A 48572-nucleotide genomic window follows, 5' to 3' on the forward strand; every position below is an offset into this window, starting at 1 on the left:
GCCCGATCGGCTCCAACGGCCTGGCCAGCGCGCGCGACTTCGAGGCCCCCGTCGCCTGGCACGAGCAGGACGAAGGCGCCTACGAGATCGTCAAGCGCCACGGCGGCCGGCTGTGGCGCGCGGTGCAGCCGCACAGCCCGTTCAACGTCGTCGCCTGGCACGGCAACCTCGTGCCCTGCCGCTACGACACCGCGCGCTTCATGACGATCAACACCGTCAGCTTCGACCACCCGGACCCGAGCATCTTCACCGTGCTCACCAGCCCCAGCGACACGCCGGGCTGGGCCAACGTGGACTTCGTCATCTTCCCGCCGCGCTGGATGGTGGCCGAGGACACCTTCCGCCCGCCCTGGTACCACCGCAACGTGATGAGCGAGTTCATGGGCCTGGTGCTGGGCCAGTACGACGCCAAGCCCGAGGGCTTCAAGCCCGGCGGCGCCAGCCTGCACAACAGCTACGTGCCGCACGGCCCCGACGCCGAGGCCTTCGACAAGGCCAGCCACGCCGAGCTGGCGCCGCACAAGCTGGACCAGACGCTGGCCTTCATGTTCGAGACCCGCTGGCCGCTCAAGCCCACCGCCTGGGCGCTGGCCGATGCGCCGCTGGAGACGACTTACGCCGACTGCTGGCGCGACCTGAAGGATGAGTTCCATGCTTGACCACACCCACGACGCCGCCGCCCGCTCCTGGGTCGCGTCCGCCAACGACCCCGCCACCGACTTCCCGCTGCAGAACCTGCCCTTCTGCAGCTTCCGCCGCTCGGGCTCGCAGGAGCCCTGGCGCATCGGCGTCGGCATCGGCGACCAGATCCTGGACCTGGCCGGCTGGGGCTTCGCCGACATGAACGCGCTGATGGCCCGGCCCGGCCACGAGCGGCGCGCGCTGCGGCACCGGCTGTTCGACACGCTCAAGGCCGGTGCGCCCGAGCTGGCGCTGCTGCCGCAGGCCCAGGCCGAGTACGCCGTGCCCTGCCGCATCGGCGACTACACCGACTTCTACACCGGCATCCACCATGCCCGCGCCGTCGGCCGGCTGTTCCGCCCCGACAACCCGCTGCTGCCCAACTACCAGTGGGTGCCCATCGGCTACCACGGCCGCAGCAGCTCCATCGTCGTCAGCGGCACGCCGCTGCGCCGGCCGCGCGGCCAGGTCAAGCCGCCGGACGCCGACGCGCCGGTCTTCCAGCCCAGCGCCCGCATTGACTGCGAGCTGGAGCTGGGCCTGTTCGTCGGCCCCGGCAACGCGCTGGGCGAGCCCTTCGGCATCGACGAGGCGGACGAGCACGCCTTCGGCCTGACGCTGCTGAACGACTGGAGCGCCCGCGACATCCAGCCCTGGGAATACCAGCCGCTGGGCCCCTTCCTGGCCAAGAACTTCGGCACCACGATCTCGCCGTGGATCGTCACGATGGAGGCGCTGGCGCCGTTCCGCATCCCGTTCACGCGGCCCGAGGGCGACCCGCAGCCGCTGCCCTACCTCGACTCGCCCGCGCACCGCGCCGGCGCGGCGTTCGACATCGGGCTGGAGGTCTGGCTCAAGACGCCGGCCTGCGCCGAGGCCGTGCGCCTCTCGCGCTCCAACCTGCGGCACGCCTACTGGTCGCTGGCGCAGATGCTGACCCACCACGCCAGCAACGGCTGCAACCTGCAGCCCGGCGACCTGCTGGGCACCGGCACGCTGAGCGGCCCGGCTCCGGACGAGGCCGGCTCGCTGCTGGAGCTGACCCTGGGCGGCAAGCAGCCGATCACGCTGCCCAACGGCGAGCAGCGCAGCTTCCTGCTCGACGGCGACCAGCTCGGCCTGCGCGCCAGCGCCGAGAAGCCGGGCTTCCGGCGCATCGGGTTCGGGCCGTGTGACGGGGTGATCCTGCCGGCGGCTTGACCGTTTCCGGGCCCGGCCGCACGGATCCGTGCGGCCGGGCCCGGGCCGGTGCGGCGGCGGTGCGGGATGCACCGCAACGGGGCTGCGGCGCGGGCGGCGAGGGCGGACCCGCCGCAGCCAGGGCGGGGCCGGGGCTGGCACGGGCCTTGCGCTTGGGGTGGGTGGTCACCGCACTCACCCAACCCCCTGGAGGTTCCCCGATGCTTCGCCGTTCCGCCCTGGCCCTCGCCGCTGCCGCCGCCGCCACCCTGGCCGCCCCCGCCGCCTTCGCCGCCGACACCATCAAGGTCGGCGTGCTGCACTCGCTGTCGGGCACGATGGCCATCTCCGAGACGGTGCTCAAGGACACCGTGCTGATGGCCATCGACGAGATCAACGCCAAGGGCGGCCTGCTCGGCAAGAAGCTGGAGCCGGTGGTGGTGGACCCGGCGTCCAACTGGCCGCTGTTCGCCGAGAAGGCCAAGCAGCTGATTTCGCAGGACAAGGTGGCCGTGGTGTTCGGCTGCTGGACCTCGGTGAGCCGCAAGAGCGTGCTGCCGGTGTTCGAGCAGACCAACTCGCTGCTGTTCTACCCGGTGCAGTACGAGGGCGAGGAGCTGAGCAAGAACGTGTTCTACACGGGCGCGGCGCCGAACCAGCAGGCCATTCCCGCCGTCGAGTACCTGATGAGCAAGGACGGCGGCGGCGCCAAGCGCTTCGTGCTGCTGGGCACGGACTACGTGTACCCGCGCACGACCAACAAGATCCTGCGCGCCTTCCTGAAGAGCAAGGGCGTGGCCGACGCCGACATCATGGAGGACTACACCCCCTTCGGCCACGCGGACTACCAGAGCATCATCGCCAAGATCAAGAAGTTCGCCGCCGAGGGCAAGAAGACGGCCGTGGTGTCCACCATCAACGGCGACTCCAACGTGCCCTTCTACAAGGAGCTGGGCAACCAGGGCCTGAAGGCGACGGACGTGCCGGTCGTGGCCTTCTCTGTCGGCGAGGAGGAGCTGCGCGGCGTGGACACCAAGCCGCTGCAGGGCCATCTCGCCGCGTGGAACTACTTCATGTCCATCAAGGCGCCGGCCAACGACGAGTTCGTCAAGAAGTGGAGCGCCTACGCCAAGGCCAAGAACATCGCCGGCCACAAGGACAAGCCGCTGACCAACGACCCGATGGAGGCCACCTACATCGGCCTCAACATGTGGGCGCAGGCGGTCAAGAAGGCCGGCAGCACCGACACCGACAAGGTCATCGCCGCGATGGCCGGCCAGACCTTCAAGGCGCCGTCGGGCATCACGTCCAAGATGGACGAGAAGAACCATCACCTGCACAAGTCGGTGTTCATCGGCGAGGTGAAGGCGGACGGCCAGTTCAACGTCGTCTGGAAGACGCCCGGCCCGGTCAAGGCGCAGCCGTGGAGCCCGTACATCCCCGAGAACAAGGGCAAGAAGGACGAGCCCACGAAATAAGCCCACCCCCTACCGGCTTCGCCGGCCCCCTCAAGGGGGCGCCGCTGGTGGACTGGCAGAGCCAGATCCACGGCGGCCGCTGGAGGGGCGCGCGTGCTGCGCACGGCGCTGGTTGTGGTTCGACTGGATCGTCATGATCAAACGACTTCTGTTGGGATGCCTGCTCGCGTTGGGCGGCTGGTCGGCGTGGGCCTTGCCGCCCGAGCTGGCGGCGCGCATCGCCGCAGGCGAGGGCGATGACCGCGTGGCGGCGTTGCAGCAGGCGCTGGCCGCGGGCGATGCGTCGCTCGGGCCGTTCCTGCGCGCGCTGCAGGACGGCCGGGTGTGGCTGCAGGGCGGACAGGCACTGGTGGTCGCCGAGGGCGCGGCGGCGCCGGCGGGCGCCGAGGAGCCGATGCTGAACAACCGCATGCGCCGCGAGATCGACGCGGCGCTGGCCGGGCTGGACCTGCTGTCCCCCGACCGCAATACCCGCGGCCAGGCGCTGGCGACGCTGCGCGACGACGCGGATGCGGCCAAGCTGCCGCTGTTCGAGAAGGCGCTCGCCGCGGAGACCGATGCCGGGCTGCGCGCGCAGCTGCAGGCCCTGCTGGCGGGCGCCCGGCTGTCGTCCGCCGACGTGGCGCAGCGCCGCGCCGCCGCGCTGGCACTGGCCGGCAGCGCCGACCCGGCGACGCGCGCGCTGCTGCTGGAAAGACTCGGCGCCGAGTCCGACCCCGCCGCGCGGGCCGCGATGCAGCAGGCCGCCGACGACATCGGTGGCCGCCTGGCCTGGGGCGAGCGCGCGCAGCTGCTGTTCTCGGGCCTGAGCCTGGGCTCGGTGCTGCTGCTGGTGGCGCTGGGCCTGGCCATCACCTACGGCCTGATGGGCGTCATCAACATGGCCCACGGCGAGCTGCTGATGGTGGGCGCCTACGCCACCTACAGCGTGCAGCAGGCGGTCCGCGCCTGGGCGCCGGCGGCCTTCGACTACTACCTGTGGCTGGCGCTGCCGGCCAGCTTCCTGGCCGCCGCGCTGGTGGGCGCGGCGATGGAGCGCAGCGTGATCCGCTGGCTCTACGGCCGGCCGCTGGAGACGCTGCTGGCCACCTGGGGCCTGTCGCTGGTGCTGATGCAGGGCGTGCGCAGCCTGTTCGGCGCGCAGAACGTGGCGGTGGAGAACCCGGCCTGGCTGTCCGGCGGCTGGGCGCTGCTGCCCAACCTGACGCTGCCCTACAACCGCCTGGCCATCCTCGCGTTCGCCGCGCTGGTGCTGGCGGGCATGGCGCTGCTGCTGGCGCGCACCCGGCTGGGCCTGATGGTGCGCGGCGTCACGCAGAACCGCCGCATGGCCGCCTGTGTGGGCGTCAACACCGCGCGGGTGGACACGCTGGCCTTCGCGCTGGGCTCCGGCGTCGCCGGCCTGGCCGGCTGCGCGCTGAGCCAGATCGGCAATGTCGGCCCGGACCTGGGCCAGAGCTACATCGTCGACGCCTTCATGGTGGTCGTGCTCGGCGGCGTGGGCCAGCTGGCCGGCACCGTCTACGCGGGCCTGGGCCTGGGCGTGCTGGCCAAGCTGCTGGAAGGCTGGCAGGGCGCGGTGCTCGCCAAGATCGCGCTGCTGATGCTGCTGGTGCTGGTCATCCAGAAGAAGCCGCAGGGCCTGTTCGCGCTGAAGGGCAGGTCGGTCGAATGAAGAAGCCTCTGCTCATCATCGTGGCCGTGCTGGTGCTGCTCGTGCCGCTGCTGCACCTCGCCTTCCCGCCCGGCCACGCGCTGCACCTCAGCGAGTTCTACGTCGGCCTGCTCGGCAAGTTCCTGTGCTTCGCGATCTGTGCGCTGGCGCTGGACCTGATCTGGGGCTTCGGCGGCATCCTGTCGCTGGGCCACGGGCTGTTCTTCGCGCTCGGCGGCTATGGCATGGGCATGTACCTGATGCGCCAGATCGGCCGCGACGGGCAGTACCAGTCGGCGCTGCCGGACTTCATGGTCTTCCTGAACTGGCAGGAGCTACCCTGGCACTGGGCGCTCAGCGACTCGCTGCTGGCCCAGCTCGTCCTGGCGCTGGCCGTGCCGGGCCTGCTGGCGGCGGTGTTCGGCTGGTTCGCCTTCCGCTCGCGCATCCAGGGCGTGTACTTCTCCATCATCACGCAGGCGCTCACCGTGGCCGCGATGCTGCTGTTCTTCCGCAACGAGACCGGCTTCGGCGGCAACAACGGCTTCACGGACTTCAAGCGCATCGCCGGCCACGCGCTGAACACGCCGGGCATGCGGGTGGCGCTGTGCATGGCCAGCGGCCTCGCGCTGATCGGCTGCTACCTGGTCGCCCGCGGGCTCACGCGCAGCCGCTGGGGCCGCATCCTGCAGGCCATCCGCGACGCCGAGGGCCGCGTGCGCTTCCTGGGCTACGACCCGGTGGCCTTCAAGCTCGGCGCCTACGTCATCTCCGCGCTGATGTGCGCGCTGGCCGGCGCGCTCTACGTGCCGCAGGTGGGCATCATCAACCCCAGCGAGATGAGCCCGGCGGCCAGCATCGAGATGGCCGTGTGGACGGCGGTGGGCGGGCGCGGCACGCTCATCGGGCCGGTGCTGGGCGCCTTCTTCGTCAACGGCATCAAGTCCGTCTTCACCGTCTGGTGGCCCGAGGGCTGGCTCTACGTGCTGGGCGCGCTGTTCATCGCGGTGACGCTGTTCCTGCCGACCGGCCTCGCGGGCCTGGCCAGGAGGTTCAAGAAATGACCCCGGAACTGCTGGAGGCGGGCGCGCAGGCGCGCTCGCGCGCGCTGACCCGGGTCGTCACCGGCGACGGCCCGGTGTTCAACCAGGGCGTGGCGCTGTACGTCGAAGACCTGCGGGTCGCCTTCGACGGCTTCCAGGCGCTCGGCGGCCTGAGCTTCACCGTCGGCGTGGGCGAGCTGCGCTGCGTCATCGGCCCCAACGGCGCCGGCAAGACGACGACGATGGACTGCATCACCGGCAAGACCCGGCCCGACAGCGGCCGCATCTTCTTCGGCAGCAACCTCGACCTGCGCACGATGAACGAGCAGCAGATCGCCCGCGCGGGCATCGGCCGCAAGTTCCAGAAGCCCACCGTGTTCGAGGCGCTGAGCGTCGCCGAGAACCTGGAGCTGGCGCTGGCCGGCGACCGCCGCGCGCGTTTTGCGCTGCGCGCCCGGCTCACCGGCGCGCAGCGCGACCGCATGGCCGAGCTGCTGCGCACCGTCCACCTGGCCGACCAGCGCCACCGCGCGGCCGGCCTGCTCAGCCACGGCCAGAAGCAGTGGCTGGAGATCGGCATGCTGCTGGCGCAGGACCCCAAGCTGCTGCTGCTGGACGAGCCCGTGGCCGGCATGACCGACGAGGAAACCGAGCGCACGGCCGAGCTGTTCCTGAGCCTGGAAGGCCAGCACTCGCTGGTCGTCGTCGAGCACGACATGAGCTTCGTCGCCACGCTGGCGTCGACGCACCGTACCGTCACGGTCCTGCACGAAGGCCAGACCCTGGCCGAGGGCACGATGGCGCAAGTCCAGGCGGATGAGAAGGTGATCGAGGTGTACCTTGGCCGATGACATCCTGACCGTCGACAAGCTGCAGCAGCACTACGGCGGCTCGCACATCCTGCGCGGCCTGAGCCTGGCGCTGAAGCCGGGCGAGGTCACCGTCGTGCTGGGCCGCAACGGCGTCGGCAAGACCACGCTGCTGAAGAGCCTGATGGGCGTCGTGCCCGTCACGTCCGGCGGCATCATGCTGGCCGGCGAGGATCTCGGCCCGCTGCGCACCCACCAGCGCGTGCGCGCCGGCCTCGGCTACGTGCCGCAGGGCCGCGAGATCTTCGGCCGGCTCACGGTCCTGGAGAACCTGCAGATGGGCCTGGCCAGCCAGCCCGCCGGCACGCCGCTGCCCAAGGCGCTGTTCGAGCTCTTCCCGGTGCTCGACAAGATGCGCGGCCGCCGCGGCGGCGACCTCTCCGGCGGCCAGCAGCAGCAGCTCGCCATCGCCCGCGCGCTCGCGCCGGGGCCGAAGGTGCTGCTGCTGGACGAACCCACCGAAGGCATCCAGCCCAACGTCATCCAGGACATCGGCCGCGTCATCAAGCACCTGGCGCACGACCAGGGCCTGGCGGTCGTGCTCGTCGAGCAGTTCTACGACTTCGCCGAGGAGCTGGCCGACCAGTACCTGCTGATGCAGCGCGGTGAGATCGTCATGCGCGGGCGGGGCGCGGACATGAAGGCGGACGGGGTGAGGGAGCGGCTGGCGATCTGACGCCATCTCGGCGAGGTGCCGGACGCCATGGAAGCGGGTGCCGGGTCGAGGCGCTGCAGTTGGCCAGCATGGACAAGATCGAGCGCGCACTGGCGCTGTTCATGGTGGTGTCCTGGCGCATCGGGCGGTTGATGCGGCTGGGGCGCACCTGCCCGGACCTGCCGGCCACGCTGGTGTTCGACGCCGACGAGATCCATGCGGCCTACGTGCTGACCAACAAGCCATTGCCGGACAAGCCACCCAGCCTCAACGAGGTGGTGCGCCGCGTGGCCATGCTGGGTGGCTTCCTCGCGCGTAAAGGTGATGGCGAGCCGGGCGTCAAAACCTTGTGGATCGGCCTGCAGCGCGTCATGGACTTCGCCTCAGGCAGCAGTTCCAGCAATTGCGGGATCGCCTTGATCTCGTTGCTCTTGTCGGCCGTGCGGATCTGGCCCAGCGTGACGCCGGATGCGCTGTCCCAGGCCGACACCAGGTGCGCCATCGCCCCATCCGCGTCGTGCGAGCCGCGCACGCTCTTGCCGTCGATGTGGATCGCCTGCGACTGCAGGTCCGGGCACAGCCGGCTCATCCAGGCGATGAAGCAGGCCTCGAAGCGCTTGGCATCGAGCAGCGCGAACACCCGGCTGAAGGTGTCGTGCGAGGCCATGCCGCTGTCAAAGGGCAACAGTCTTGCCGTCATCGAGCATCGCGTAGCGCCCGCTGGCGAGCATGACGCTACGCCGGTAGATGCCGGCCACGCGCTGCCCGTCGGCCATCGGGCGATGCTCCAGGCCGGTATCGGCGGCAATGTCCTTCGCGGCCCGTGCCAGCTCCCGGTTGCGCCGCGTGTCCAGCAGGTTGCACGCCAGGATCACGCGCTGCCCGCGCCGTTCGGCCAACCCTTGTTCGGCCAGGAAGTCGGCGCGCTGCTGCATGGCCTCGCCACCAAAGCCCCGATCGCCCAGGCCGGAACCGCTGCCGAAAGGGGGGGCGGCGATGCTCGCGGCATCGAGCTGCGAGCACATCGCCAGAGCGGGCCGGCTTGGGAGCGGCCCGGCGCTCGGCCCGCCATGCCCTGGGACCGTCAGCGCCGGCTGTCGATCCGCCAGGCCGGCAGTGTCCAGCCCGTCCACAGCGCCAGGCCGCGCAGCAGCACCGCCGTCGCCGCCGCCGCGCTGATGGCGGCCCACTGCGGCGCCCCGAGCTGCACGGCGGCCACCAGCGCCCAGCCGCCGACGAAGCTGCACAGCGCGTAGGGCCGGTGGTCGTGGAAGGCGGCGGGGATCTCGTTGCAGACGATGTCGCGCAGCACGCCGCCGAAGGTGGCGGTGATGACGCCCATCAGCACCGCGACGATGGCCGGCATGCCCGCGTCCAGCGCCACCAGCGCGCCGTTGGCGGTGAACAGGCCCAGGCCCAGCGCGTCGGGCCACTGGATGGCCCGCTCGGTCAGCGCCAGGTGGCGGCGGCGCATCAGCAGCATCGCCGCTAGGCACAGCGCCATCAGCGCCCACAGCCAGTCCGCGTGCTCGACCCAGAAGAAGGGCCGGCGGTCCAGCAGCACGTCGCGCAGCGTGCCGCCGCCGAAGGCCGACAGGCCGGCGACGACGCACAGGCCCACCGCGTCGAGCTGCTTGCGCGCGCCGGCCAGCAGGCCGGACAGCGCGAAGGCGAGGGTGGCGGCGACCTCGACGGCGGACTGCAGCGTGGAGAAGTTGAGGGCGGGAGGCTTCATGGCGGGCGGATCATCCCCCGGCGGCGCCCGGGGAGGCCCTGCCGGCGCCGCCGGCCTCACCGGATCGTCGTGTAGCGGGCTTCGAAATAGTCGTTGGAGCGGTGCGGCGTGTCCACGCCCGGCTTCATCGCCCAGGGGCGGACCTGGTGGTGCAGCGGGATGAACAGCGCCTCGTCGCGCACGCGCAGCAGCGCCTCGCGGATCAGCGCGTTGCGCCGGGGCACGTCGGGCTCGAACTTGATCTTCTGCACCAGCGCGTCCAGCGCGGCGTCGCTGACCTTGCCGAAGTTGAAGTTGCCGTCCGCCCCGCTGGTGCGCGTGTGGCCCCAGGCCTGCAGCGCGTACAGCGCGTCGTAGGTCGACACGCCCCAGCCCAGCATGAAGAACGGCGATTCGCCGCGCTGGAAGGTCTGGCTGTGCGTGGCGAACGGCGCGGCGACCAGGCGCGCCTTCACGCCGATCCGGGCCCACATCGACACCGCTGCCTGGCACACCTGCTCGTCGTTCACGTAGCGGTTGTTCGGGCAGTGCAGTGGCACCTCGAAGCCCTGCGGGTAGCCGGCCTCGGCCAGCAGCCGGCGGGCCCTGGCCGGGTCGGGCTTCGCGGGCGCGTCCAGCGCCGCGTCGTAGCCGTTGACGCCTGGCGGCACCATCAGCGCCGCCGGCACCGACAGTCCGCGCATGATGCTGCGCTTGATCGCCTCGCGGTCCAGCGCCAGGTTCAGCGCCTCGCGCACGCGCCGGTCCTTGAACGGGTTGCGGCCCTTCACGTCCGAGCCGCGCAGCTCGTCGCTGCCCTGGTCCATCACGAAGAAGACGGTGCGGATCTCGGCGCCCTCCAGCAGCTTGACCTTGCCCTCCGCCTTGAGCTTGAAGAAGTCCTGCGGCGGCAGGTCGGTGACCAGGTCCACGTCGCCCGACAGCAGCGCCGCCACGCGCGTGGGCGGCGACTTGATCGGCAGGTAGCTCAGCTCGGTCACGTTGCCGGGGTTTTTGTCCCACCAGTCCTTGTTGGCCACCAGCTTCACGGCCTGGTCGGGCTGCCAGCCGACCAGCCGGTAGGGCCCGGTGCCGTTCGCGTTGCGCGCGGCGAAGTTCTCCTCCCTGGCCTTGTAGTCCTGCGTGCTGGTGGCCTTGTGCTTCTCCGACCACGGCTTGCTCATGATCTGGAAACTGATGATGTTCTGCAGCAGCATCGGCGTCGGTGCCTCCAGCAGGAAGTCCACCGTATGGGCGTCGACCTTGCGCACCTCCCGGACGCCCGACACATAGGTCTGCTTGGTGCCCTGCGGCTGCGTGATGCGGCCGAAGCTGAACACCACGTCGTCCGCGGTAAACGGCGTGCCGTCGTGGAACTTCACGCCGCGGCGCAGCTCGAAGCGCACCTGCGTCGGCGACAGGTAGGTCCACTTCGTCGCCAGCGAGGGCTCGGGCCGGTAGTCGCGGCCCAGCCGCGTCAGGCCCTCGTAGAGGTGCGTGCCGATGGCGTTGGAGGTGGTGTGGTCCTGCGAGTGCGGGTCCAGCGTCAGGATGTCGTTCTGCGCGGCCCAGCGCAGCGGCGCGGCGGCGGCCGTGCCCAGCGTGAGCGCGGCCAGCAGGGGCAGGAGTCGGAGCGTGGCGGTCATGCGGCGTCCTCGGGCGGGCTGCGGAAGCCGAAAAATGTAGCGGCGCCCCGCCGCCGTCCGGTTAGGGCTTGTCCCCAAGGTCGAAGGAGCAGTCGCAGCCGGCGCCCGCGGCGATCCAGCGCCGCACCAGCCAGCCGCGCAGGCCGCCGGGCTGCGCAGCCAGCGCGCCGCACGCATAGCGGGCGCCGGTCCAGCGCAATGCCGCGCACGCGCCGCTCAGGCGCCGGCTCAGCAGCACGCCCAGCGGGCAGGGCTCGACCAGGCAGCAGACGCCGCAGCCGTTGCAGGGGGCGCCGGCCGCTGGCTTGGGCGGCGCGTCGGGGTGGATCTCGATGATGACCTGCGAGGCTTTCACATGGGCACCGGGTCAGGAGGAGCGGGCCGCCACCGTCACGTCCCCGCCCGGGCCAGCAGCACGAACGCCGCCCAGTCCCGCGCCGGGGCGCCTTCGGCCATCGCCTGCCGCTGCGCGTCCTGCAGCGCCCGCGCGGCGTGGCCGGCGTGACGCGCATACGCCGCGTAGAAACGCTGCATGAAGCGCGCGGTGGCGCGATCGTCCACGCGCCACAGGCTGGCCAGCACCTGGTCCGCGCCGTGATCGAGCAGGGCGGACGCCAGCCCGTCGACCTCCCGGCCGTCGCCGGTCCCGTCGGCCACGGCGGTCTCGCAGGCCGACAGCGTGACCAACCGGGACGTGCCCAGGTCCAGGCGCCGCATGCGTTCGAGCGGCAGGCGCTGGCCGTCGCCCAACAGCAGCCAGGACTTCGAGATGCTGCCCGGCCGCAGCACGAAATGGGTGCTGATGTGCAGCAGCCCGCCGCGGCCGGCCTCCGCCAGCGCCGCCTCGGTGAACAGGCCGTTGAGCCGGCCGAGGCCGGGCAGCGGGCCGTGCCCGCGCGCATCGGCCGCGCAGCGGTCGCTACCGGCGGCGCCGTCCAGGCCGAGCACCGGCCCGTCGACGATGCCGCACAGCTCCTCGGCGACGCCGGGCAGCGCCGGCAGGCCCTGCAAGGCCTGCGTGACGCCGAAAGCGGCGATCCGCAGCGCCGCGTGCGCGGGCCGGGCGGTGGCGGTCGGGGCCAGTCCGCCGGCCACGACCCAGCGGTAGCCCGACGCCAGGGGCTGCCTGCCGTCGTGCATCAGGCCCGGCGGCAGGTAGCGCAGCGGTCCGTCCAGCCAGGTCGTGATCTGCGTGGCGCCTTCGTGGCGGGCCGCGGCGTCCACCCAGCGGCCCAGCCGCGCATACAGCTGGTGGGCGAGCGGCTGCACTGCGCCGGCATCGGCCGGACGGGCCAGTGCGTCGCGCAGCGCGGCGATGTCGCGGGCGATGTCGGCGGCGGGCAGGTCGAGCTGGTGCAGCTGCGTGCGGCGAGCGCCGATCAGCAGCAGGCTCAGGCGCCGTTCGCCGGCCAGCGTGTAGACATGCAGTTCGCCGGCCGGGGGACGGGCTGGCAGGCGAGCCGCCAGGGCCGTGCGGCCTCGTGCCGTCGGCCGCGCCGGCAGGCCCAGGGCGGCCAGCACCTCGTCCAGCCCCGCCACGCGGCGCTCGCGGCGCGCGGCCTCGTCGCGGCGCAGTTGCGCCAGGCGGGCGGACTCGGCGGCCGTGATGCGCTGCGCGGCCGCGCGTTCACCGAGCCGGCGCAGTTCGTCGGTGCGCGCGGGCTCGTCCGGGAGCGCCGCCTCGAGGCGGCGCTGGGCCATCTGCTCCGCTGCGTTGAGCGTCACGCCGCCACCCGCATCCGCGTCGGCGACGCCGCGTTCGTTGAAGTCGGCCTGCTCCTGCCGCTTCAGCAGGCGCATCACGGTCAGCGCTTCGGGCAGGCGCTGCGCCTGCAGCAGCCAGTCGGCCACGCGGCGGTACAGCGGCGCCTTGTCGGCCAGGTAGCGGCCGTCGGCCACGGTACCCAGCGGCAGCAGGCGCTGGCGCTGCTGTTGCAACCGGGTCAGGGCCAGCTTGCCGGCGAAGATGGCCGCATCGCGCCGGCCGGCATCGGCCAGCACGTCGGCCCACAGCGCCAGCGCCTGCCACTGCAGGCGGGGCTGGCCCGAGGCGAGCGCCGCCGCCACGGCCTGGCGCACGGCGGCGGCGGCGTCGGCGGCATCGCCGGCCGCACGGGCGCGGCGCGCCAGCGACATCTGCATCAGCGCATCGGTGTCCGGCGTGCCGGCCGCATCGGTGGCGGGCGGGCAGGGCGCGGCCTGCAGTTCGCAGGCCCGGGTCTGCAGGAAGCGCCGGTCGGGATGCGTGGCCGGCAGCGCGGCGGCCACGGCCTGGTCGGCGGCCCGCCAGGCCGCGGCTGCCGCGGCGACGTCGCCCCGGCGCTGGGCCAGCGTGGCCCGCAGCGCGTGGAGCCGGGCGGATTCTTCGGGGCTGCGCGGCCGCGGGTCGGTGTCCACGAGGCGCAGCGTCGATGCGGCTTCGTCCAGATCGCCCACCTCGATCATCGCCAGCGCATAGCCCAGGCGCAGCGCGAGCGCGGTGTCGGCTTCGGGCGCACCGACGGTGGTGCCCAGCAAGGCCAGCGCGCGGCGGTAGGTCGCCACGCCCTGCCCCAGTTCGCCCAGCGCCAGTTGCGCCTCGGCCTGGCGGCGCAGCGGGCGGGCGCCGCGCGCGGTGCGGGCTTCGGGCCGGGCGGCCAGCGCGGCGACGGCGTCCTCGGCCACGGTCAGCGCGTCCGCCGGCCGGCCGCGCGCCAGCAGCAGGCCAGACAGCGTCTCGCGCAGTGAGGCCTGGTGGCCCCACAGGTCCACCGCATCGGCGGCCTGGGCGCCGAGGGCCTGCGCCAGCGCCTCCCGGAGCGCGGCTTCCGCGTCATCGAAGCGGCCCAGGCTCATCAGCAGCAGGCCGCGGTTCTGCATCGCGTTGGCCAGGTTCACGGCGTCCTGCGCGACGCGGTCCTGGCGCAGTGCGATCTCGCGCTCGGTGTAGCCCAGCGCCTCGTCCAGCCGCGACTGGCGGCGGGCCAGGTTGGCCAGTGCGTTGAGCGCCGCCGCGGCCTCGGGGGCCAGCGTCCCGAGGTCGGCCCGGGCCTCTTCGAGCAGGCCTTGCAGCAGCGATTGCGCCTCGTCGTAGCGGCGGGCGCGCGACAGCATCGCGCCGTGGTTGAGCCGCAGGCGCAACCGCTCGCTGATGCTGGCCCGGGACTGCGGGTCGGCTTGCGCCTCCACCGCGCGCTGGGACCACTGCAGCGCCACGTCCAGCTGGCCGCGCTGGAGGCCGATGACCGCCAGCATGCCGGCCACCTGCGCGCTGTTGTCGCGTTGCGCCGGGCCGGCCGCGGCGTAGCGGGCGTAGGCCGCTTCCAGCAGCGGCTCGGCGTCGGCCGATCGGCCCAGCCAGACCAGCGCGGCCGCCACCTTGGCCTGCCAGTCGGTGCGCAGCAGCGCGGAACTGGCCGGGTCGCGCGCGACCTGCCGCCAGCCCTGGCAGGCCTCGTCCAGCCCCGCGCCGGTGGTGGCCGCCTGGGCGGCGGTGATGCGCCGGTTCAGCGCCTCCAGGTCGGCCGCGCCGCCCGGCGTCTCGGCCACCGTGGCGCAGGCTGTCTCCAGCGCGGTGGTGTCGTCGGCGGCGGCGCAGGTGCCGGCGGCCAGCGCGAGGGCCAGGGCCAGGCTGCGGGCGCCGGTTTTCCATCCCGATGCGGTCATGGGCGGCCGGGCTCCGGCTTGGCGAACTCGATCTGCAGGCTGGGGCCGGCCGGCGCCGCCAGGCCGAGTCGCCCGAGGGCCGCGGCCTGCTCCGGCGGCAGCGGTACGGGCAGCGCCACGTCGATGCCGGCACGCCCCAGGCGTTCGAAGGGCTGGGCGTCGAAGCCGGCGGCACGCAGGGCCTGCAGCAGTTGCGCGCGGCGAGCCTCGGGGTCGGCAGCCCGGACCGTCTGCACCGGCGCGCCGCGCAGCGTGCCGCCGTCGTCCGGGCCTTCGTGCGGGGACAGCACGGCGAACATCACGCCGAACGCCGCGACGCTGGCGGCCAGCGCAGGCGGCCACCAGGCGCTGCGCCGGCGGGCGGGCGCGGCATCATTCGCCGTGGCGGCCAGTACGCCGGCAGCGCGCGCGCGGGCCAGCAGCCGACGGATGCGCGCGTCGGCGTCCGCCGGCCCGCCCTGCGGTGCCGCCGGGCGGTAGCTCAGCAGCGCGGCGCGCAGCCACGCGGCCTCCTTGCGCGTGCGCGCATCGGCAGCGTCGACGGTGCGGCCGGCCATCAGGTCCAGCCAGTGCGGGTCGTCGTCGGGGTCGGTCATCGCGCTGCCGTGCCGGCGGGGTCGACCAGCGCATACCAGTCCGCGAAGAAGGGCCGCGCTTTCTTGCGGCACTGCGAGATGAACTCGCGTGTGGCGCCGGGCGTGCGGCCGAGCAGGGCCTCGATGGCCGCGTTGTCCAGGCCGTCCTCGACCACCCAACGCAGCACCGTCGCATGCTCGGGATGGGCCGCCGCAAAGCGGTCGAAACCCTGCCGGAACACGGCCTCGACCTGGCGCTCCGCCAGTGCGGCTTCCGGCGTGGCCACGCGCTCGGCGGACAGGGCCCGCACGGCCGACTCGGCCTGCGGCGTCAGCCCGCCGCCGTCGCCGTGCAGCGGGTCTTCACGCGGCGCTTGCACGGTGCGCTGGCGCAGCGCGTCGAGCAGCGTGTGGCGCACGATCTGGTGGATCCAGGCCAGCGGGTCGCCTGGGCCGCGGAAGGTGGCGCAGCGCTGCCAGACCTTGACCATCGCGTCCTGCACCACGTCTTCGGCCGCCTGCCAGCTGCGCAGCGCGGTGGCGGCTTCGCGGTAGAAGCGCGCGCCGTGCTCGCGGTCGACCACGCGCAGCCAGGCCTCGATCTGGCGGCCGCCTTCGCGGCAGGCCTGGGCGAACGACTGGGCGGACAGTTGCATGGGGTGCGGGTGGCGGGCGGGCATCGATGGTACGGGCGCAGCGTCACAGCAGGCCGCTCTTCTGCGCGCGGGGCCTCAGGATGAATTCCATCCGGTCCCGGCACTGCTGGACGTTCAGGTAGCCGTCCCCGGCCAGCGCATCGTCCAGCTGGCGGCGCATCGCGGCGGCGTCCAGGCTCATCCACGTCACGAACCGCCCCAGGAAGCGGTCGTAGGCCGCGTCGCAGGCACCCGTGAGGTGGGTGTTGACGTTGCGGTCCATGCCCATCAGCTGCAGGAAGGTGCTGCCATGGCGGCCATCGGCGTAGGCCCGGCCGACGGCGCCCTCCCAGGCGGTGCGCTGGATCAGGAAGCGGTCGAGGTCGTTGATGAGCGTGGAGAACGCCAGGTACAGCCGCCCGCCGTCGGGGCAGCGTTGCTCGTAGCAGATCCAGAACGCCTGGCGGGCCTGCGGGATCTCGCGTTCCATCGTGTCGAGGTATCGCTCGATCTCGGCGCGTGCCTTGCCGTAGGCCGAGACGATCTGGACGCCCGAACTCACCATGCGGTAGAGCGCCGACTCCCGGGGCCGCAGCACCCAGACGCCGTGGGTGCTCGTCGATTCGACGGAGGGGTCGTCGGCGGCCCGCCGGGCCTGCTCGACCTTGTACTGGGCGATGTCCTTGAGCATCTGCGCGTGGTAGCGGCGGTCCAGCGCGCCCTTGTCGCCGAACTGCCCGGCGTACAGGTTCATGTACCTGCCCAGCACGCCGGTGAACAGCTTGCCCGGCTGGCCCCAGCGGTGCACGCGCATCGTCAGCCGCATCACGGTGACGCCGATGCCGCCGTCCCACTGCTCGAAGGCAGCGCGTCCGGCCTCGCCCTTCGGGATGTGCTGGGCCCTGGCCACGCCGGAGGCCGCGAGCCGGGCCATGGCGGGCTCCAGCTGCCTGTTGAGGGCGGTGTAGTAGGCCTTGGCGTCCGGCACCTTGCCCCGCGCCTCCAGGCCGGCCAGCACCTTGTCGATCTCCTGGGCCAGCGCCCGCTCCTCGGCCGGCGCCAGCACCTGGGGCGCGTCGGCCCAGCGGCTGTGGTCCGCCGCGTGCCAGATGCCGGTGTCGATGTTCTCGCGCACCTCGTCATGGCGCGCGGCGAGCGCCGTCTGCGTGGGCGCCAGCCAGCCGCTTTCGCCGAATCCGGCCGTCAGCGCGCTGGCGAAATCGGCGGGGCAGGCGTCCCGTTCCACGTCGGCGACCTGGTCGGAGCGGGACTGGTAGGGGCGCAGCATCGGTGCGCTGAGCGCCTGCCGCGTGCCCGCCTGCCAGAAGAACATCTTGATCGACTCGGGGCGGAACGCCGGGTCGCCCGCCTCGGTGGCCGTGGGCTGGATGCGCCGGTACTCGCAGTCCAGCAGCGTGGCCGGCACCTCCTGTTGGGCCATCACGTCGCGGAACGTCAGGGTGCTGGCGCGCTGCAGGCTCAGCGTGTACAGGGCCAGCGAACGCATCGCGTCGCCGCCCACCTGCTGTTCGCGCCCGCCGCCGCTGCTGAAGACCCGCAGGCGTGCGATCTTGGCGGCGAACGCGGTGTCGAAGCCCCAGCGCGGCGGGCCGTCGTAGCGGCCGGGCTGGAAGGCCGGCGGCGCCGCTGCCGGGCGGCCCGCGTTCGGCAGCGACGGGAGCGCCGCGGGCGAGGCGGGCCGCGGCTCCGCCCGGGGGCGGGCGGCGGGCGCCGGGTTCTGGTCGCGCCGGAGCCGGAGCAGGTCCTGCAGGCTTTGCGCGCTGCAGGCGCCGGTGAGCAGGGTCGCCGCCAGCGCGATGACGAGGCGCGGGCTCCTCGTCCGGCGGGTCGGGGATGGCGGAAGGTCTGTCCTCATGATGGCTTTCGTCGCAGGGTGGCAGCGGGATCAGGGGAGCAGGTCCCGCAGCGGCCGCGATTGGCGGCCGCCATCGGGAAAGACGACGGCGCCGCCGGTTTGTCAGGGCGCGGCCGGCCCCCTGCGGCCCTTGACGTCAGGCGCTGGCCCGATGGCTCATGCCTCGCGCGGCACGAACTCCCGCATCGCGTCGGCCAGGCCGTGCTCGCCGCGGGCCTGCAGCGCCCGGGCGGCGCCTTCGATGTCGCGCGCTTCCTTGTTCTGGCTCAGCTTGCGCTTGCCTTCCAGCCGGGTGATCTCCACCTCGATGCCGACGATCAGCGTCAGCAACTGGTCGATGTGGTCCGCCGGCGCGTCGCCCATCTTCCACGGCAGTGGCTCGCCGGCCTCGTGCCGGCGCGTCAGCCGCGCGACCAGGCCGCGCAGGAAGCGCTCGTCGTCGCGGATGCGCAGCCGCCCGTGCGCATGCACGACCTCGTAGTTCCACGTCGGCACCTGGCGGTGCGCCTCGTGCTTGCTGGGGTACCAGTTCGGCGACACGTAGGCCGCGGGGCCGCGGAACACCACCAGCACCGGCGCGCCGTCCGGCACCTGGCGCCACACCGGGTTGTTGCGGGCCACGTGGGCGCGCAGCAGGCCGTGAGCGCCTTCGCCCTCGGCCAGCTCGAACGGCAGGTGGTTGGCGTCCAGCCCCTCGGCCGTGTGCGTGACGAGCAGGCCCAGCGGGTGCGCGCGCATCAGCGCGTGCAGCGGCCCGGGGCGGGCCTCGCGGAATTGGTCGGGGGTGTACATGGCGGCGGCGTCAGGCCTTGACGCCCAGCTCGCGCAGCCGCTCTTCGAGGTAGCTGCCGGCCGTGTAGCGGTCGCTCAGCACCACGTCGTCGCGCGGGTGCAGGAACAGCGGCAGCGACACGCGGCTCTTGCGCGCGCCCGCGCCGCTCGGGTTGACGACGCGGTGCTGCGTGGACGGGTAGTAGCCCGCGGACGCCTCCTGCAGCATGTCGCCGATGTTGATGGTCAGCGTGCCGAAGTCGCAGGGCACGTCGTGCCAGGTGCCGTCGGTGCCCTGCACCTGCAGGCCGGGCTCGTTGGCGGCGGGCAGGAGGGTCAGCAGGTTGATGTCGCCGTGCGGCGCGGCGCGCAGCGAGCCGGCCGGCTCCTGGCCCGTCAGCGGCGGGTAGCGCAGCACGCGCAGCAGCGTCTTGGTGCTGCCCTGGATCATGTTGGACAGCGGCTCGCGGTAGGTGGCCGCGATCCCGGGCGGCGTGTAGCGCTCGACCCAGGAGAGCAGTTCCTCGGCCAGCGCGTTGGCCTCGCGGTAGTAGGCGAGGGCGTCTTCCTTCAGCTGCGGCGGGATGCGGCCCCAGGGGTAGACGTGGAAGTACTCCTTGATGTCCTTCTGCTGGAAGCCCTTGGCCGTCTCGGAGATCTCGGTGGAGAACCAGCCGTCCTGTGTCTCCTTGGAGAAGGCGTAGGCGTCCTTGCCGTCGCCGTCGAAGAAGGCCAGCCAGTCGGCGTAGATCTTCTCGACCAGCGCCTGGCGGATCGGGTGGTGGGTCAGCACGCCGAAGCCGGTCTCGTGCAGGGAGCGGGTGAACTTCTCGGCCGCGTCGGGTGCGCGGTAATCGACGACCTGGACTTGCATGGGATCTCCTGGCTGTGTCCCTCGGCGCGGCCATTCCATCGCGGGGCCGGCGCGGGCGCGAAGTCTACGGGGGCGTCAACTTCACCGCGCCGCGCGGGTGAAATTTGTCGCGCCCCCGGCCGCTTGCGGGCCCAGGCCGCGGTGCTAGAGTTCGCCCCCTGATGGAACCCGTCTGTTCCTGGTCCTTCCCGTCCCTTTGCTGGCGACAGCGAGGTGGGTCGCAATCCGCCAATCGGTCGAGCCGTGTCGCGGAAGGTTCTTCAACCAGCCAACTCCCTGGAAGCCGGGGCATGAGGTGAGCGAGAGATGATGCAGCAATACAGGTCCAACTCCTACCTGTTCGGCGGCAATGCGCCGTACGTGGAGGAAATGTACGAGGCCTACCTGGACGACCCGGGTTCCGTGCCGGACAACTGGCGCGCCTATTTCGATGCGCTGCAGCATGTGCCGGCGGTGGACGGCAGCGAGTCCCGCGACGTGGCCCATGCGCCGGTGATCGAGTCCTTCGCGCAGCGCGCCAAGGCCAACGCCTTCGCCAACAAGGCCAGCAGCGCCGACCTGGCCGTGGCGCGCAAGCAGGTCCACGTGCAGTCGTTGATCGCGGCCTACCGCTTCCTCGGCAACCGCTGGGCCGTGCTGGACCCGCTCAAGCGCGCCGAGCGCCCCAAGATCCCCGAGCTGGACCCGGCCTTCTACGACCTGACCGAGTCCGACATGGACATCTCGTTCAGCGCCGTGAACAGCTATTTCGGCGGCGAGACGATGACGCTGCGCGAGATCGTGCAGGCGCTGCGCGAGACCTACTGCGGCAGCATCGGCTCCGAGTTCATGCACGGCTCCGACCCGGGCGAGAAGCGCTGGTGGCAGGAGCGCCTGGAGAAGGCGCGCGGCAAGCCCAGCTTCACGGCCGACGAGAAGAAGCACATCCTCGACCGCCTGACCGCCGCCGAGGGCCTGGAGCGCTACCTGCACACCAAGTACGTCGGCCAGAAGCGCTTCTCGCTGGAAGGCGGCGAGAGCTTCATCGCCGCGATGGACGAGCTGATCCAGCGTGCCGGCGAGCGCGGCGTGCAGGAGATCGTCATCGGCATGGCCCACCGCGGCCGGCTGAACGTGCTGGTCAACACGCTGGGCAAGATGCCGGCCGACCTGTTCGCCGAGTTCGAGCACAAGGCCGCCGAAGACCTGCCGGCCGGCGACGTGAAGTACCACCAGGGTTTCAGCTCCGACGTGTCCACGCAGGGCGGCCCGGTGCACTTGAGCCTGGCGTTCAACCCGTCCCACCTGGAGATCGTCAACCCGGTCGTCGAGGGCAGCGTGCGCGCCCGCCAGGACCGCCGCGGCGACGCCGACGGCGCGCAGGTGCTGCCGGTGCTGGTGCACGGCGACGCGGCCTTCGGCGGCCAGGGCGTCGTGCAGGAGACGCTGGCGATGGCGCAGACGCGCGGCTACCGCACCGGCGGCACGGTGCACATCGTCATCAACAACCAGATCGGCTTCACGACCAGCGACCCGCGCGACCTGCGCTCCACCTGGTACTGCTCCGACGTCGTCAAGATGATCGAGGCGCCGGTGCTGCACGTGAACGGCGACGACCCCGAGGCCGTCGTCTGGGCCACGCAGCTGTGCATGGACTACCGCGCCGAGTTCAAGAAGGACGTGGTGCTGGACATCGTCTGCTTCCGCAAGCTGGGCCACAACGAGCAGGACACGCCGGCGCTGACCCAGCCGCTGATGTACAAGAAGATCGCCGCCCACCCCGGCACGCGCAAGGTCTACGCCGACAAGCTGGTCGCGCAGAACGTGCTGCCGGCCGAGGGGCCGGACGAGATGGTCAAGGCCTACCGCGCCGCGATGGACGAGGGCCGCCACACGGTGGACCCGGTGCTGACCAACTTCAAGAGCAAGTTCGCGACCGACTGGTCGCCCTTCCTCGGCAAGAAGTGGACGGACAGCTGCGACACCGCCATTCCGCAGGCCGAGTGGAAGCGCCTGGCCGAGAAGCTGACCACCATCCCCAAGGACTTCACCGCCCACAACCTCGTGCAGAAGCTCTACGGCGACCGCGCCGCGATGGGCCGCGGCGAGATCAACGTGGACTGGGGCATGGGCGAGAGCATGGCCTTCGCGTCGCTGGTGGCGTCGGGCTACCCGGTGCGCCTGTCCGGCGAGGACAGCGGCCGCGGCACCTTCACGCACCGCCACGCGGTGCTGCACGACCAGAACCGCGCGAACTGGGATTCCGGCATCTACATCCCGCTGCAGAACGTCGCGGACGGCCAGGCGCCGTTCACCGTGATCGACTCCATCCTGAGCGAAGAGGCGGTGCTCGGCTTCGAATACGGCTACGCCGCCGCCGAGCCCAACACGCTGACCATCTGGGAGGCCCAGTTCGGCGACTTCGTCAACGGCGCGCAGGTCGTCATCGACCAGTTCATCGCCTCCGGCGAGGTGAAGTGGGGCCGCTCCAACGGCCTGACGATGATGCTGCCGCACGGCTACGAGGGCCAGGGCCCCGAGCACAGCTCGGCCCGCCTGGAGCGCTTCATGCAGCTGGCCGCGGACAACAACATGCAGATCGTGCAGCCGACGACGGCCTCGCAGATCTTCCACGTGCTGCGCCGCCAGATGCTGCGCATGTTCCGCAAGCCGCTGGTCATCATGACGCCCAAGAGCCTGCTGCGCGCCAAGGACGCGACCTCGCCGCTGGCCGAGTTCACGAAGGGCGAGTTCAGGACCGTCATCGGCGAGCAGGACGACGGCATCAGCGCCGACAAGGTCAAGCGCGTCCTCGTCTGCTCGGGCAAGGTCTACTACGACTTGGTGCGCAAGCGCGACGAGAAGAAGTCCGCCGACGTGGCCATCGTGCGCGTCGAGCAGCTCTACCCCTTCCCGCACAAGGCCTTCGCGGCCGAGCTGAAGAAGTACCCGAACGCGACCGACATCGTCTGGTGCCAGGACGAGCCGCAGAACCAGGGCGCCTGGTTCTTCGTGCAGCACTATGTGCACGAGAACATGCTCGACGGCCAGAAGCTCGGCTACGCCGGCCGGCCGGCCAGCGCCAGCCCCGCCTGCGGCTACGCCCACCTGCACCAGGAGCAGCAGAAGGCGCTGCTGGACCAGGCCTTCGCCAAGCTCAAGGGCTTCATCCTCACCAAGTAAGACCGCGCAGCGCGGCGCCCCCTGAACGGGCGCTGCGCTCGGCCGCGCCTGCGCACCCCACACCCAAGTACAAGACACGGAGCCTCACACCATGGCCATCGTTGACGTCCAAACCCCCCAGTTCTCCGAATCCGTTTCCGAGGGCACGCTGCTGACCTGGAAGAAGAAGCCCGGCGAGTCCGTCGCCGTTGACGAAACCCTCGTCGAGATCGAGACCGACAAGGTCGTGCTCGAAGTGCCGGCCCCCGCGGCCGGCGTGCTGAGCGAAATCATCAAGGCCGACGGCAGCACCGTCGTCAGCCAGGAACTGCTCGCCCGGATCGACACCGAAGGCAAGGCCGGCGTGGCCGCCGCGCCGGCCCCGGCCGCCGCGGCGCCCGCCGCCGCCGCGCCCGCTGCTGCCGCCGCCAACAAGGGCGACGTGGCCATGCCCGCCGCCGCCAAGATCCTGGCCGAGAAGGGCCTGGCCGCCGCCGACGTGGCCGGCTCCGGCAAGGACGGCCGCGTCACCAAGGGCGACGCGCTGGCCGCCGGCGTCAAGCCGGCCGCCGCCGTCGCGGTGCCGGCCGTACCCGCTGTCGCCAAGCCGCTGCCCAGCGTGGCCGCGCCCGTGCAGCAGAACCTCGGCGACCGCCCCGAGCAGCGCGTGCCGATGACGCGTTTGCGCGCCCGCATCGCCGAGCGCCTGGTGCAGTCGCAGTCCACCAACGCCATCCTGACCACCTTCAACGAGGTCAACATGGCCCCGGTCATGGAGATGCGCAAGAAGTTCCAGGAGAAGTTCGAGAAGGAGCACGGCGTGAAGCTGGGCTTCATGAGCTTCTTCGTGAAGGCGGCCGTCGCGGCGCTGAAGAAGTACCCCATCATCAACGCGTCGGTGGACGGCAACGACATCGTCTACCACGGCTACTTCGACATCGGCATCGCCGTCGGTTCGCCGCGCGGCTTGGTCGTGCCGGTGCTGCGCAACGCCGACCAGATGAGCTTCGCCGACATCGAGAAGAAGATCGCCGAGTTCGGCGCCAAGGCCAAGGAAGGCAAGCTGTCCATCGACGAGCTGACCGGCGGCACCTTCTCGATCTCCAACGGCGGCACCTTCGGCTCGATGCTGTCCACGCCCATCATCAACCCGCCGCAGTCGGCCATCCTCGGCGTGCACGCGACCAAGGACCGCGCGGTTGTCGAGAACGGCCAGATCGTCGTTCGCCCGATGAACTACCTGGCCATGTCCTACGACCACCGCATCATCGACGGCCGCGAGGCCGTGCTGGGCCTGGTGACGATGAAGGAAGCGCTGGAAGACCCCGCTCGTCTGCTGTTCGACATCTGAGCCTGATGTCCCCGGCCCCTCGCGTCATCATCCTTGCCGGGCCGAACGGTGCCGGCAAGACGACGTTCGCGAGGGAGTTCCTGCCGCAGGAAGCGCAGTGCCCGGCCTACCTGAACGCCGACCTCATCGCCGCAGGCCTGGCGCCATTCGCGCCGGAGACGGCGGCGATCGCGGCAGGCCGGCTGATGCTGACCGAGATCGAGCGGTATGCCCAGCGCCGCGAGAGCTTCGCCTTCGAGACGACGTTGAGCGGCCGGGGCTATGCACGGACGATCCGGCGATGGAAGGCGACGGGCTACCGGGTCGAGCTGTTCTTTCTCAGCCTTCCGAGCGTGGAATTCGCGGTCGAGCGCGTGGCGCAGCGCGTCAGACAAGGCGGCCACGACATCCCGGCTGATGTCATCGAGCGGCGCTTTCACGCCGGGTTGTCCAGCTTCGAGCAGGTGTACAAGCCCATCGTCGATGCCTGGATGCTGCTCGATGCATCCAGCACGCCCGTCCAAGTCCTCGCATGGAGCGAACAATGAGCCTGTCCGAGCCAACCGGCACGCCGCCGCTGCACACGGCCAAGTCGGCCGATTTCCGCAACGTGACTGCGGCCCTGGAGCGTGCCTATGAACGGGCCCGGGAAGTCGCAAGGCAAACCAACACCTGTCTGGTCGTCCAGCAGAACGGCCGACTCGTCAAACTGAAAGTGAACTGATCCCATGAGCACCCAACAATTCGATGTCGTCGTCATCGGCGGCGGCCCCGGCGGCTATGTGGCCGCCATCCGCGCGGCCCAACTGGGCTTCAACACCGCCTGCATCGACGAGTGGAAGAACTCGGCGGGCGGCCCCGCGCCCGGCGGCACCTGCACCAACGTCGGCTGCATCCCGTCCAAGGCGCTGCTGCAGTCCAGCGAGCACTTCGAGCACGCCAGTCTGCACTTCGCCGAGCACGGCATCAGCACCGGCGACGTCAACATCGACGTCGCCAAGATGCTGGGCCGCAAGGACGGCGTCGTGAAGCAGAACAACGACGGCATCCTCTACCTGTTCAAGAAGAACAAGGTCACGTTCTTCCACGGCCGCGGCAGCTTCGTCGCCGCCAAGGACGGCGGCTATGAGCTGAAGGCCGGCGACGAGACCGTCACCGCCAAGCACGTCATCGTCGCGACCGGCTCCAACGCCCGCGCGCTGCCGGGCCTGCCCTTCGACGAGGAGCAGGTGCTGTCCAACGACGGCGCGCTGCGCATCCCGGCCACGCCGAAGAAGCTCGGCGTCATCGGTTCGGGCGTCATCGGCCTGGAACTGGGCTCGGTCTGGCGCCGCCTGGGCGCCGAGGTCGTCGTGCTGGAGGCCATGCCCGCCTTCCTGCCCGCCGTCGATGAAGGCGTGGCCAAGGAGGCCGCCAAGCTGTTCAAGAAGCAGGGCCTGGCCATCGAGCTGGGCGTCAAGATCGGCGAGGTCAAGACCGGCAAGAAGGGCGTCGTCGTCCACTACACCGACGCCAAGGGCGCCGAGCAGAAGCTGGACGTCGACAAGCTCATCGTCTCCATCGGCCGCGTGCCCAACACCCTCGGCCTGAACCCCGAAGCCGTCGGCCTGAAGCTCGACGGCCGCGGCGCCATCGAGGTGGACCACGACTGCAGGACCAACCTGCCCAACGTCTGGGCCGTCGGCGACGTCGTGCGCGGCCCGATGCTCGCGCACAAGGCCGAGGAAGAGGGCGTGGCCGTGGCCGAGCGCATCGCCGGCCAGCATGGGCATGTGGACTTCGACATCATCCCGTCGGTCATCTACACCAGCCCCGAGATCGCCCAGGTCGGCAAGACCGAGCAGCAGCTGAAGAGCGAAGGCCGCGCCTACAAGGCCGGCCAGTTCCCCTTCCTCGCCAACGGCCGCGCGCGCGCGCTGGGCGACACCTCGGGCTTCGTCAAGATCCTGGCCGACGCGGCCAGCGACGAGATCCTCGGCGTCCACATCATCGGCCCGATGGCCTCGGAGCTGATCGCCGAGGCGACGATGGCGATGGCCTTCAAGGCCTCGAGCGAGGACATCGCGCGCATCTGCCACGCCCACCCGTCGCTGTCCGAGTCCACCAAGGAAGCGGCGCTGGCGGTGGACAAGCGCACGCTGAACTTCTGACCCGGCGACCCGTGACCCAGGTCACCGAGCTCTACCAGCAGACGCTGGCCGAGCGCGGCTTCAAGGCCGACCCGGCGCAGCTGCGCGCCGTGGCGGCCCTGCAGCGCTGCCAGGACGAGTGGGCCGCCTACAAGGCCCGCCGCGCCAACGCCTTCGCCAAGCTGCTGTCGCGCCCGCCGATCCCGCGCGGCGTCTACATGTACGGCGGCGTCGGCCGGGGCAAGAGCTTCCTGATGGACTGCTTCTTCCAGGCCGTGCCGCTGACGCGCAAGACGCGGCTGCACTTCCACGAGTTCATGCGCGAGGTGCACCGCGAGCTGCAGGACCTGAAGGGCATCGCCGACCCGCTGGAGGAACTGGGCAAGCGCATCGCGCGGCGCTTCCGGCTGATCTGCTTCGACGAGTTCCACGTCGCCGACGTGACCGACGCGATGATCCTGCACCGGCTGCTGGACGCGCTGTTCCGCAACCGCGTCTCCATCGTCACCACGTCCAATTTCCACCCGGACGAGCTCTACCCCAACGGCCTGCACCGCGACCGCATCCTGCCGGCCATCGAGCTGCTGAAGACCCAGATGGAGGTCATCAGCGTCGACAACGGCACCGACTACCGGCAGCGCACGCTGGAGGACATGAAGCTCTACCTGACGCCGCTGAACGACGCGACCGAGGCCGCGCTGACGCAGGCTTTCGAGTCCCTCGCCGAGGCCCAGGACGAGGACTCCAAGCTGATGATCGAGCACCGCGCGCTGTACGCACGGCGGCGCGCGGGCGGCGTCGTCTGGTTCGACTTCGCGACGCTCTGCGGCGGCCCGCGCTCGCAGAACGACTACCTGGAACTGGCCAGCCAGTTCCACACGCTGATCCTGTCCGACGTGCCCGAGATGCCGGTGCGCCTGGCCAGCGAGGCGCGCCGCTTCACCTGGCTGGTGGACGTGCTCTACGACCGCCGCGTCAAGCTCATCATCTCGGCCGCGGTGCCGGCCGAGCAGCTCTACACCGACGGCCCGCTGGCCCACGAGTTCCCGCGCACCGTGTCGCGGCTGCACGAAATGCGCTCGGCGGAATACCTGGCGCTGGCCCGGCGCGAGGTCGACACCTCGTTGACATGACACGGCCCCTCGCGCGCGTCGCACGCGCTCCTGCAACGGCCGCCGGCTGGGCGGCGCTGCTGATCGGCGGCTGCCTGGCGGCCGGGGCCGCGGCCGCGCAGCCCGCCACGCGCGCCGAAGTCGCCGCGCAGCGCGCCGCCGTGGAGCAGCGCTTCGCGCGGGAGCAGGCCGAGTGCGAACGGCGCTTCGCCGTCAGCGCCTGCCTGGAAGACCTGCGCGAACGCCGCCAGGCCGCGCTCGCGCCGCTGGTGCGGCAGGCGCACGAACTGGACGCGCAGGCGCGCCGCGAACGCGCCGAGGCGCAGGCGCAGCGCGTGCAGGCCCGCGAACTCGCCGCCGCGCAGGACGAGGCCCGGCGCCGCGAGCGGCTGCAGGCCGCGCCGCCGCCGGGCGAGCCGGCGTCGCAGGCGCCGCGGGCGCGCCGCGACCCGGCCGCGGCCGAGCGCGCGCGCCGCCAGGCCGCCAGCCAGGCCGAGGCGCAGGCCGCCGGGCGCCGCGAACGCGCGCAGGAGCGCCAGCAGCGCCTGCGCCAGCGCCTGGACGCGCACGAGGCCAAGCAAGGCAAGCGCACCAAGCCGCCCGCGGCGCCGCTGCCGCTGCCGGGGGCCTCGGCGGCGCCGGCCGCGTCGGCGCCCTAGTCAGCCAGGCTCTCGAGCTTGACGATGGCGATCGACAGGTTGTCGCCGCCGCCGCGCGCGCGCTGGCGCGCCTTGCTGACCAGCAGCTCCGCCGCCTCGCGCGGCGGCAGGCCGTGCAGCACGCTGCCCAGCTCCTGGTCGGTGAAGTAGTGCCACAGGCCGTCGCTGCAGCACATCAGCGAATCGCCCACGGCCAGGCCCTCCAGACGCTCGGCGGACGAGGTCGGGTCCTGCGTCGTGCCCAGGCAGGCGGTCAGCAGGTTGCTCTGCGGGTGGGCGCTGGCCTCGGCCTCGGTCAGCTGGCCCTCGTCGACGAGGCGCTGCACGTAGGAATGGTCCAGCGAGCGCTTCACCAGCCGCGCGCCGCGGAACCAGTACAGGCGCGAGTCGCCGGAGTGGATCCAGTGCACGCAGCGGTCGCCGGTGACGACGAAGGCGGCGATGGTGCTGTGCGGCTCCTCCTCGGCGGAGATGGCCGTCAGCTTGATCATCAGGTGCGCTTCCGACGCGATCTGCGCCAGCAGTTCGGCGGGCGACTCGTCGCCGGGCGAGTAGCGGTCGAACAGCTGCTGGGCGGTCAGCACGACCTGGTCGGCCGCCTTGCGGCCGCCGCTCTTGCCGCCCATGCCGTCCGCCACCAGCGCCATCACGCAGCCGGCGATGCGCGGGTGCGCGATCACGGCCACCTGGTCCTGCTGGTAGGCCCGGTCCCCGCGATGGGTGCCGGTGGCGGCGGTGAGCCGGAAACCGGCGGCGGCGGGCGAAGACATGCCGAAAACTATACTGGCCCGTGCGCCCGCAGCCCCGCCGCGCCCGGCCCCGGAAACCCTAGGATGGACGAACAACTTCACTCGTTGCCACGGCGGCTGATCGAGTTGCGCATCGAGCATGCCGACCTCGACGCGCTGGTCGACCGGATGGTCGAACAGCCGCCCGTGGACGAACTGGCGCTGCAGCGGCTGAAGAAGCGCCGCCTCGCGCTGCGCGACATGATCGCCAGGCTGGAAGCCAGCATCGCCCCCGATGACCTCGCCTGAGCTGGACGACTGGCTCGACGCCCTCGACCAGGCCGCCGAGGCGCCCCCGTCCGCCGCCGGCGACGAGCTGGAACAGGCCGTGCGGGCCGCCTTCGACGCGGGCGGGCCGCTGGCGCGGCTGGACCCCGGCTACCGGCCGCGCGAGCCTCAGCTGCAGATGAGCCGCGCCGTCGCGCGCGCGCTGAGCCGCCGCGAGGCCCTGGTCGTCGAGGCCGGCACCGGCGTCGGCAAGACCTTCGCCTACCTCGTGCCAGCGCTGCTGGCCGGCAGCCGGGCGCTGATCAGCACCGCCACCAAGAGCCTGCAGGACCAGCTCTTCCTGCGCGACCTGCCGCGGCTCATGAAGGCGCTGAACACGCCGGTGCGCCTGGCGCTGCTGAAGGGCCGCGGCAGCTACCTGTGCCTGCACCGCATGAAGGAGGCGCGCGTGTCCGGCGAGTTCCCGGACCGCCGCACGGCGCTGGCGCTGGCCCGCGTCGAGCGCTGGGCGCTGGGCACGGCGAGCGGCGACTTCGCCGAGATCGACGGCCTGGACGAGCGCTCGCCCATCATCCCCATCGTCAGCTCCAGCCGCGAGAACTGCCTGGGCCAGGACTGCCCGGACTGGAAGGCCTGCTACGTGGTCAAGGCCCGGCGCGAGGCGATGGAGGCCGACGTCGTCGTGGTCAACCACCACCTGTTCTTCGCCGACGTGTCGCTGCGCGACAGCGGCGTCGCCGAGCTGCTGCCCAGCGTCGAGATCGCCATCTTCGACGAGGCCCACCAGCTCGCCGAGGCCGGCGTGCAGTTCCTCGGCACGCTGCTCGGCACGGCGGCGCTGGTCGACTTCGCGCGCGACCTACTCGCGCAGGGCCTGACCCATGCGCGCGGCGTGCACGACTGGCAGGCGCTGCACGCCGGCATCGAGAAGGCCGCGCGCGAACTGCGCTTGGCCGCCGCCGGCCCGCTGGCCACGGCCGGCCGCGAGCTGCGCGGCACGCTGAAGCTGGGCTGGAAGGAGCGGGCGCAGCAGCCGGGCTTCGCCGCCGCGCTGGCGGGCGTCGGGGTCGCCACGGCCGCCGCGCTGGAGGCGCTGACGGCCGTGCGCGAGGCCGCGCCCGACTTCGCGCGCCTGTGCGAGCGCGCGCAGGAGCTGCACGACCTGGCGCAGGGCTTCGCCGCCGCGCCGGACCCGGGCGACGTGCGCTGGATCGACCTCAGCCCGCACGGCGCGCGCCTGGTCGAGTCGCCGCTGGACATCCGCGAGGCGATGCAGCAGCAGCTGGCGGGGCCGCCGAAGGCCTGGGTGTTCACGTCCGCCACCTTGGGCGACGACGAGCGCCTGAGCTGGTTCACCGAGCCGGCCGGCCTGATGGATGCCGAGGTGCTGCGCGTCGGCAGCCCGTTCGACTACCCGGCCCATGCGCGGCTGTACGTGCCGCGCGGCTTCCCCAAGCCCGCCGATCCCAGCCACCCGCCCAGCGTCGCCTTGCTGGCCTCGCGCTTCGCCCGCGCGCTGGGCGGCCGCACCTTCGTGCTGACCACCACGCTGCGCAACCTGCAGGCCGTGGCCGACGCGCTGCGCGAGCGCTTCGAGGAGGGCGGCGACGCGATCGCGGTGCTGCAGCAGGGCGCGGCGCCCAAGCGCGTGCTGCTGCAGCGCTTCGTGGACGACCCGGCGGCGGTGCTGGTCGGCTCGGCCAGCTTCTGGGAGGGCATCGACGTGCCGGGCGACGCGCTGCAGTGCGTGCTCATCGACAAGCTGCCCTTCCCGCCGCCGAACGACCCGCTGGTCGAGGCGCGCGTGCAGCGGCTGGAGGCCCAGGGCCGCAACGCCTTCGCCGACTACTTCGTCGCCGAGGCGGCCATCGCACTGAAGCAGGGCGCCGGGCGGCTGATCCGCACCGAGACCGACCGCGGCCTGCTGGTGGTCTGCGACCCGCGCATGGCCGGCATGAACTACGGCCGCCGCCTGCGCGCCGCGCTGCCGCCGATGACGCCGGTGGCCAACGAGGCCGAGGCGCTGGCCTGGCTGCAGCGGCTCAACGAAGCGCGGGCCTGACGGCCTGGCGAGGGCCTACCAGAGCTGCCACCAGGGCTTGGTGCGCTTGCTGCCGCCGCTGGCGTACTGGCTGCCGGGGAAGTTCTTGTCCAGCACGCGACGCGCGTCGTCGCGCAGCTGCGTGAGGCCCAGCTTGTCGTAGCTCTCGCCCATGATGAACAGCGCCTCCTCGATGCCGGGCGCGTGCTGGAACTCCGCCACCGCCGACTGCGCGCGGTTGGCCGCGGCCACGTAGGCCTTGCGGTTGTAGTAGTAGCGGGCCACGTGGATCTCGTAGGCGGCCAGCGTGTTGGTGATGAAGTTGATGCGCGTCACCGCCTCGGCCGCGTACCTGGACTCGGGGAACTGCTCGACGAGCTGGCGGAAGGCCAGCAGCGCCTCGCGCGAGGCCTGCTGGTCGCGCTCGGACACGTCCTGGTTGGCCAGGCGGCCGAACAGGCCCAGGTCCTCGTTGAAGTTGACCAGGCCCTTCATGTACAGCGCGTAGTCCATCGCCGGGCTGGACGGGTTGAGCTTGATGAAGCGGTCCAGCGTCGCGATCGCCTGCGCGCGCTCGTTGGTCTTGTAGTAGGCCCAGGCCACGTCCAGCGTGGCCTGCTGGCCCATGGTCGTGCCGGCGGCGCGGCCCTCGATGCGCTCCAGCGACTTGATGGCGCGGTCGTAGCTGCCGGAGCTCAGGTCGTCCTTGGCGTCTGCATACAATTTGTCGAGCGCCGCCTGGGAATTCGGGTCTTCCTTGGCCGTGGAGCCGCAGCCGCTCAGGCCGCCGAGCGCGAGGGCGAGCGAGGCGGTGCCGATCAAGGCATTGAAGACAGCGCGGCCGGCCTGGAATTTCTCAACAAACATGTCTGAAGCTGGGCGGCGGCGCCGTCCCGGTCACACTGAACAATGGGCGCGAAGTATAGGGCGGGGGGTCTGGACGACCCGGAAGACGACGCGGGCGAGGTGGCCGCCGCCGACGGCGTGCCGGAGCGCCGCGCAGCCGAGGTGGACGCCGCCGGCCATGGCGAGCGGCTGGACCGCTGGCTCACGGCGCTGGCGCCGGAGTTCTCCCGCAACCACCTGCAGGCCCTCGTCGAGCGTGGCTGCGTGACGGCCGACGGCCGGCCCGTGGCCAAGCCCGCCCACAAGCTGCGCGCCGGCCAGCGCATCGAGGTCGAGCTGCTGCCCACCGACGAAAGCCGCGCCTTCCGCGCCGAGCCGATGGCGCTGGCGCTGGCCTTCGAGGACGAGCACCTGCTGGTGGTCGACAAGCCGGCGGGCCTGGTCGTGCATCCGGCGGCGGGCAACTGGTCCGGCACGCTGATGAACGGCCTGCTGGCCCACCACCCGGCCGCCGCGACGCTGCCGCGCGCCGGCATCGTGCACCGGCTGGACAAGGACACCAGCGGGCTGATGGTCGTCGGCAAGACGCTGGAGGCCGTCACCGCGCTGACGCGCCGGATCGCCGCGCGCGAGGTCCACCGCGAATACCTCGCGCTGGCCTGGGGCCGGGTGGACGCGGCCTTCACCGTCGAGCAGCCGCTGCGGCGCGACCCGGTGTCGCGCGTGAAGATGGCCGTCGCGCCGGCCGGCCTGGGCAAGCCGGCGCGCACCGACGTGTACCCGCTGGGCGTCGGCGACGTCGGGGGCGGGCGCCCGGTCAGCGCCGTGCACTGCGTGCTGCACACCGGCCGCACGCACCAGATCCGCGTTCACCTGGCGCACCGCGGCCACCCGCTGCTGGCGGACGCGCTGTACGGCGGCGCGGCCGCGCTGGGCCTGGCCCGCCAGGCGCTGCACGCGGCGCGGCTGTCCTTCACGCATCCCGTCACCGGCGAGGCGCTGGCGCTGGCCGCGCCGCTGCCCGCCGACCTCGCCGCCGCGTGGGCCGCGACGGGGGCCGGCGGCCTGCCCGGCTGACGGGGCTACAATGCGCCCCGGTCGTCGGACGCCAGCGCCATGCCTTCGATGCACGGCCGCCGCCGCGGGACTGCAGTTCACGCCCCGAAACCGGCAACCGCTCCCGCTGGTGCGCCCCGCAGCCTGAAGGCCGGGACCGCACCCGGTGCCCGACCCGCCCCAGCCGCCTGACGACCGCGCCACCAGCGCCCAGGCCGGGGCCCACGCCAGAGCTCTGCCCATTGAGGGTGCGAAGTTGAGTTCATGAACACACAGGATGCCAAGCGCGTCCTCGAAACCGCGCTGATCTGCGCCTCGCAGCCGCTGACGCTGCGCGAGATGCGCAGCCTGTTCGCCGACGAGCTGGGCGCCGACACGGTGCGCAGCCTGCTCGACGAGCTGTCCCGCGACTGGGACGGTCGCGGCGTGGAGCTCGTGGCGCTGGCCTCCGGCTGGCGCTTCCAGAGCCGGCCCGAGCTGCGCGAGTACCTCGACCGGCTGCACCCCGAGAAGCCGCCGCGCTACTCGCGCGCCGTGCTGGAGACGCTGGCCATCATTGCCTACCGGCAGCCGGTCACGCGCGGCGACATCGAGGACATCCGCGGCGTCGTCGTCGCCAGCCAGATCGTCAAGCAGTTGGAGGACCGCGGCTGGATCGAGGCCATCGGCCACCGCGAGACGCCCGGCCGCCCGGCGCTGTACGCAACGACCAAGTCCTTCCTCGACGACCTGGGCCTGGCCAGCCTGGAGCAGCTGCCGGCGCTGGACGTCGGCACCGAGCCGCCCGCGTTCGAGGCGCTGCAAGGCCAGCTGCTCGACGCCGCCGACGAGGTGGCCGACACCCCGGCGGCCGACGCCTCGCTGGCCGAGGCCCCGCCCGCCAACCCGCCGGCGCCCGGCCAGAGCCTGTTCGGCGCCGATGGCACGCCGGCACTTCCCCCTTCCGATCCCACCGATCCGCCCCCGCAACCCCAGCACTGACCCGCATGAACGACGTCGCCGATCAAGACAAGCCCCTGCCTCCCGCCGCCGATGCCGGCGTCGTGGCCGACGCGCCCGCCGCGCCCAAGCGCCGCCGCACGACCGCCAAGGCCGCTGCCGATGCCGCGCCCGACGCGGCCGAGGCGCCCGGGGCCGAAGACCCCGCCGCCGTGCCGGTGAAGCGCACGCGCCGCAAGGCCGAGGCCGCGCCGGCCGAGACGGCCGATGCCGCCGAGCTGGCCCAGACGGCCCCGGCCGCGCCGGCCGACGAGGCGCCGCCCGCACCGGCGCGCAAGCGCGCCCCGCGCAAGGCGGCCGCGCCGGCCGACGAGCCGTCCGGCCTGGCGCCCGCCGAGCCCGCCGCGCCCGCGCAGCCGTTCTTCACGCTGGCCGACGACGCGCCGGCCCCGTCGGCGGGCGGCAGCGATGACGGCGACGCCGCCGAAGGCGACGCGGAGGGCGACGACGGCGAACGGGACGGCCGTGGCCGTAACCGCCGCCGCAACCGCAAGGAGCGCGCTGCGGGCGCACCGGGTGCGCCGGGCGAGGGCGGCGGCGAACTGCCGGGCGCCGCGCTGGCGCCGGAACTCGTGGAGGCCGCGGGGGCGCGCTTCGCCGACGTGCTGTCGGGCAACCTGGACGCCGAGTCCGAGGGCCCGGCCGGCGAGCCGCCGGCGCTGCGCCCCGAGCCGGCCACCGAGGCGGCGGACGCCGCGGGCGACGGCGAGGCCCGGCGCGTGCTGGCGCCGGACGCTGACGCGCCCAAGCTGCAGAAGGTGCTGGCGCAATCCGGCATCGGCTCGCGCCGCGACATCGAGGAGTGGATCGCCGAGGGCAAGATCGAGGTGAACGGCGAGGTCGCCCACGTCGGCCAGCGCATCTCGTTCGGCGACCAGGTCAAGGTCAACGGCAAGCCGGTGCGCGTGCGCATCTCGCCGCCGAACCCGCGCATCCTGGCCTACCACAAGCCCACCGGCGAGGTCTCCACCTTCAACGATCCCGAGGGCCGCCCGACCGTGTTCCGCACGCTGCCGCGCGTGCAGGGCCAGAAGTGGCAGTCCGTGGGCCGGCTGGACATCAACACGGAAGGCCTGCTGCTGTTCACGAACTCCGGCGAGCTGGCCAACCAGCTGATGCACCCGCGCTTCGGCGTCGAGCGCGAGTACGCGGCCCGCGTGCTGGGCTCGCTCTCCGACGACCAGCGCACCCGGCTGCTGGAAGGCGTCGGCGTGGACGGCCAGACCGCGTCGTTCAAGAGCATCGAGGACGGCGGCGGCGAAGGCGCCAACCGCTGGTACCGCGTCGTCATCACCGAGGGCCGCAACCGCGAGGTGCGCAAGCTGTTCGAGGCGGTGGGCATGGTGGTGAGCCGGCTGATCCGCATCCGCTACGGCACCGTGGTGCTGCCGCGCGGCCTCAAGCGCGGCGTGTGGGTGGAGCTGGGCGACGACGACGTGCGTGTGATCCGCCGGCTGGCGGGCCACACGCCCGGCGCCGGCCAGGGCCAGGCGCAGGGTCAGGGCCAGCCGGCGCAGGCCCGGCAGAAGGACCGCAACAACCGCCGCGCCGACGGCCGCCATGCCGGCGTCGGCCCGCGCCCGAGCCGCCCGGCCGAGGCGCCGCAGCCGCGCCCCCCGCGCGAGGAGCGCGCGCCGCGCCGGGACGACGACGAGGATGACGATTTCATCCCGCACCACATCAACCCGCTGGAGCAGACCTTCGACCGCCGCCACGCGACCGGCGGCAAGCGCGGCATCCCGCAGGGCTTCGGTGCCGGCGGTAGCCAGCAGCCCAGCCAGCGGCCCGGCAAGGGCGGCAACAAGGGCGGCGGCCCGCGCGAGCCCGACCCGATGCAGACCTCGGTGGGCTACATCGGCGGCGACGCCTACCTGCGCCGCAATGGCGGCGGCGGGGGTGGGGGTGGGGGCCGCGGCGGCAAGGGCGGCGGTGGCGGCCGGTCCGGCGGCGGCTTCGGCGGCCGGCATCGCTGAGCGCAGACCACGAACACCGGGCGATGGGGCAATCGGGGTCATCCCTGAAGGCTACAATCGCCGGCTTTGTCCAATACGCCCCTGCAGGAGAATTCCATGGCGATCGAAACCACCCTGTCCATCATCAAGCCCGATGCCGTGGCGAAGAACGTCATCGGCCAGATCTACGCCCGCTTCGAGGCCGCCGGCCTGAAGATCGTGGCCGCCAAGATGGTGCACCTGTCGCGCGGCGAGGCGGAGGCGTTCTACGCCGTCCACAAGGCCCGCCCGTTCTTCAACGACCTGGTGAACTTCATGATCTCCGGCCCGGTGATGATCCAGGCCCTGCAAGGCGAAGGCGCCATCCTGAAGAACCGCGACCTGATGGGCGCCACCGACCCGAAGAAGGCCGAGAAGGGCACCATCCGCGCCGACTTCGCCGACAGCATCGACGCCAACGCGGTGCACGGCTCGGACGCTGCCGAGACGGCCGCCGTCGAAGTGGCGTTCTTCTTCCCGGGCATGAACGTCTACGCCGCCAAGTAAACCCCCAACGGGGTCGGTGACCCCGGCCCAGGATCTTCGTATGGACGCGGTCAACCTGCTCGGTTTCGATCTGCCAGGCCTGGCCGCCTACTGCGAGCAACTGGGCGAAAAGAAGTTCCGTGCGACCCAGCTGTTCCGCTGGATCCACCAGAAGGGCGCGTCGGACTTCGACCAGATGTCCGACCTCGCCAAGTCCCTGCGCGAGAAGCTCAAGGGCCGGGCCCGGGTTGCGGCGCTGCCGGTGATCTCGGAGCATGTGTCGAGCGACGGCACGATCAAGTGGCTGTTCGACGTCGGCGCCGGCAATGCGGTCGAGGCCGTCTTCATTCCCGAGGACGACCGCGGCACCCTGTGCATCTCCAGCCAGGCCGGCTGCGCGGTGGGCTGCCGTTTCTGCTCGACCGGCCACCAGGGCTTCAGCCGCAACCTGACGACGGCCGAGATCACGGCCCAGCTGTGGTTTGCCGAGCATTCGCTGCGCAAGCGCCTGAATCGCCCGCCGGGCCGCCCCCAGGGCGATTCGCCCCCCCGGGGGGCGGCGTCGGCACGCCGGCGACCGGGGGCGCCAGGTCCACCGACGAACGGATCATTTCGAACGTCGTGATGATGGGCATGGGCGAGCCGCTGCAGAACTACGACCAGCTCGTACCGGCGCTGCGGACCATGCTGGACGACCACGGCTACGGCCTGAGCCGCCGCCGCGTGACCGTCTCCACCTCGGGCGTCGTGCCGATGATCGACCGGCTGCGCGAGGATTGCCCGGTGGCGCTGGCCGTCAGCCTGCACGCGCCGACCGACCCGCTGCGCGACCAGCTCGTGCCGCTGAACAAGAAATATCCGATCGCCGAGCTGCTGGATGCCTGCAGGCGCTACCTGGAGAAGGCGCCGCGCGACTTCATCACCTTCGAGTACTGCATGCTGCAGGAGGTGAACGACGCGCCCGAGCAGGCGCGTGAACTGGCCAGGCTGCTCAAGAACAATGTCAGCTGCAAGATCAACCTGATCCCGTTCAACCCGTTTCCGGCGTCGGGCCTCATTCGCAGCACGAATGCGCGCGTGCAGGCCTTCGCCGAGGTGCTGATCCAGGCCGGCATCGTCACGACGGTGCGCAAGACGCGCGGCGACGACATCGACGCCGCCTGCGGCCAGCTCGCCGGCGAGGTGCAGGACCGCACCCGCGCGCATATCCGCATGGTCAGGGCCCCGGTGACGGTGGCCAAATCCGCCTGACGCGCCCCCGCGCCCAACCCGAGGATCCGATGAAGCGACTGCTGACCGTCCTGTCCGCCGTGCTGCTGGCCGCCTGTGCCGGCACCGGGACCGCGCCCGCCGCCGACCGCGAGATCAGGACCGACTCGGACCAGACCGACGCCGACCGCCGCGCCGGCATCCGGCTGGAGCTGGCGCAGGGCTATTTCTCGCGCGGCCAGTTCAGCACCGCGCTGGACGAGCTCAAGCTCGCGCTGCAGGCCAAGCCCGACATGCGCGAGGCCGTGAACCTGCGCGGCCTCATCTACGGTGCGATGGGCGAGACCCAGCTGGCCGAGGACGCCTTCCGCCGCGCGCTGGCGGTCTACCCCAACGACCCTGACACGCTGCACAACTACGGCTGGTTCATGTGCCAGCAGCAGCGCTGGCCGACGGCGGACGCGCTGTTCGACCAGGCGCTGGCCCAGCCCGGCTACCGCGCGCCCGCGCGCACGCTGCTGGCCAAGGGCGTGTGCGAGGCCCGCTCCGGCCGCATGGCGGTGGCCGAGAAGACGCTGGCCCGCGCTTTCGAGATGGACGCGGGCAACCCGGCCATCGCGGTCAACCTGTCCGAGGTGCTCTACCGCAACCGCGAGCTGGAGCGCGCGCGCTTCTACGTGAGGCGCGTCAACGCGCAGCCGGAGCAGGCCAATGCGCAGAGCCTGTGGCTGGAGCTGCGCATCGAGCGCAAGCTGGGCAACCAGGCGCAGGTGGACGAGCTCGCGCTGCAGCTGCGCCGCCAACATCCCCAGTCCCGCGAGACCCAGTTGCTGGACGCGGGCCGCTACGACGACTAGAAGCAGACGATGGAACCCATTTCCGAGGGACGCGACACGCCGCAGGGCGCCACCGCCGGTGCGTGGCTGCGCAACGCCCGCCAGCAGCGCGGCCTGCACATCGCCGCGCTGGCGGTCACGCTGAAGGTGCCGCAGGCCAAGCTGGAGGCGCTGGAGGCCGACCGCTGGGACGAGCTGCCCGATACCACCTTCGCCCGTGCGCTGGCCACGGCGATGTGCCGCGTGCTGAAGGTGGACCCGGCGCCCGCGCTGGCGCTGATGCCGCGCACCGGCCAGGAATTCGACGTGCGCCCGGGCCTGAACCAGCCCTACCGCGAGCGCGGCGCCGGCCCGATCGACGGCAGCGTGCTGGCGCTGCTGCGGCGGCCGGTGGCCTGGGGCCTGGCGCTGCTGCTGCTGGCCGCCGCCGCCATCTACTGGGTGCCGGCGGGCTGGGTGTCCGAGCGCGGCGGCGCGGCCTCGGCCCCGGCCGTGGCGGACGAGGGGCCCGCCGCCAGCGCGCCGCCGGCCGAGTTCATCGCGGCACCGTCGGCGCCCGTCGCGTCGGAACCGGCCGCGTCGGCGTCGGCGGCGGCCTCCCAGCCGGCGGCCGCCAGTGCGCCGCCGCCCGGGCGCGAGGCTGCGGCGTCGGCGCCGGCCGGCCTGGCGCTGCGCGTCGCGGCCAGCGCGGACAGCTGGATCGAGGTCGTCGACGGCGCGGGCCAGACGCTGCTGTCGCGCGTGCTGCTGGCCGGCGAGCAGCAGGAGCTGCGCGGCGCCTTGCCCTACAAGGTGCGCGTGGGCAACGTCGGCGGCACGCGGCTCGAATGGCGCGGCGGCGCCGTGGACCTGGCCCCGCACGCCAGCAACAACGTCGCTCGACTGGAGTTGAACTGATGGGCGAACACATCATTCCCGAGGCCGCGCCCGCCGCGCGGCGCAGCCGCCAGGCCCGCGTCGCCTGGGGCGGGCGCGTCGTCACGCTGGGCGGCGACGCGCCGGTGCGCGTGCAGTCGATGACCAACACCGACACGGTGGACGCCGTCGGCACCGCCATCCAGATCAAGGAGCTGGCCATCGCCGGCTCGGAGCTGGTGCGCATCACCGTCAACACGCCCGAGGCGGCCGACGCCGTGCCCTACATCCGCGAGCAGCTCGACCGCATGGGCATCGACGTGCCGCTGGTGGGCGACTTCCACTACAACGGCCACCGGCTGCTGACCGAGCACCCGGCGATGGCCCAGGCGCTGTCCAAGTACCGCATCAACCCCGGCAACGTCGGCAAGGGCGAGAAGAAGGACCGGCAGTTCGCGCAGATGGTCGAGGCCGCCATCAAGTACGACAAGGTCGTGCGCATCGGCGTCAACTGGGGCAGCCTGGATCAGGAGCTGCTCGCGCAGTTCATGGACGAGAACGCGCGCCGCGCCCAGCCCTGGGACGCCAAGCCGGTCATGTACCAGGCGCTGGTCGAATCGGCGCTGACTTCGGCGGCCTACGCCCGCGAGCTGGGCATGAACCCGGACAACATCATCATCAGCTGCAAGGTCAGCGGCGTGCAGGACCTGATCTCGGTCTACCGCGAACTGGCCCGCCGCTGCGACTACGCGCTGCACCTGGGCCTGACCGAGGCCGGCATGGGCACCAAGGGCACGGTGGCGTCCAGCGTCGCGTTGGGCATCCTCGCGCAGGAAGGCATCGGCGACACCATCCGCGTCAGCCTGACGCCGCAGCCGGGCGAGCCGCGCACGCAGGAGGTGGTCGTCGCGCTCGAGATCCTGCAGGCGCTGGGCCTGCGCCACTTCAACCCGAGCGTGACCGCCTGCCCGGGCTGCGGCCGCACGACCAGCACCACCTTCCAGGAGCTGGCCAAGCAGATCGACGACTTCCTGCGTTTACAGATGCCCGTGTGGCGCAGCAAATACCCGGGCGTCGAGGAGATGAAGGTGGCCGTCATGGGCTGCATCGTCAACGGCCCGGGCGAGAGCAAGCATGCCGACATCGGCATCAGCCTGCCCGGCACCGGCGAGGCGCCGGCCGCGCCCGTCTTCATCGACGGCCAGAAGGCGCTGACGCTGCGCGGCGACAACATCGCGCAGGAGTTCCACGCGCTGGTCGAGGACTACATCGAGAAGCGCTTCGGCGCCAAGGCCGCGGCCTGAACACGGATCCCATGAGCGAGAACAAGAAAGTGCAGCCCCTGCAGGCCGTCAAGGGCATGAACGACATCCTGCCGCCGGAATCGGCGCGCTGGGAGGCGCTGGAGGCGACGATGCGCGGCGTGCTGGCGCGCTACGGCTACCAGAACGTGCGCGTGCCCATCGTCGAGCCGACGGCGCTGTTCGTGCGTGGCATCGGCGAGGTGACCGACATCGTCGAGAAGGAGATGTACGCCTTCGAGGACCGCGCCGACAAGCACGGCCAGGCCGAGCACCTGGCGCTGCGGCCCGAGGGCACGGCCGGCGTCGTGCGCGCGATGATCGAGCACAGCTACCTGCGCGACGCGCCGCGGCGGCTGTACTACGTCGGCCCGATGTTCCGCCGCGAGAAGCCGCAGAAGGGCCGCTACCGGCAGTTCCACCAGATGGGCATCGAGGCGCTGGGCTTCGCCGGCCCGGACGTGGACGCCGAGGTCATCCTGCTGGCGCGCGCGCTGTGGCGCGAGCTGGGGCTGAAGGAGGGCGAGGACGTCGCGCTGGAGATCAACTGCCTGGGCCAGCCCGAGGAGCGCCGCGCGCACCGGGAGGCGCTGGTCGCCCACCTGGAGCGGCACCGGGACGTGCTGGACGAGGAGGCCCAGGCCCGCATGTACAGCAACCCGCTGCGCGTGCTGGACACCAAGAACCCGGCGATGCAGGCCATGGCCGAGGGGGCGCCCAAGCTGCTGGACTTCCTCGGCGAGGCCTCGCTCGCGCACTTCAACGGCGTGCGCGCGCTGCTGGACGCGGTGGGCCTGGCCTACCGCATCAACCCGCGCCTGGTGCGCGGGCTGGACTACTACAACCTCACCGTGTTCGAGTGGGTGACGACCAAGCTCGGCGCCCAGGGCACCGTCTGCGCCGGCGGCCGCTACGACGGCCTGATCGAGCAGCTGGGCGGCAAGCCGGCGCCGGCCGTGGGCTTCGGCATGGGCCTGGAGCGGCTGCTGCTGCTGCTGGAGACGCTGGGCCTGCAGGCGCCCGCCGCGGCGCCGGACGCCTATGCCGTGGTGCCCGACCCGGCCGAGCTGCCGCGCATCCTGCCCGCGCTGGAGGCGCTGCGCGCGGCCGGCGTGTCGGTGCAGATGCATGCCGGCGGCGGCTCGTTCAAGTCGCAGTTCAAGAAGGCCGATGCCAGCGGCGCGCGCTTCGCGCTGGTGTTCGGCGCCGACGAGCTGGCGCGCGGCGAGGTGGCCGTCAAGCCGCTGCGCGACGGCGCCGAACAGGCCGCCCGCCCGCTCGCCGGCGTGGCCGCCTGGGCGGCCGAATTGCGCACCGCATAATCCCGGGCCTTCGCCCGCACACCGCTGTATTCCCTCCCATGGCATCGCATCTCGACCTCGAAGAACAAGAACAACTCGACCAGCTCAAGGCCTTCTGGAAGCGCTGGGGCAACCTGATCACCTGGGTGCTGACGGCCGTGCTGGCCGTGTTCGCGGCCTGGCAGGGCTGGAACTGGTACCAGCGCGACCAGGCCGCCAAGGCCGCCGCGATGTACGAGGAGTTCGACAAGGCGCTGGCCGCGCAGGACCTGGACAAGGCCGCCGCCGCCGTGGGCGACCTGCAGTCGCGCTACCCCGGCACCGCGTTCGCGGCCCAGGCCGGCCTGCAGGTCGCCAGGCTGCAGCTCGACAAGGACAAGGCCGGCGACGCCCGCCAGAGCCTGGCCTGGGTGGCCGAGCACGGCTCGCAGGACCCCTACCGTGACCTCGCCCGCCTGCGCCTGGCCGGCCTGCAGCTCGATGCCAAGGCCTGGGCCGACGCCGCCAAGACGCTGGACGCGGTCAAGTCCGCCGAGTTCGCCGGCCTGGTGGCCGACCGCCGCGGCGATGCGCTGCTGCTGCAGGACCAGCGCGACGCCGCGAAGGCCGAATACCAGAAGGCGCTGGCCGCGCTGGACAAGAAGGACGACTACCGCCGCATCGTCGAGGCCAAGCTCGCGACGCTGGGCGTGCCCACGGCCGTCGAGGCCGCCGGAGTGCCGCAATGAAGCGCCTCGCCCTGATCGCCGCGCTGGCGGCCGCGCTGTCCGGCTGCTCCACCTGGAACTCCTGGTTCGGCGACGACAAGAACAAGCCCGCCGCGCTGGAGGCGCTGTCCGGCCCCGACACCGGCCGCGTCGCCTGGAGCGCCAAGGGTGACGGCATCGGCTTCCCGCTCAGCATCGCCACGCCGGGAGACCGCTTCGTCGTCGCCGGCAGCGACGGCGGCGTGCGCGCGCTGGCCGCCGCGGACGGCCGCGAGCTGTGGCGCGGCGAGGCCGGCGCCAAGCTGCTGGCCGGCGTCGGCAGCGACGGCCGCTTCGCCGCGGTGGTCAACCGCGACAACGAACTCGTCGTGCTGGACGGCGGCCGCCTGGCCTGGAAGAAGGCGCTGCCCACGCCCGTCATCGCCGCGCCGCTGGTGGCCGGCGAGCGCGTCTTCGCACTGACGCTGGACCGCCAGGTGCTGGCCTTCGATGCGCTGGACGGCCGCAAGATCTGGGAGCTGAAGCGCCCCGGCGAGCCGCTGACGCTGGCCAAGGCCGGCGTGCTGACGGCCTACAAGGACACGCTGGTGGTCGGCCAGGGCGCGCGCCTGGCGGGCATCGACCCGCTGCGGGGCGAGCTGCGCTGGGAGGCCAGCGTGGCCACGTCGCGCGGCACCAACGAGGTGGAGCGCCTGGCCGACCTGGTCGGCCCGGCCGTGCGCCAGGGCGAGGTGATCTGCGCGCGCGCCTTCCAGGCGGCCGTGGGCTGCGTGAACGCCGAGCGCGGCAGCGCGCTGTGGAGCCGCATCACGGGCGGCACCAACGGCATCGGCGCGGACGACCAGGTCGTCGTCGCCGGCGACGCGTCCGACCGCCTGTCGGCCTGGCGTTTGTCCAACGGCGACCTGGCCTGGTCGGGCGACCAGTTCCAGCACCGCAAGCTCTCCGAGCCGGTGCTGCTCGGCAAGCAGGTGCTGGTGGGCGACTTCGAGGGCTACGTCCACCTGCTGGACCGCGACACCGGCAAGACGCGCTCGCGCCTGCCCACCGACGGCTCCCCGGTCGTCGCCGTCACGCGGCTGAACGACACCGTGCTGGTCGCCACCCGCAGCGGCGGCCTGTTCGCCATCCAGGCCGAGTAAGCCCGCGCATGAAGCCCGTGATCGCCCTGGTCGGCCGCCCCAACGTGGGCAAGTCGACGCTGTTCAACCGCCTGACCAAGTCGCGCGACGCGATCGTCGCCGACTTCGCCGGCCTGACGCGCGACCGCCACTACGGCGACGGCCGCCTGGGCGACCGCGAGTTCATCGTCATCGACACCGGCGGCTTCGAGCCCGACAGCAGCACCGGCATCGTCAAGGAGATGGCCAAGCAGACCAAGCAGGCGGTCGCCGAGGCCGACGCGGTCATCTTCGTCGTCGATGTCCGCCTGGGCCTGTCGGCGCACGACAGCGACATCGCCCGCTACCTGCGCAGCGTCAACAAGCGGGTGCACCTGGCCGTCAACAAGGCCGAGGGCATGAGCGAGTCGCCGCTGCTGGCCGAGTTCCACGAGCTGGGCATGGGCGAGCCGCACCCGATCTCGTCGGCGCACGGCCAGGGCATCCGCAGCCTGCTGGACGCGGTGCTGGAGCCCTTCGAGGACACCCGCGAGGAGTTCGGCGCCGGCCCGCAGCAGGACGGCGTGATCCGCCTGGCCGTGGCCGGCCGCCCGAACGTGGGCAAGAGCACGCTGATCAACACCTGGCTGGGCGAGGAGCGCCTGGTCGCCTTCGACATGCCCGGCACCACGCGCGACGCGATCGCGGTGGACTTCGAGCGCAACGGCCAGAAGTTCAAGCTCATCGACACCGCCGGCCTGCGCCGCAAGGGCCGGGTGTTCGAGGCCATCGAGAAGTTCTCGGTCGTCAAGACGCTGCAGGCCATCGCCGACGCCCACGTCGTGCTGCTGCTGCTGGACGCCACCCAGGGCGTGACCGACCAGGACGCCCACATCGCCGGCTACATCCTCGACAGCGGCCGCGCCGTCGTGCTGGCCGTCAACAAGTGGGACGCGGTGGACGCCTACCAGCGCGAGACGCTGCAGCGCCAGATCGAGCAGCGCCTGGCCTTCCTGAAGTTCGCGCCGCTGCACCGCATCTCGGCGCTGAAGCGGCAAGGCCTGTCGGCGCTGTGGAACGCGATGGCCGACGCCTACGCCTCGGCCTACCGCAAGATGACCACGCCGGTGCTGACCCGCCTGATCCAGGAAGCGGTGGAGCACCAGCAGCCCAAGCGCTCGGGCGTGTCGCGGCCCAAGATGCGCTACGCCCACCAGGGCGGCCAGAACCCGCCCATCGTCGTCATCCACGGCAACGCGCTGGACGGCGTGACCGAGGTCTACAAGCGCTACCTGGAAGGCCGCATCCGCGCGCACTACAAGCTGGTCGGCACGCCGCTGAAGATCGAGCTGCGTTCTTCGAAGAATCCCTTCGACGAAAAGACCTAGCGCGCGTCCGGGTCCGGCAAAACCCTGTGTTAAGGTCGCCCACCCAACCCCTTCTCCCGACAACTCGGAGCATACCGATGAGCAACAAAGGCCAACTTTTGCAGGACCCCTTTTTGAACCTGCTGCGCAAAGAGCATGTGCCGGTCTCGATCTACCTGGTCAACGGCATCAAGCTGCAAGGCCACATCGAGTCCTTTGACCAGTACGTCGTGCTGCTGCGCAACACCGTGACGCAGATGGTCTACAAGCACGCGATCTCCACCGTCGTGCCCGGCCGCGCGGTCAACTTCCACGCTGGCGACGCGCCGGCGAACCCCTGATCCCTTGTCCCCGACGTCATCCCACGACGACGCGCCGCCCTCCGAGGCGGCGCGCGCCATTCTTGTGGGCGTCGATTTCGGACGCCATTCGGCCCGGCAGGGCTTCGACGAAAGTCTGGACGAGCTGGCGCTGCTGGCCGAGTCGGCGGGCGACACGCCGGTCGCCAAGGTCATCGCCCGCCGGCCGGCGCCCGACGCGGCGCTGTTCGTCGGCTCCGGCAAGGCCGACGAGATCAAGCTGCTGGTGCAGGCCCACCAGGCCCACACGGTGCTGTTCGACCAGGCCATCTCGCCCGCCCAGCAGCGCAACCTCGAACGGGTGCTGGGCGTGCCCGTGGCCGACCGCACGGCGCTGATCCTGGAGATCTTCGCGGCCCGCGCGCAGAGCCACGAGGGCAAGCTGCAGGTGGAGCTGGCGCGGCTGCAGTACCTGGCCACGCGCCTGGTGCGGCGCTGGAGCCACCTGGAACGCCAGAGCGGCGGCATCGGCATGCGCGGCGGCCCCGGCGAGGCCCAGATCGAGCTGGACCGCCGCATGATCGACGACCGCATCAAGCAGACCAAGGAACGCCTGAAGCGCGTGCAGCGCCAGCGCAGCACGCAGCGGCGTTCGCGCTCGCGCAACGGCGTGTTCAAGGTCTCGCTGGTGGGCTACACGAACGCGGGCAAGAGCACGCTGTTCAACGCGCTGACCAAGGCGCGCGCCTATGCGGCCAACCAGCTGTTCGCCACGCTGGACACCACCACCCGCTCGCTCTACCTGGAGCAGGCCGGCGCCAGCGTGTCGCTGTCCGACACGGTGGGCTTCATCCGCGACCTGCCGCACAAGCTCGTCGAGGCCTTCCGTGCGACGCTGCAGGAGGCGGCCGACGCCGACCTGCTGCTGCACGTGGTGGACGCCGCCAGCCCGGTGCTGGACGAGCAGATGGCCGAGGTCGAGCGCGTGCTGGCCGAGATCGGCGCGGCCGGCGTGCCGCAAATCCTGGTCTACAACAAGCAGGACCTGCTGGCCGACGACCAGCGCCCGCGCGAGATCGTCGACGCCGTGCTGCGCCCCGCGGGCGGCACCGCGCCGACGCCGCGCGTGTTCGTCAGCGCCCGGGGCGGCGCCGGCCTGGCCGAGCTGCGCCAACTGATCGCCGTGGCCATGCAGGCCCGGCCCTTGATTCCCGACGAGCGGGACCCACGTTTCGACGTCGAGCCGTCGGACGGTCCCGAGTCTTCTTCCTCAGTCCCTTCCCAGGCATGAGCAGCACTTTCCACACCCCGCCCCGCAGCCCCTCCTGGGTCCGGCGCCTGATGACGCCGGTGGCCCGCGCCGCCGGCCGGCTGCTGAACAACGGCCGCAACGACGGCCCGCCCGACCTCGACGAGCTCTGGCGCGACTTCAACCGCAAGCTCTCCGGCATGTTCGGCGGCAAGCCCGGCGGCCCCACCGGCCCGGCCGGCGGCACCGGCGGCGGCGTGCCCGACATGAAGGGCGCGGGCATCGGCGCCGGGCTGATCGCCGGCGTGGTCGCGCTGGGCTGGCTGGGCAGCGGCTTCTTCATCGTGCAGGAAGGCCAGCAGGGCGTCGTCACGTCCTTCGGCAAATACAGCAAGACCGTGGAAGCCGGCTTCCAGTGGCGGCTGCCCTATCCGTTCCAGCAGCACGAGATCGTGTCGGTCACGCAGCTGCAGCAGGTCGAGGTGGGGCGCAACTCGGTCGTGGCCGCCACCGGCCTGCGCGACTCGTCGATGCTGACGCAGGACGAGAACATCGTCGACATCCGCTTCACGGTGCAGTACACGATCAAGGACGCCCGCGAGTTCCTGTTCGAGAACCGCGAGCCCAGGGACGCCGTGATGCTGGCCGCCGAGTCGGCGGTGCGCGAGATCGTCGGCAAGAGCACGATGGACTCGGTGCTGTACGAGCAGCGCGACGTCATCGCGGTGGACCTGGCCAAGTCCATCCAGGCGCAGCTGGACCGCCTGAAGGCCGGCATCCTGATCAAGAACGTCAACGTGCAGAGCGTGCAGCCGCCCGAGCAGGTGCAGGCCGCGTTCGACGACGCCTTCAAGGCCAACGCCAACCGCGAGCAGCTGAAGAACGAGGCCCAGGCCTACGCCAACGAGGTGATCCCGCGCGCGCAGGGCGAGGCCGCCAAGCTGCGCGAGCAGGCGCAGGGCTACAAGGCCCGCGTCGTCGCCACCGCCGAGGGCGACGCCGAGCGCTTCAAGAGCGTGCTGGCCGAGTACCAGAAGGCGCCGCAGGTCACGCGCGACCGCCTCTACATCGACGCGATGCAGCAGGTCTACAGCAATGTCAGCAAGGTCATGGTGGACAGCAGGAGCGGCTCCAACATGCTCTACCTGCCGCTGGACAAGCTGCTGCAGCAGGGCGGCAGCGGCAGCGTGACGGTGTCCGCGCCGGCAGCCCGCGAGCCTGCCCGAGTCCGCGCAGGTGCCGGCCGCCGCCGACCTGCGCGGCCGTGACAACCTGCGCAGCCGCGACGGCCGCTGACCGAGGAAGCCCCCCATGAACCGTATTGCCGCCATCGTCGCCGGCGCGCTCGTCGTCCTGATGCTGCTGTCGTCGACGCTCTTCATCGTCGACCAGCGCCAGTTCGCCGCCGTCGGCCATGCGCTCGGTGAGATCAAGGAAGTCATCACCGAGCCGGGCCTGAAGTTCAAGCTGCCGCCGCCGCTGCAGAACGTCGTGCTGCTGGACCGCCGCGTGCAGACGCTGGACAGCCCCGAGTCGCGCCCCATCTTCACGGCCGAGAAGAAGAGCCTGGTCATCGACTGGCTCATCAAGTGGCGCATCGCCGAGCCGCGCCAGTTCATCCGCAACAGCGGCGCCGACATCCGCAACGTCGAGAACCGGCTGGCGCCGGTCGTGCAGGCCGCCTTCAACGAAGAGGTCACCAAGCGCACCGTCATCGCCGTGCTGTCCACCGAGCGCGAGAAGGTGATGAGCGACGTGCGCAAGCGCCTGACCGACGAGGCCGCGCAGTTCGGCATCGAGGTCGTCGACGTGCGCATCAAGCGTGTGGACTTCGCCTCGGGCATCACCGAATCGGTCTACCGGCGCATGGAGTCCGAGCGCAAGCGCGTGGCCAACGAGGCGCGCTCCACCGGCGCGGCCGAGGGCGACAAGATCCGCGCCGACGCCGACCGCCAGCGCGAGATCATCGTCTCCGAGGCCTACCGCGACGCGCAGAAGGCCATGGGCGAGGGCGACTGGGCCTCGGCGCTGTACGCCGATGCTCGGCCGCGACCCGAACTTCGCCCAGTTCTACCGCTCGCTCGACGGCCTACAAGGCCAGCTTCCGGAACAAGAGCGACGTGATGGTCGTCGACCCGAACAGCGACTTCTTCAAGGCCATGCGCGGGGCCGGCCCCGCCGCCGCAGCGGCGCGCAAGTGAACGAGTGGCTGGCCGCGCTGGCGCTGGTGCTGGTCATCGAGGGGCT

Annotated in this window: 40 protein-coding genes and 6 pseudogenes (1 of these 46 running past the window's edge); 33 read left to right on the forward strand and 13 right to left on the reverse strand. The window is 71.9% G+C overall.

Going from position 1 to position 48572, the window contains the following annotated elements:
• The 8 genes and pseudogenes from hmgA to QM788_RS04515 all read left to right on the forward strand — a co-directional run.
• Positions 1-659 carry the 3' portion of a homogentisate 1,2-dioxygenase gene (gene hmgA, locus QM788_RS04480; RefSeq protein ID WP_415660248.1) on the forward strand. Its footprint begins 634 nt before the window's first position, so the window shows 659 of its 1293 coding nt (coding positions 635-1293); its start codon lies beyond the left edge, outside the window; the stop codon is at positions 657-659.
• On the forward strand, positions 643-1881 hold the full coding sequence (gene fahA, locus QM788_RS04485) for a fumarylacetoacetase (RefSeq protein ID WP_415660249.1): 1239 nt from the start codon (positions 643-645) through the stop codon (positions 1879-1881). The genes hmgA and fahA overlap by 17 nt, the downstream gene beginning before the upstream one ends.
• A 200-nt stretch (positions 1882-2081) precedes the next feature.
• Entirely contained in the window at positions 2082-3338 is a 1257-nt protein-coding gene (gene urtA, locus QM788_RS04490; protein WP_415660250.1) for an urea ABC transporter substrate-binding protein, read from the forward strand.
• Positions 3339-3471: 133 nt separating this feature from the next.
• On the forward strand, positions 3472-5013 hold the full coding sequence (gene urtB / locus QM788_RS04495; protein WP_415660251.1) for an urea ABC transporter permease subunit UrtB: 1542 nt from the start codon (positions 3472-3474) through the stop codon (positions 5011-5013).
• Positions 5010-6056: an urea ABC transporter permease subunit UrtC gene (gene urtC / locus QM788_RS04500; protein ID WP_415660252.1), complete on the forward strand. Its 1047-nt coding sequence runs from the start codon at positions 5010-5012 to the stop codon at positions 6054-6056. The genes urtB and urtC overlap by 4 nt, the downstream gene beginning before the upstream one ends.
• Positions 6053-6886, forward strand: coding sequence for an urea ABC transporter ATP-binding protein UrtD (gene urtD, locus QM788_RS04505; RefSeq protein ID WP_415660253.1), 834 nt, complete (start codon positions 6053-6055; stop codon positions 6884-6886). Before urtC ends, urtD begins: the two co-directional genes overlap by 4 nt.
• Before the next feature lies 1 nt (position 6887).
• Positions 6888-7580 carry an urea ABC transporter ATP-binding subunit UrtE gene (gene urtE, locus QM788_RS04510; RefSeq protein ID WP_415660321.1) on the forward strand — a complete coding sequence of 231 codons (693 nt, stop codon included), beginning with the start codon at positions 6888-6890 and terminating at the stop codon, positions 7578-7580.
• Positions 7581-7612: 32 nt separating this feature from the next.
• Positions 7613-7945: pseudogene (locus QM788_RS04515) on the forward strand (IS4 family transposase); the annotation flags it as partial.
• A 62-nt stretch (positions 7946-8007) separates the two neighbouring features.
• Here the strand turns inward: QM788_RS04515 and QM788_RS04520 are convergent.
• From QM788_RS04520 to QM788_RS04570, 11 genes and pseudogenes are all read right to left on the reverse strand, one after another.
• Positions 8008-8259, reverse strand: a pseudogene (locus tag QM788_RS04520) (ISAs1 family transposase); the annotation flags it as partial.
• Positions 8237-8539: pseudogene (locus QM788_RS04525) on the reverse strand (DUF3363 domain-containing protein); the annotation flags it as partial. The pseudogenes QM788_RS04525 and QM788_RS04520, both read right to left, overlap by 23 nt.
• A 104-nt stretch (positions 8540-8643) precedes the next feature.
• Positions 8644-9294 (reverse strand): trimeric intracellular cation channel family protein, encoded by a 651-nt coding sequence (locus tag QM788_RS04530; RefSeq protein WP_415660254.1) that lies wholly within the window; start codon positions 9292-9294, stop codon positions 8644-8646.
• A gap of 56 nt (positions 9295-9350) precedes the next feature.
• Positions 9351-10919: an ABC transporter substrate-binding protein gene (locus QM788_RS04535; protein WP_415660255.1), complete on the reverse strand. Its 1569-nt coding sequence runs from the start codon at positions 10917-10919 to the stop codon at positions 9351-9353.
• Positions 10920-10980: 61 nt separating this feature from the next.
• On the reverse strand, positions 10981-11274 hold the full coding sequence (locus QM788_RS04540; RefSeq protein ID WP_415660256.1) for a hypothetical protein: 294 nt from the start codon (positions 11272-11274) through the stop codon (positions 10981-10983).
• A 35-nt stretch (positions 11275-11309) separates the two neighbouring features.
• Positions 11310-14564 carry a CHAT domain-containing protein gene (locus QM788_RS04545; RefSeq protein WP_415660257.1) on the reverse strand — a complete coding sequence of 1085 codons (3255 nt, stop codon included), beginning with the start codon at positions 14562-14564 and terminating at the stop codon, positions 11310-11312.
• The gene (locus tag QM788_RS04550; protein WP_415660258.1) at positions 14561-15160 is read right to left on the reverse strand and encodes a hypothetical protein; all 600 of its coding nucleotides are present in this window, start codon (positions 15158-15160) and stop codon (positions 14561-14563) included. Before QM788_RS04550 ends, QM788_RS04545 begins: the two co-directional genes overlap by 4 nt.
• On the reverse strand, positions 15157-15795 hold the full coding sequence (locus QM788_RS04555; RefSeq protein WP_415660259.1) for an RNA polymerase sigma factor: 639 nt from the start codon (positions 15793-15795) through the stop codon (positions 15157-15159). Before QM788_RS04555 ends, QM788_RS04550 begins: the two co-directional genes overlap by 4 nt.
• A gap of 43 nt (positions 15796-15838) precedes the next feature.
• Positions 15839-17650: a hypothetical protein gene (locus QM788_RS04560; RefSeq protein ID WP_415660260.1), complete on the reverse strand. Its 1812-nt coding sequence runs from the start codon at positions 17648-17650 to the stop codon at positions 15839-15841.
• A 156-nt stretch (positions 17651-17806) separates the two neighbouring features.
• The gene (locus tag QM788_RS04565) at positions 17807-18442 is read right to left on the reverse strand and encodes an FMN-binding negative transcriptional regulator (RefSeq protein ID WP_415660261.1); all 636 of its coding nucleotides are present in this window, start codon (positions 18440-18442) and stop codon (positions 17807-17809) included.
• Between the two features lie 10 nt (positions 18443-18452).
• Complete coding sequence (locus QM788_RS04570) at positions 18453-19295, reverse strand: isopenicillin N synthase family dioxygenase (RefSeq protein WP_415660262.1); 843 nt, start codon at positions 19293-19295, stop codon at positions 18453-18455.
• Between the two features lie 306 nt (positions 19296-19601).
• On the opposite strand from QM788_RS04570, the gene QM788_RS04575 reads away from it, so the two are divergent.
• The 7 genes from QM788_RS04575 (at position 19602) to QM788_RS04605 (ending at position 27666) form a co-directional block, all read left to right on the forward strand.
• A complete protein-coding gene (locus tag QM788_RS04575; protein ID WP_415660263.1) occupies positions 19602-22457 on the forward strand; it encodes a 2-oxoglutarate dehydrogenase E1 component in 2856 nt (951 codons plus the stop codon).
• Positions 22458-22548: 91 nt separating this feature from the next.
• Positions 22549-23787, forward strand: a complete 1239-nt coding sequence (gene odhB, locus QM788_RS04580; RefSeq protein WP_415660264.1) for a 2-oxoglutarate dehydrogenase complex dihydrolipoyllysine-residue succinyltransferase — start codon at positions 22549-22551, stop codon at positions 23785-23787.
• Positions 23788-23792: 5 nt separating this feature from the next.
• Complete coding sequence (locus QM788_RS04585) at positions 23793-24314, forward strand: zeta toxin family protein (protein ID WP_415660265.1); 522 nt, start codon at positions 23793-23795, stop codon at positions 24312-24314.
• Positions 24311-24490 carry a hypothetical protein gene (locus QM788_RS04590; RefSeq protein WP_415660266.1) on the forward strand — a complete coding sequence of 60 codons (180 nt, stop codon included), beginning with the start codon at positions 24311-24313 and terminating at the stop codon, positions 24488-24490. Before QM788_RS04585 ends, QM788_RS04590 begins: the two co-directional genes overlap by 4 nt.
• A 4-nt stretch (positions 24491-24494) precedes the next feature.
• Positions 24495-25916 (forward strand): dihydrolipoyl dehydrogenase, encoded by a 1422-nt coding sequence (gene lpdA, locus QM788_RS04595; protein ID WP_415660267.1) that lies wholly within the window; start codon positions 24495-24497, stop codon positions 25914-25916.
• Between the two features lie 11 nt (positions 25917-25927).
• Complete coding sequence (gene zapE / locus QM788_RS04600) at positions 25928-27028, forward strand: cell division protein ZapE (RefSeq protein WP_415660268.1); 1101 nt, start codon at positions 25928-25930, stop codon at positions 27026-27028.
• A complete protein-coding gene (locus QM788_RS04605; RefSeq protein WP_415660269.1) occupies positions 27025-27666 on the forward strand; it encodes a hypothetical protein in 642 nt (213 codons plus the stop codon). Before zapE ends, QM788_RS04605 begins: the two co-directional genes overlap by 4 nt.
• On the opposite strand, the gene QM788_RS04610 is transcribed toward QM788_RS04605, so the two are convergent.
• Positions 27663-28436: a PP2C family protein-serine/threonine phosphatase gene (locus QM788_RS04610; RefSeq protein ID WP_415660270.1), complete on the reverse strand. Its 774-nt coding sequence runs from the start codon at positions 28434-28436 to the stop codon at positions 27663-27665. The genes QM788_RS04605 and QM788_RS04610 overlap by 4 nt on opposite strands.
• Before the next feature lie 63 nt (positions 28437-28499).
• Here QM788_RS04610 and QM788_RS04615 point away from each other — a divergent pair, with 63 nt between their 5' ends.
• Positions 28500-28703: a YdcH family protein gene (locus QM788_RS04615; protein ID WP_415660271.1), complete on the forward strand. Its 204-nt coding sequence runs from the start codon at positions 28500-28502 to the stop codon at positions 28701-28703.
• Positions 28690-30744, forward strand: coding sequence for an ATP-dependent DNA helicase (locus tag QM788_RS04620; protein WP_415660272.1), 2055 nt, complete (start codon positions 28690-28692; stop codon positions 30742-30744). Before QM788_RS04615 ends, QM788_RS04620 begins: the two co-directional genes overlap by 14 nt.
• Before the next feature lie 15 nt (positions 30745-30759).
• Here the strand turns inward: QM788_RS04620 and QM788_RS04625 are convergent, their stop codons facing one another.
• Positions 30760-31590: an outer membrane protein assembly factor BamD gene (locus QM788_RS04625; protein ID WP_415660273.1), complete on the reverse strand. Its 831-nt coding sequence runs from the start codon at positions 31588-31590 to the stop codon at positions 30760-30762.
• A 42-nt stretch (positions 31591-31632) separates the two neighbouring features.
• On the opposite strand from QM788_RS04625, the gene QM788_RS04630 reads away from it, so the two are divergent.
• The 16 genes and pseudogenes from QM788_RS04630 to hflC all read left to right on the forward strand — a co-directional run bounded on the left by QM788_RS04630 (position 31633) and on the right by hflC (position 48526).
• On the forward strand, positions 31633-32646 hold the full coding sequence (locus QM788_RS04630) for an RluA family pseudouridine synthase (RefSeq protein ID WP_415660274.1): 1014 nt from the start codon (positions 31633-31635) through the stop codon (positions 32644-32646).
• A gap of 243 nt (positions 32647-32889) precedes the next feature.
• Positions 32890-33606: an SMC-Scp complex subunit ScpB gene (gene scpB / locus QM788_RS04635; RefSeq protein ID WP_415660275.1), complete on the forward strand. Its 717-nt coding sequence runs from the start codon at positions 32890-32892 to the stop codon at positions 33604-33606.
• Between the two features lie 5 nt (positions 33607-33611).
• Positions 33612-35597 carry a 23S rRNA pseudouridine(2605) synthase RluB gene (gene rluB, locus QM788_RS04640; RefSeq protein WP_415660276.1) on the forward strand — a complete coding sequence of 662 codons (1986 nt, stop codon included), beginning with the start codon at positions 33612-33614 and terminating at the stop codon, positions 35595-35597.
• A 96-nt stretch (positions 35598-35693) separates the two neighbouring features.
• Positions 35694-36122 (forward strand): nucleoside-diphosphate kinase, encoded by a 429-nt coding sequence (gene ndk, locus QM788_RS04645; protein WP_415660277.1) that lies wholly within the window; start codon positions 35694-35696, stop codon positions 36120-36122.
• Positions 36123-36162: 40 nt separating this feature from the next.
• Positions 36163-37352: pseudogene (rlmN, locus tag QM788_RS04650) on the forward strand (23S rRNA (adenine(2503)-C(2))-methyltransferase RlmN).
• 29 nt (positions 37353-37381) lie between these two features.
• Entirely contained in the window at positions 37382-38167 is a 786-nt protein-coding gene (pilW, locus tag QM788_RS04655; RefSeq protein WP_415660278.1) for a type IV pilus biogenesis/stability protein PilW, read from the forward strand.
• Between the two features lie 9 nt (positions 38168-38176).
• Positions 38177-39043 (forward strand): helix-turn-helix domain-containing protein, encoded by an 867-nt coding sequence (locus tag QM788_RS04660; RefSeq protein WP_415660279.1) that lies wholly within the window; start codon positions 38177-38179, stop codon positions 39041-39043.
• Entirely contained in the window at positions 39043-40305 is a 1263-nt protein-coding gene (gene ispG / locus QM788_RS04665; RefSeq protein ID WP_415660280.1) for a flavodoxin-dependent (E)-4-hydroxy-3-methylbut-2-enyl-diphosphate synthase, read from the forward strand. The genes QM788_RS04660 and ispG overlap by 1 nt, the downstream gene beginning before the upstream one ends.
• A gap of 11 nt (positions 40306-40316) precedes the next feature.
• A complete protein-coding gene (gene hisS, locus QM788_RS04670) occupies positions 40317-41624 on the forward strand; it encodes a histidine--tRNA ligase (RefSeq protein ID WP_415660281.1) in 1308 nt (435 codons plus the stop codon).
• A 38-nt stretch (positions 41625-41662) separates the two neighbouring features.
• Positions 41663-42331, forward strand: coding sequence for a YfgM family protein (locus tag QM788_RS04675; protein ID WP_415660282.1), 669 nt, complete (start codon positions 41663-41665; stop codon positions 42329-42331).
• Positions 42328-43452 carry an outer membrane protein assembly factor BamB gene (bamB, locus tag QM788_RS04680; RefSeq protein ID WP_415660283.1) on the forward strand — a complete coding sequence of 375 codons (1125 nt, stop codon included), beginning with the start codon at positions 42328-42330 and terminating at the stop codon, positions 43450-43452. Before QM788_RS04675 ends, bamB begins: the two co-directional genes overlap by 4 nt.
• An 8-nt stretch (positions 43453-43460) precedes the next feature.
• Positions 43461-44798: a ribosome biogenesis GTPase Der gene (der, locus tag QM788_RS04685; protein WP_415660284.1), complete on the forward strand. Its 1338-nt coding sequence runs from the start codon at positions 43461-43463 to the stop codon at positions 44796-44798.
• 77 nt (positions 44799-44875) lie between these two features.
• Entirely contained in the window at positions 44876-45118 is a 243-nt protein-coding gene (gene hfq / locus QM788_RS04690; protein ID WP_415660285.1) for an RNA chaperone Hfq, read from the forward strand.
• A gap of 4 nt (positions 45119-45122) precedes the next feature.
• Positions 45123-46367: a GTPase HflX gene (hflX, locus tag QM788_RS04695; RefSeq protein WP_415660286.1), complete on the forward strand. Its 1245-nt coding sequence runs from the start codon at positions 45123-45125 to the stop codon at positions 46365-46367.
• A gap of 50 nt (positions 46368-46417) precedes the next feature.
• Positions 46418-47621 (forward strand): annotated as a pseudogene (hflK, locus tag QM788_RS04700) (FtsH protease activity modulator HflK).
• 15 nt (positions 47622-47636) lie between these two features.
• Positions 47637-48526: pseudogene (gene hflC, locus QM788_RS04705) on the forward strand (protease modulator HflC).
• Positions 48527-48572: the final 46 nt, after the last annotated feature.

Source organism: Roseateles sp., from assembly GCF_047654785.1.
Taxonomy (GTDB): Bacteria; Pseudomonadota; Gammaproteobacteria; order Burkholderiales; family Burkholderiaceae_C; genus Pelomonas.

What these genes read in the sequence shown, in the direction of transcription:
- QM788_RS04570 (WP_415660262.1), bottom strand. Translation starts at nt 19,295, where the DNA reads ATGCAAGTCCAGGTCGTCGATTACCGCGCACCCGACGCGGCCGAGAAG.
- urtD (WP_415660253.1), top strand. Translation starts at nt 6,053, where the DNA reads ATGACCCCGGAACTGCTGGAGGCGGGCGCGCAGGCGCGCTCGCGCGCG.
- QM788_RS04550 (WP_415660258.1), bottom strand. Translation starts at nt 15,160, where the DNA reads ATGACCGACCCCGACGACGACCCGCACTGGCTGGACCTGATGGCCGGC.
- der (WP_415660284.1), top strand. Translation starts at nt 43,461, where the DNA reads ATGAAGCCCGTGATCGCCCTGGTCGGCCGCCCCAACGTGGGCAAGTCG.
- fahA (WP_415660249.1), top strand. Translation starts at nt 643, where the DNA reads ATGAGTTCCATGCTTGACCACACCCACGACGCCGCCGCCCGCTCCTGG.
- scpB (WP_415660275.1), top strand. Translation starts at nt 32,890, where the DNA reads ATGAACACACAGGATGCCAAGCGCGTCCTCGAAACCGCGCTGATCTGC.
- QM788_RS04530 (WP_415660254.1), bottom strand. Translation starts at nt 9,294, where the DNA reads ATGAAGCCTCCCGCCCTCAACTTCTCCACGCTGCAGTCCGCCGTCGAG.
- urtA (WP_415660250.1), top strand. Translation starts at nt 2,082, where the DNA reads ATGCTTCGCCGTTCCGCCCTGGCCCTCGCCGCTGCCGCCGCCGCCACC.
- ndk (WP_415660277.1), top strand. Translation starts at nt 35,694, where the DNA reads ATGGCGATCGAAACCACCCTGTCCATCATCAAGCCCGATGCCGTGGCG.
- QM788_RS04555 (WP_415660259.1), bottom strand. Translation starts at nt 15,795, where the DNA reads ATGCAACTGTCCGCCCAGTCGTTCGCCCAGGCCTGCCGCGAAGGCGGC.
- urtB (WP_415660251.1), top strand. Translation starts at nt 3,472, where the DNA reads ATGATCAAACGACTTCTGTTGGGATGCCTGCTCGCGTTGGGCGGCTGG.
- QM788_RS04630 (WP_415660274.1), top strand. Translation starts at nt 31,633, where the DNA reads ATGGGCGCGAAGTATAGGGCGGGGGGTCTGGACGACCCGGAAGACGAC.
- QM788_RS04590 (WP_415660266.1), top strand. Translation starts at nt 24,311, where the DNA reads ATGAGCCTGTCCGAGCCAACCGGCACGCCGCCGCTGCACACGGCCAAG.
- QM788_RS04535 (WP_415660255.1), bottom strand. Translation starts at nt 10,919, where the DNA reads ATGACCGCCACGCTCCGACTCCTGCCCCTGCTGGCCGCGCTCACGCTG.
- QM788_RS04585 (WP_415660265.1), top strand. Translation starts at nt 23,793, where the DNA reads ATGTCCCCGGCCCCTCGCGTCATCATCCTTGCCGGGCCGAACGGTGCC.
- QM788_RS04605 (WP_415660269.1), top strand. Translation starts at nt 27,025, where the DNA reads ATGACACGGCCCCTCGCGCGCGTCGCACGCGCTCCTGCAACGGCCGCC.
- urtC (WP_415660252.1), top strand. Translation starts at nt 5,010, where the DNA reads ATGAAGAAGCCTCTGCTCATCATCGTGGCCGTGCTGGTGCTGCTCGTG.
- odhB (WP_415660264.1), top strand. Translation starts at nt 22,549, where the DNA reads ATGGCCATCGTTGACGTCCAAACCCCCCAGTTCTCCGAATCCGTTTCC.
- hfq (WP_415660285.1), top strand. Translation starts at nt 44,876, where the DNA reads ATGAGCAACAAAGGCCAACTTTTGCAGGACCCCTTTTTGAACCTGCTG.
- bamB (WP_415660283.1), top strand. Translation starts at nt 42,328, where the DNA reads ATGAAGCGCCTCGCCCTGATCGCCGCGCTGGCGGCCGCGCTGTCCGGC.
- QM788_RS04620 (WP_415660272.1), top strand. Translation starts at nt 28,690, where the DNA reads ATGACCTCGCCTGAGCTGGACGACTGGCTCGACGCCCTCGACCAGGCC.
- QM788_RS04545 (WP_415660257.1), bottom strand. Translation starts at nt 14,564, where the DNA reads ATGACCGCATCGGGATGGAAAACCGGCGCCCGCAGCCTGGCCCTGGCC.
- hisS (WP_415660281.1), top strand. Translation starts at nt 40,317, where the DNA reads ATGAGCGAGAACAAGAAAGTGCAGCCCCTGCAGGCCGTCAAGGGCATG.
- QM788_RS04625 (WP_415660273.1), bottom strand. Translation starts at nt 31,590, where the DNA reads ATGTTTGTTGAGAAATTCCAGGCCGGCCGCGCTGTCTTCAATGCCTTG.
- rluB (WP_415660276.1), top strand. Translation starts at nt 33,612, where the DNA reads ATGAACGACGTCGCCGATCAAGACAAGCCCCTGCCTCCCGCCGCCGAT.
- lpdA (WP_415660267.1), top strand. Translation starts at nt 24,495, where the DNA reads ATGAGCACCCAACAATTCGATGTCGTCGTCATCGGCGGCGGCCCCGGC.
- QM788_RS04575 (WP_415660263.1), top strand. Translation starts at nt 19,602, where the DNA reads ATGATGCAGCAATACAGGTCCAACTCCTACCTGTTCGGCGGCAATGCG.
- QM788_RS04615 (WP_415660271.1), top strand. Translation starts at nt 28,500, where the DNA reads ATGGACGAACAACTTCACTCGTTGCCACGGCGGCTGATCGAGTTGCGC.
- pilW (WP_415660278.1), top strand. Translation starts at nt 37,382, where the DNA reads ATGAAGCGACTGCTGACCGTCCTGTCCGCCGTGCTGCTGGCCGCCTGT.
- QM788_RS04565 (WP_415660261.1), bottom strand. Translation starts at nt 18,442, where the DNA reads ATGTACACCCCCGACCAATTCCGCGAGGCCCGCCCCGGGCCGCTGCAC.
- QM788_RS04610 (WP_415660270.1), bottom strand. Translation starts at nt 28,436, where the DNA reads ATGTCTTCGCCCGCCGCCGCCGGTTTCCGGCTCACCGCCGCCACCGGC.
- QM788_RS04560 (WP_415660260.1), bottom strand. Translation starts at nt 17,650, where the DNA reads ATGAGGACAGACCTTCCGCCATCCCCGACCCGCCGGACGAGGAGCCCG.
- ispG (WP_415660280.1), top strand. Translation starts at nt 39,043, where the DNA reads ATGGGCGAACACATCATTCCCGAGGCCGCGCCCGCCGCGCGGCGCAGC.
- QM788_RS04660 (WP_415660279.1), top strand. Translation starts at nt 38,177, where the DNA reads ATGGAACCCATTTCCGAGGGACGCGACACGCCGCAGGGCGCCACCGCC.
- QM788_RS04675 (WP_415660282.1), top strand. Translation starts at nt 41,663, where the DNA reads ATGGCATCGCATCTCGACCTCGAAGAACAAGAACAACTCGACCAGCTC.